The organism is Hymenobacter miniatus (genome assembly GCF_016427455.1).
GTDB classification, from domain to species: Bacteria; Bacteroidota; Bacteroidia; order Cytophagales; family Hymenobacteraceae; genus Hymenobacter; species Hymenobacter armeniacus.
The window spans coordinates 56463-113628 of the sequence record NZ_JAELXR010000013.1 but is presented as its reverse complement, the minus strand read 5'-3'; the positions used below and the strand labels follow the sequence as shown (position 1 = coordinate 113628).

Below are 57166 nucleotides of genomic sequence, written 5' to 3'. Positions count from 1 at the left end.
ATTCCCAAACCCAGGTGTACAACTACGGCGGCTCGCTGGGCCTGCGCTACGAGTTACCCGGCGGCTACCTAGCCGGCGCCAACACCACCTACACCCGCCTCGACCGCACCGCCACCAGCGACGGCCTGGAAGACGGTTTCAACACCCCGCGCTGGGCTTACAACCTGAGCCTGGCCAACGAAAACGCCTACCGCAACTTCGGCTTCGGCCTGAACTACCGCTGGCAGCAAGGCTACTACTCGCAAACTTTCCTGGTAAACGGCGAAGTGGCCGCCTACTACACCCTCGACGCCCAGCTCAGCTACGCCGCGCCGGCGGCCGGCCTGCGCTTCAAGCTCGGGGCCAGCAACGTGCTCAATCAGTACTACGTGTCATACCTGGGCGGGCCCAGCGTGGGCGGACTGTACTACCTGTCCATGACGTACGCGCTGCCTCATGCAGCCAATTGAGACAACGCAAGCCCGGCAGCCCAACCGCCGATTCCCGAACGGCAGCTACCCACGGCTGGCGGTGGCCGCCGGAATGATAACGATGTAGTCGTACCCCAGGATAATATTTTCCAGCAGCTGGTTGGCCACCTCCAGCTTGTCACGCAGCAGGGCCCGGCGGGCCGGGCGCAGGTCGAACACCTGCCAGTCGGGGCCGGTGACAAGGTCAGCAAAGGGCTTGATGAAAGGCTCTTGGGTGAGGTCGAACGGCACCACGTTCTTGCTGGGGTCGTCGGGGTTGAAGCCGCCCACTTGGGTGCCCTGCTTGCCCATCACCAGCAGGTGCAGCGACTTGGCGTCCTGCGCGTCGGCCAAGTTCAGGGCCAGGTTGCCCACGTCGGTGATGCCGGCCCAGGGGCTCAGCGCCCGCGCCGTGTGGCTGGCCCCGAACTTGAAGAGCAGCTTGGGCAGCGGCTGGCCCGGCTGCGGCGCCAGCGGCCGCAGGGCTTCCAGCAGGTTGCGCTTCATGAGGTTGATGCGGGCCTGATGATTGCCAAAGCCCTTCACCTGATTGCGGTAGATGCGGGAGCTGAGCAGGTAGTCCTGCACCATGCGGCGCACCTCCGGGCTTTCGGCGCGGGTGAGGGTTTCGAGGCTGTCGAGGGCCGATTGCCGTTGGTCCAGTATGCTGTAAGCCTGGCCGCCGTTGCGAAACTGGGCGTTGTCGTGCTGCTGATACGCCGCGCCCTCCCGCTGCAGGTACGCCCGGGCCGGCTTGCTTTTCACCAGCCCGGCCAGCTGCTCATAAAAGCGGCCCAGGGTGAAAATCCCCACCTGCTCGATGCCAATAAACTGGGCCTTTTGCGTTCGCAGCTGCTGCGCCAGCTCGTATTCCTCGCGCCAGCTAAAGAACGACAGCGCCCCGGGGCTGGCCTTCAGGTAGGCCGTCGGAAAGCCTGGCTCGGCCGTGAGGCGGGTGAGCGCGCGGGCCTGGTAGCGGTCAATTTCGGTGATGAAAGCCGCCGGCTGCAGCACGCGCGCCACCGCTTGCGTGAACTGCGGAATCTGGGCCATGCCGTGGTCTTCGCCCACCAGCACCAGTTGGCTTTCGGCAATGCTTGTGCGCAGCTTATCCCAGCCCGTGCCGGCCAGCTGCGCGCCCGTGGCGGTCAGGGGGTAGGCGTTGGTCCGCAGCAGGCGGGTGAGCGTCGTGTCCTGCGCCCGGGCCGGCGCCAGCAGGCCGCAGAAGAAGCCCAGCGTGAGAAAGAGTGTTTTCATCATGGCAAAGTAGATGAGGAAAAAACCTCGTCCGTTGCTCATGCGGCCCCCTTGCCATCGAAACCACTCAGTACGAGCCACAAAAAAAGCCCGCTCAGGTTGAGCGGGCTTTTTGCGGGCACGGGCCTGTGGGCCGAAGCCTACTTGCGCCGGGCCGGGGCCTTGCGGGCCGGAGCTTTCTTGGCCGGCGCTTTCTTCACCGGAGCGGCTTTCACCGGCTCGGGGGTGATGGTCGGGGCCGGGCCGTACTTCACTTCGGCGGCGTTGGGGTCGCCGGTGAGGTAGAGGTCGAACTCGACGCGGCGGTTCAGGGCCTGACCGATTTTGGTGGCATTGGTGGCAATCGGCTTGGTTTCGCCGAATCCGTGCGACACAATGCGGTCGGCGGGCACGCCCTGGCTCAGCATGTAGGCGCGGGCCGAAGCAGCGCGGGCATCCGAAAGGCGCAGGTTGTAGTTGTCGTCGCCCTTGCTGTCGGTGTGCCCGGCAATGCTCAGGGTGTAGTCCGGGTACTCGGCCATGATGGCGGCCAGGTCTTTCAGCGTCGGATACGAACTGGGCAGCAGCACGGCCTTGTCGAACTCGAAGTTGATGTACTTCGTGGCCTCCTGCAGGCGCTTCTTGGTTTCGGCTTTCACCTCGGGGCAGCCTTTATTGCTGGCCGGGCCGGGGCGGTTGGGGCAACGGTCCTGGTAGTCGGGCACGCCGTCGCCGTCGCGGTCGAGCGGGCAGCCGTTGGCATCTACCTGCACACCGGCCGGGGTGCCGGGGCACTTGTCGTTCTGGTCAATCACGCCGTCGTTGTCGGCGTCGGGGCAGCCTTTCAGCTCGGCCTTGCCGGGGGTGTCGGGGCAGGCGTCGTCGGCGTCGGTCACGCCGTCCCCGTCGCGGTCGGGGCAGCCCTGCAGGGCGGCCAGGCCTTTCACGTCGGGGCACTTGTCCTGGTAGTCGGGCACGCCGTCGCCGTCTTTATCCAGCGGGCAGCCGTTGGGGTCCACGGCCACGCCGGCGGGCGTGCCGGGGCACTTGTCTTTCTTGTCCGAAACGCCGTCACTGTCGGCGTCCTTGGCCTGGCCAAAGGCAAAGGTCAGGCCCACGGTGTGCTGCAAATACCGGTCGTCGAAGCTGTCGTCGTCGCGGTTAAATTCGCCGTCGATGTTGGCGTTGAGCGGAATGTGCTGGCCGGTCTGGATGAACAGGCCCACGCCCTCGCTCAGGCGGAAGTTGATACCGGCCGCACCAAACAGGTCGAAATACGACTTGTTCTCGTTCACGTTGCGGCCCCGCACCGAGCCTTCACGGCTCATGTACGCCCAGCCGGGAGCGGCCAGCAAATAGGGCTGAATGAAGGCGTCTTCCTTCAGCGCCCAGCCGTTGTTGAGCTTGAGCTTGAGGGCCAGGTTAGCATTCACGATGTTGGTGTTGAAGAAGGTGGCCGCGCTTTGCGAGCCCTTCAACTCCACGTAGCTGCCTTGCACGCCCAGGTCCAGACCGGGGCTCAGGTAGCGGGTGAAGGCGATGCCGGGGCCGTAGTAGTTGCGGTCCCATTTCCAGAAGTCTTCGCCCAGGCTGCCTTTGTATTGGTACGCGCTGCCGAACAGGCTGATGGCCGTCTTCTTGTCGGCCGTTTGGGCCCGGGCGTGCGGTGCGGCCATGCCAAGCACGGCGGCGCCCACGACTAGCCCTCGCAAGAGTTTAGTTGTTGAGAACATAATTTTTAGGTGTGGGAATAGATGAGTAAATCCACGCCAAGCCTTCCGGCCTGCATGGACGCTCTGCTATACCCCTCCTTCCTGAAAAAGTTGTTCCCCCAATTTTCCACCTCCGCGCCGCCCCGGCACAGGCGCCTAGCCCTCAGAACCATTATCCCAAGCAATGGAGAACTAAGTGCGGTAGCTTTTCTGCGTCAGCGGCCTACTTCACCCGCGAGAACTTCGCTTCCCGCTGGCCGCCGGTTATCAGCAGCTGGTCGGTTTCGGGCAGGTACTTCACGGGCACTTTCTTCACCCCGTTGTCAATCATGATGCTCTCAACGTTGGGGTCGTACGTTCCCACAAGGTCGTTGATGCCCTCGTGAATGTAGAAGGTATCGCCCGTGCGCTTGATGCGGGTATGGGTTTGCGCGTTGGTGTCCGCGCTTTTCCACTCGCCCACGAAATTGTCGCGCATGTCAGCCTCCACCTTGGGCTTTTGGGGGCCACAGGCACCTACAAGCCCAATCAGCAAAACCGCCAATAGCCGACCAACCAACGTTTTCATACTGCAATATTGTTGAAGAATGTGCAGGCCTACAACCGGCCGAAGTTCAGGCCCAGAATCAGCACAATGCCGATAACCATCAGGATGAGGTAGGTTTCCACGGCGCCGGTTTGCACGTAGCGCAGCAGGGCCCCGCCCCCATTCACGGCGCGGCCGAAAAAGCCCACCACCGGGTCGATGATGCCATTTTCCACAAACTTGTACAAGCCCGTCGACAGCCACATGACCGGCCGCGTGAACAGCGCGTTGTACAGTTCATCGATGTAGTACTTGTGGTACACCAGGCTCTCGGGAACTGAGCGCTGGGCCTCGTCTTCGGCGGGGCGGGTGGCGCGGGCCACGTACATCACGTAGGCCAGGATGATGCCCAGCACGCCAGCGGCCACCGACAGGCCCATGAGCATGAGTTCCGTGTTGTGGTCGGGCTCGGCCGAGAATACTTCCGGCATCAGGCGCTGCGAGTAAGTAAAGATGGGCGCCAGATACTCGGCCAGGTAATGATGACCGCCCGTGAACATGGGCGCACCCATGAAGCCGCCCACGGCCGCCAGCACCGCCAGCATGATGAGCGGCAACGTCATCGAAGCCGGCGACTCGTGCAGGTGGTGCTTCTGCTCCTCCGTGCCGCGGAACTCGCCGAAGAAGGCCAGAAACAGCAGGCGGAACATGTAGAACGCCGTCAGGAAAGCCGTAAGTAAGCCCATGGCCCACAGCACTTTGTTGTGCTCGAAGGCATGCGCCAGGATTTCATCTTTGGAGAAGAAGCCCGAGAACGGCGGAATGCCCGAGATGGCCAGGCAGCCGATGAGGAAGGTTGAAAACGTAATGGGCAGCGCCTTGCGCAGGCCGCCCATGCGGCGCAGGTCCTGCTCGTTGCTCATGGCGTGAATGACGGAGCCGGCCCCGAGGAACATCAGCGCCTTGAAGAAGGCGTGCGTGAGGACGTGGAACAGGGCCGTGGAGTATCCCATCACGCCCAGTGCCAGGAACATATAGCCCAGCTGCGACACGGTGGAGTAAGCCAGCACTTTCTTGATGTCGTTCTGCGCCAGGCCGATGGTGGCAGCAAACAGCGCCGTGGCCGCGCCCACGATGGCCACTACCTGCAGCGTATCGGGCGAGAGCGTGAACAGCACGTTGGCCCGCAGCACCATGTAGATGCCCGCCGTCACCATGGTGGCGGCGTGGATGAGGGCCGAAACCGGCGTGGGGCCGGCCATGGCGTCGGGCAGCCAGGTGTAGAGCGGCAGCTGCGCCGATTTGCCCATGGCGCCCACAAACAGCAGCAGCGTGATGGCCGTGCAAATGCCCACGCCATACGTGCCAAACTGCCCCAGCGAAGCCTTCTGGAACACCTCAGCGTACTGCACCGAGTTGAAGGTGAGGTAAATCAGGAAGATGCCCAGCAGAAAGCCCAGGTCACCGATGCGGTTGATGATGAAGGCTTTCTTGGCGGCGTTGTTGTAGCTGGTGTTCTTGTTCCAGAAGCCGATGAGCAGGTAGGAGCACAAGCCCACGCCTTCCCAGCCGATGAACAGGATAACGAAGTTGGCGCCCATCACCAGCAGCAGCATACTGAAAATGAACAGGTTCAGAAAGCTAAAGAACTTGCCCACGTTTTCGTCGTGGTGCATGTAGCCGATGCTGTACACGTGAATCAGGAAGCCCACACCCGTCACGAGCAGCAGCATTATCAGGCTGAGCTGGTCAATCTGGTACTGAAAAGGAATCTGCAGCGAGCCGACCGAAATCCAATCGAACAACTGCACGGTGTACTGGTACTGAAAATTCAGGAACAGCACCACCGAAATCAGGAACGAGCCCAGCACCGTGGCGCTGCCGATGAGCCCGGCCACGGTGCCGGACAGCTTCCGGTTCAGCAGCCCGTTAATCAGAAAGCCCACGAAGGGCAGCAGCGGAATGAAAACGTAGAGAAACGTGGAGTACGGGGCGTTGGCGCCGGGGAGAACGGTTTCTTGCATTGTTGTTAGGCTATGCTAGCGATGCTAAAAGAGGCTGTCATCCTGAGCACAGCGAAGGACCTTATCAAGTGCGAACGTCCGGTCCGGTTCGGCGGTGATAAGGTCCTTCGCTGTGCTCAGGATGACAGGGATGTTACCACTTCAGCCTACTCAGCAGGTTGACATCGGTGGTCTGGAAGTTGCGATAAATCATGACGATGATGCCCAGGCCCACCGAAACCTCGGCGGCGGCCACGGCCATGATGAAGAACACGAAAATCTGCCCGTTGGGGTCGGCGCGGTAGGCCGAGAAAGCCGTCAGCAGGATGTTCACGGCGTTAAGCATTAGCTCAACACACATAAAAATGATGATGGCGTTGCGCCGCACCAGCACCCCCGTGACGCCGATGGCAAACAAGGCCGAGGCAAAAAACACGTAGTACTGCAGCGGAACGGTCCGAATGACTTCGGGGATGGTCTGGGAAACGGTTGGGTCCATACTCACAAGTAGCGGCGAAAAGGCAGTGCAGCCGGCCGGCCGGCAAAGGTACCCTGAAAAACGAAAAATCAGGGGGTGTTTTTGCAGGCTATACATTCCGATGAGCCCGCCATGCTTCGCTGCGCGCTGCATGACGGGCTGGGAAATCCGGGCATGAAAAAACTTAAAGTAATTTCGGGGAGCCGGCGTCTGCTTGTTCAGAATGAAAACCATGGCACTTTCGCTCCCCTCCCCCCTTGTTCCGATGACGGCTGCCCAGCAAGACCGCCAGATTGCTGACGCCGTGCGCCAGCAGCGCCCGCGGCTCTTGCAGTTCATCCGCCGTCGCATCCCCGACGAAGCCGAGGCCGAAGACCTCCTGCAGGACGTCTTCGCCGAGCTCGTGGAAAGCTACCGGCTGCTGAAGCCCGTGGAGCAGGCAGCGGCCTGGCTCTTTCGGGTGGCCCGCAACCGCATCACCGACCTTTACCGCCGCAAGCGGCCGGTGAGCCTCGAAGAAGCCTTCGGTGCGGCCGAGGCCAACGACGACGGCGAAGGCCTGCTGCTGGCCGACCTGCTGCCGGCCGCCGACGACTCGCCCGAAAACCGCCTGCTGCGCGAAACGCTGATGGACGCCCTCAGCGACGCGCTGGCCGAACTGCCGGCCGCCCAGCGCGAGGTGTTTGTGTGGCACGAACTGGAAGACAAAACCTTCCGCGAAATGGAAGAAGAAACCGGCGTGCCGCTCAAAACGCTCATTTCGCGCAAGCACTACGCCGTGCTGCACCTGCGCAAGCGCCTGCAAACCCTCTACACCGAATTATTCACCGATTAGTTTTTAAGTTGTCAGTTGCTGGTTGTCAGTTGTTAGGCCTAATGCCTTTCTCAACACCGGTGACTAACAACTGACAACCCGCAACTAACCACTACAATATCATGGACCGTAAATTCTGGCTGCTCCGCGGCCTTCGTTTCTTTTTCTTCGCAGCACTGTTTGTGGCCGTCGTCACGCTGGCCACGCAGGCGCTGTGGAACTGGCTGATGCCGTCGCTGTTTCACCTGCCGGTCATCTCGCTGGCCCAAACCCTCGGCTTGCTCGTGCTGAGCCGTATTCTGTTTGGGTTCCGGGGCGGGCGGCCCGGCGGCTGGGCCGCCAAGCGCCGCGCCTGGAGGCAGCGCATGGCCGGCCGCATGGAGCACCTCAGCCCCGACGCCCGCGAAAAATTCCGCCAGGAAATGCGGGCCCGCTGCACCATGGGCTGGATGGGCCGCTCCGAAACAGCCACCGCTGATACCGCAGCACGACAGCCGGCCTAACGGCCGCCCATTCCCATTTCTTCGATTAACACAGTTGGCGCGGCCTTCCATAGGGAGGCTGCGCCTTTTTTTTGGCTCCAATTCACACGCATTCTGCAGCTTTTGAACCAGAAATCATAGCCTGAAACCGCGGTAATACCTATACAGACTTGGCTTTATCAGAGAAATTTTTAAGGAATATGATGAAAATCATTTGCAGGATTACTTGAAATAGTAGTACATTTGCATTACACAATTAATACTTGTATTAATGCAACGCAACTTCTACTCCCGCTTCGCTTTTGCAGTTTTTTTCGCAATCAGCCTGCTTGGGGCCGCGCCGGGCAACGCCCAGTTGGCTTACACGCCCGTAGCCAAGAATGCGGAATCATTTTCTATTGCCGACCCGGAAGACGAAAAACCCGCAGCCAAGCCTACCTACAAACTCATTCACGGCGTCATTCAGGGCGAGCAGGGCGTGTTGCCAGGAGCCACCGTGTGGTTGCAGGGCAGCAAAACCATCGCCGTAACCAATGCCGAAGGAGAATTTGAACTGCGCGTGCCCAGTGATGCCAAGGTGGTAAAACTGGCGTGCGGCTACGGCGGACTGCAGGAAGAAGTCATGACACTGACCCCAGTTCAGGCCATGGGCTCGTTGTATTTGCTGCACGTGAAGGCTGCTGCCAAACGTTAAAAATTGCTTTATCCCCTAGGTTGATACGGGGATTGCCTGCTACTCACCTCTGCTCTGCAAGCAACTGTCCAAAAATGGGAGCCCCGTCCTTTTAGGATGGGGTTTTTCATTATAGGACCATCCATATCTGTGGCTAATTATCATCTGCTCCGATAAATCTGACGCTCACCGGCAAATTCCCACCGTTGGACGAAGCTGAGTCGTCCCCGCCTCTGTGCAAGTCTACATTTGTATCGTTCAACATTGGCAGCCACCCACTGTCGCTTTTTCAAGTACACCATGCGCCCCTCCTTTTTCCTTCTCGCCTCTTTGCTGACGTTTGCCGCAGGCCTTGTCTCCCACCGCACCCAAGCCCAGACTTATGCCAGCAACACGGAACTGGCCTCGGCCAAAACGGATAGCAACGACCCCACCACCGGCACGGCGGCGGCTTCGGAGAAAGTAGTGCTGTCGGGCAAAATCACGAACCCGGCCGGGCCCCTGCCCGGCGCCGTGGTTATCCTGACCGCCAGCAAGCAGATGGCCGTGACCAATGCCGACGGCGAGTTTGAGTTTACCGTTCCTGCCACCGCTGGCGCGCTACAGGCCGTGGTGACGTACGCCGGCTACGCCGACGAAAAAATGACCCTCAACGCCTCGGCCGAAGAGTCGACGGTGAACCTGTCCGATGCCAAGGTGATTGTGGTGTCGCGCAAGCAGCAGCTCAAAAAGTACCTCAAAACCGCCCGCAAACAGATTAACCGCGACCTCAAGCAGGTTCGCGTGAAGTAGTTCGGCACCGTTTCTACAGCAAACAGAAAGCCCCGGCCTGACGGCCGGGGCTTTTTGCTTTTCTGAACGGACCAGGCTTACAGCGCCACATCCTTGGTATTGTCTTGTACCACGCGGTCGACAAATTCGTGGTAGGGGTCGACGGCCACTTTAGCGGGTTCTTTGGCCACCACAAACTCTAGTTTGTTGGTGCCGGCGTGGAAGCGGCGCTTGGTGAGCAGTAACGGGGGCACGGGCTTCTGGTCGTTGCCTTGGGCGGGGAAGATGGCCACGGGCAGGTAGTCGTTTTCGGGGCCGGGGCGTTCGGTGCCGAGGCTGTCGGCCACCAGTTTCTTGCTCTGCACGGTCATTCTCACCTGGAACTGGCCGTTGGGCAGCTTCTTCACCGAGGCATCGGTAAGGCGGTTTTCGTAGAGCGTAATGCGGTCGAACAGGTCCGTGACCATGTTCTGGAGCGAGTCGGGCGTCACTTTGCGGAATTCGGCCACTAGCTGCGGGGCGGTGGTGTAGGGTGCCGTTTCGTACTTGTGCTGCTCCAGGAAGCTGTGCAGCGCGGCGTTCACTTGGTCCTCGCCGATGTAGTCCTGCAGGGCGTACATCACCACCGACCCCTTGCGGTAGTGGATGTAGCCCTGGCCTTCCACCTTGGCCAGCGGCACTTCTTTCTTGCGCTCGAAAGCCCGGCCGGAGAGGTAGCTGTTCAGCTCGTAGTCCAGGAATTTGCCCATGGTGTAGGGTCCGTAGTGGTGCTTCATCACCATCAGGGCCGAGTATTGGGCCATGGTTTCGACGAGCATGGTTTCGCCCTGCACGTTGCCGCCCACTATCTGGTGGCCCCACCACTGGTGCGCCACCTCATGGGCCGTCACGTAGAAGGGGTAGTCCACGTCCTCGGGGTCGTTGGGGTCCACTTTGGCGATGAAGCCGATGCTTTCGGAGAAGGGAATGGTGCCGGCAAAGCTCTGGGCGAAGCTGGCGTACTTCGGAAACTCCAGGATGCGCACCTGCGGGTGCTGGTAGGGGCCGAAATGCTTGGTGTAGTAGGCAAACGACTCTTTCACGGCCTGGGCCATGCGCTTGAGGTTGTACTCGTGGCCGGGCTGGTAGTAGATTTCGATGGGCACCGCGCGGCGGCCGGCCGAGTCCTGCCAGGCATCCTTATACACCTTGTAGCGGGCCGAGAGGAAGGTGTAGAAGTTGAGCATGGGCTGTTCCATCTTGTAGTGGAAGTAGCGGCGGTTGCCCTGAGTCCAGTCCTTGAGCAGGCGGCCGGGAGCCACGGCCAGCTGGTCGGCGCTGGTGCTGACCACGGTTTCGAAGCGAATCCAGTCGGCGTCCTGGCTCAGACCGGAGTTCTGGCGGGCTTTGAGGTCGGTGGCGGGGGCCAGGCGGTCTTTGGGCTTGAGGCCGTTGCGCTTGCGCACGTCGTCGTCGCCCAGCTCGCCCTGCTCGTTGTAGCCGATGCCGGGCAGGTAGGTGGCGCTGTTCATGAAGATGCCGTTCTGCACGATGTCGGTATTGGAGCCGGAGTTGGGGAAGCCGGTTTCACCGAAATCGAGCACGGCCGTCATTTCCAGCGAGTCGCCGGGGGCCAGGGGGCGGGCCAAGCGGTATAAGCGCAGGTTCACGGCGCTGTCGTTGAGGGCGAGCGTAGCGGCGGGGCGGCCCAGCGTGAGTTGGCGCACGCGCGCTTCCTGCGGCACCTGAATGATGACGGTGTCGAGGGCGCGGGCGTGGCGGTTTTTCAGCCAGAAGTGGCCGTCGATGTGCACCTGCCGGGTGGCGGGGTAGAGGTCGGTTTTCAGGTTCACGGCCACGAGGCGGGGCTGGGGCAAGTCTTTGTAGCGGCGGTATTTCTGCTCGTAGCCCAGCTGCAGCTTTTCCACCTCCTTGGGCGTGCGGTACACGTTTTCGACGTTGGTGTTGTAGAAGATGAAGCCGCCGGCGCCCAGCATCACCAGCAGGCCCAGGGCCAGGGCCGTCCAGGCGGGGCGGCCCCAGCGGTGGCTGGCCTCGGCCCGGCGGCGCACGAAGGCCGCATCGGTGCCGCGCACCCAGAAGATGTTGGCCGCCAGCGCCAGCAGCAGCGCCCCAGCCGCCCAGTACAGCTTGAACCAGCTGAAGCTCGTCACGAAATGACCGTAGCCGTTCATGTCAGAATAGGGCGTGCCGGGGTTGCCGGCGTAGTCGAGCAGGTGGTGGTTGATGCCAAGCTGGCTTTGAAACAGCGTGGCCAGGTAGTACACCAGCATCACGAAGTGGCCCAGGTACTTGTTATTCACAATCACCTGCACCAGCATGGCCAGCACGCACAGCAGCAGGAAATCAATCAGCTTGAAGCCGAACAGGCTTTCGAGGTACAGGCCGGGCTCGTAGTGGAAGTAGCCTTTCAGGGTTTGGAGCAGCAGGCCGCAGGCCATCACCACAGCCAGCAGCACCACCTGCACCAGCCCCAGCGCCGATAGCTTGCTCAGAAACGGCACCCAGTTGGGCACCGGCAGGGCGTCGGTAATCTGGGCCACGCCGGCGTCGCGCTCGCGCCACACCAGCTCGCCCGCGTAGTAGGTGATGATGATGAGGATGAACAGGCTGAAGTTGCCGCTCAAGACCTCCACCATTTCGGCCGTCACGGGGTAGGTGCTGGTGTCGTACATCTTACCCACCTGCCAGCCGATGGCCAGGATGAAAATGACGCCTGCCCCCACGATGGCCGCGAAGTACACGCTGCGCACGATGCCGCGAAACTCCAGCTTGGTGAGGCTCCAGTATTGGCGCAAATTCATGCCGCGGGTGAAAAGCTGCGCCACGCGCGGCAGCACCAGCCGCCCGCCCATGGCCGCGGCCGGCAGCGCATCGGCCTGCGCAGCGGCGCGGGCTTTCTTCGAAGGTGCCTTGTCCGAAGCGAAGGCGGAGAACTGGAAGCGCGCGTAGCACAGCCCCAGCAGCGCCAGGGCCGCGCCCACCCACAGCACGCGGTTCAGCACGAGGTAGCGGCTGAATGGCACGAGCAGGGTATTTTTCTCGGCCGCCGTCCAGTAGCGGGTGGTGTAGTAGCTGGCCGTCGAGCCGAAGGTGTCGAGGGCGGCGGCGAGGTTTACGTTGTCGAGGTCGCGGATGAAGGACTGCGCAATCAGGTAGGCCACCAGCAGCAGCACCGAGCCGATGTAGGTGCTCAGGATGTTGCGCGTGAGCGTAGCCAGCGTGAAAAACACCGCCCCGGTGAACAGCAGATTGGGAATGACATACACCACATAAGGCCACAGGTAGTAGCTCAGGTGGTAGGGACCGAACTTATCGGCCTCCACGCCCGGCAGCAGCCCGCCGACAAACAATCCCAGCGCCAAGCCACTGAATACCAACAGGCAAATCACGAACGAGCCCAGGAAGCGCCCGCCCAGGTAGCCCAGCTTGCTGATGGGCTTGGTGTAAAACAGCGAGAACGTGCGGTGCTCAAAATCCCGGTACACCGGGTTGCCCATGAGGGCCGAGGTGATGATGACGCCGAACAAGCTCAGGATGGTGATGGTGCCGGCGATGGAGTGCGGCGAGTTGACGTGCACGCGGCCGCCGTCGCCGCCCAGGCTCACGTTGGCACCCGAGCCGAAGATGCCGCCCGCCGCGGCCGACAGCAGCGCGGCCATCACCAGCAGCACGCCGAAGTAAATCCAGGTAGCCGGTCGGCGCAGGCGGTATTTGAGTTCGAAGAGGAATATCGGTAAAAACATACTTGCAGATGAGGAAGGTGAGAATGGTATTCGCGCAGGCGTTGCGGTCGGGCCAATTGGCCGCCTAAACTGCCACGGCCGCGGGCCGTTCGCTGATTTGCGCGAAGTACACGTCTTCCAAATCCGGGTTCACTTCCTCAAAGCCCGCGTCGGGGCGTTCGTCGCTGAGCACGTGCACGATGGTTTTGCCCGCGAACAGGCGTGAGCTGATGACGTGGTGCGTGGCCTGCACGGCGGCCACCTCGTCCTTGCTCACCAGCTTGCGCCACACGCGGCCGCGCAGCTGCTCCATCACCGAGAGCGGGTCGCCGGTGAGGCGCACCTGACCTTGGCTGATGATGGCCATGTTGCGGCACAAATCGGTGACGTCGCTCACGATGTGCGTGCTCAGGATGATGATGATGTGCTCGCCAATCTCGCTCAGCAGGTTGTGGAAGCGGTTGCGCTCGGCCGGGTCGAGGCCGGCGGTGGGTTCGTCCACGATGATGAGCTTGGGGTTGCCGAGCAGGGCCTGCGCAATGCCGAAGCGCTGCTTCATGCCGCCGGAGTAGCCGCCCAGGTTTTTCTTGCGGGCGTTCCAGAGGTTGGTTTGCTGGAGCAGGGCTTCCACGATTTCCTTACGCTCCTTGCTGTTGCCGATGCCCTTGAGCACGGCCAGGTGGTCGAGCAGCTCCTCGGCCGTCACACGCGGGTACACGCCAAACTCCTGTGGCAGGTAGCCCAGAATGCGGCGCACGCCGTCCTTGTCCTTAAGCACGTCCAGCTCGTCGAGCATGATGGAACCGGTGTCGGCGTCCTGCAGGGTGGCAATGGTGCGCATCAGGCTGCTTTTGCCCGCGCCGTTGGGACCCAGCAGGCCAAACATACCGGTGGGGATGTCGAGGCTGACGTTTTTCAGGGCTTGCACCCCGTTGGCGTAGGTTTTGGAAAGGTTGGTAATGGTGAGGGACATACTTTTTTGCAGGGTTAGAGATGGCGCAAGGTACTGTTTGCCAATGAATCGACAAGGCATGACAGCCTATTCTAGCTTGCGTACCAGGGTGATGCGCTTTCGGGCCGTTGGGTTGCCTTGGCGTGGCTGACTAAAACGATAAAAAAACGTCATGCTGAGCGCAGCCGAAGCATCTCTGCCGCAAGAGTAAATAATTACTTCTGCGGCAGAGATGCTTCGGCTGCGCTCAGCATGACGTTCTGAATCAGCAGGAATTCGCCCTCTCGTCTACTGCCCGCCCTGCTTGCCGCCGCCGCCTTTCACGTCGTCGTTCGAGATGGACTTGCGCTGCTTGCCCTGCTGCTCGGTGCCGAAGCGGTAGGCCAAGCTGACGCGGAAGCCGCGCATGTAGCCGTAGTTGTTGGATACTTCGCTGAAATCGGGCGTGTCGGTGGTGGAGCGGTAGCGCCAGGAGTTATTGAAAGGCGAAGCCAGATTCAGGACGAAGTCGGCCTTGTCTTTGAAAAAGGTCTTTTTCACCCCCATCTGGTAGTAGAGGTTGGCCGCGCCCCGGCCCTGCAGCTCCGGCGAGGGCAGGGAGCTGTAGAGAAAGCCCTGCAGCGTAAACTTCTTGGGCAGCTTGTAGGACGTGTTCAGGTTGAGGCCGGCCGTGAAGCCGCGCCGCTCGATGCCCAGCGCCGGGCTGCGGCGCACGATGTACTGCACATCGGGCCCGCCGCTGATGTCCCAACCCTCGACCGGCTTGGCTGTGCCGTAGAAGTTGAGCTGGTAAAAGGAATTCGACGCCACGTTGGCGTAGGTGCGCACGGTAGTGCCGGGCGCCGCGTCGGTGAAGCCCGCCTCGGCGGCCGTCTTCCGAATGGACTCGATGGCGTTGCCGGTGCGGCGCAGAGAGCCCGAGATATTGAGCGAGCCGGCCTTGCCGTTGGTGTTGAAGCTCAGCTCGTACGAATCGGTCAGCTCGGGGTCGAGGTTGGGGTTGCCGTAGGAAATGTTCTGCGGCTCGGAGCGGTCCACGAACGGGTTCAGGTAGTCGATGTAGGGCCGGGTGATGCGCTTGCTGTAGGCCAGGCGCAGGCTGTTGTTGTCGCTGAAGGCGTATTGGGCGTTGCCGTTGGGCAGCAGCGTGAGGTAGCTGCGCAGGGGCAGCTCCGAATTGGTGGTGCGGAACTGCGCCGCCAGCGACGTGCGCTCCAGCCGGCCGCCCAGGCTTACGCTCAGCTTCTTGTTGGCTTTGGCGGTGTAGGTGGCGTAGGCGGCCTGCACGTTCTGGTCGTAGTCGAAATTGGTGGCGCGGGCGGGCAGCAGCACAAAGTCGCCGTCGCTCAACTGCTTGCCTTCCACGTCGGCCACCGAGCCGGTGCGGCGCCAGATGGCTTTCAGGCCGGTTTCGAGGGTGTGCTTCTCGCCGAAGGGCTGCACCAAATCGGTCTGGAAAGTGATTTCGTGGCCCGGCGTGCGGCCCCGGCTGCGCTCGCGGTAGCTGGCCTGGCTGGTTTTGAGGTTCACGGCCGAGTTGGCGTACTGGTCGAAGTCGTAGCCGAAGGTGCCGCTGTTGTTGGCGTACTGGCCCAGCACGCTCCACTCCTTGCGGGCCGTGGCGAAGGTTTTGGTGTAGGTGCCCGTCAGCTCGCCGTTGAAGCCGCTGAAGCGGTTGGTGGTGCTGCGGGTATACAGCTGGCTGCTGGCCGGGTCGAAAGCGGTGTAGCGGTTCACCACATTGTTGAAATCGGTGCCCCGGTAGGTGTTTATGGAGGCCGCCAGCGACAGACTTTGCTTCTCGCTCAGGTCGTAGTCGAGGCCCAGGCTGCCGTAGTTCCAGCGGCCGCCGTAGTTGCCCACGCCGTCGAGCTGCAGCACCGAGCTGTTGCGCTTGTCGGTGCGGGTGCGGTCGTAGGCGTTGGGCCCGTACCAGCCGCCCGTGCCGGCCGAGGAGGTGAAGCCCAGCTTCTTGGTTTTGAAGTTGAGCGAGGCGTTGGCGTTCGAGTTGCGGTTGCCGCCCGAGGCGCTCACCCGGCCGTTCAGCTTCTGCGTCGAGCCCTTCTTCAACACAATGTTGATGATGCCGGCCGTGCCCTCGCCGTCGTACTTGGCCGGCGGCGTGGTGATGATTTCCACGCTCTGAATCTGCTCGGCCGGGATGCCTTTCAGGGCCTCGGCCAGGTTGCTGGCCAGCGTGGGCGAGGGCTTGTTGTTGATGAGCACCTTGAAGTTGCTGGAGCCGCGCATCTTCACGTTGCCGTCGCCGTCTACGGCCAGCAGCGGGGCCTTGCGCAGCACGTCGGAGGCGGTGCCGCCGGCGTTGGTCACGTCCTGGTCGGCGTTGTACACAATGCGGTCGGGCCGCACTTCCACCACCGGCTTGGTGCCAATGACCACGGCCTCGGCCAGCGCCGTGCCCGCCACCGGCAGCCGAAACGTGCCGGCGTCCGTCGCGCCGGCCGTGATGGTCACGTCCTTGGTTTGGGTGCCATAGCCCACGTAGCTCACCCGCAGGCGGGCCGGCCCGGGCGCCAGCTTGGTGAGCGAGAAGCGGCCGTTGTCGTCGGCGGCCACGCCGGTGATAGGCTTGTCGTTGGGTGCCGGCGGCAGCAGCACCACGGTGGCGTAGGGCACGGGCTCTTTCTTGAGCGAATCGAGCACAATACCGGTGAGGGAGCCGGTGCCCGTGGGCGCGGCCGGCGCCTGCGCCCGGGCCGTGGAGAACAGTGCTGAACAAGCCAGCAAGCAGAAAAGAAGGTAGCGCTGCATCAACGGGAAAGGAGCTAGGTGCGACAGCAAGGATGACAGCCGGGCCCACGAGGTTGCCTGCGGCGAGAGAAGTAACAGCGGCTTAACAGGCGGGAGTCGACGGGGCATGGCGTAAACTGTGGCGGGGTGAAATAATGGCTCAAAGGTCCCGGGCGGCTGGGGGCGGCGCGCTTTAACTCACGATGTGGGCCGCCCCAAATCATAAATCGGGACGGTTCCGGCGCTGGCTCGATTGGTTGGGCTTACCGTCCGGACCGCCGATTCATTACAGCGCCCCGAAAAAAATTGTCGGCCACTTCGTCTTTGCGCTCGCCCGGCGGGCCTTTTGGCCCCGTTAGGCTTGGTCGAACAAAGGCCCGCCGCAGTATCTTCGATTACGATAACCGCTTTCGCTTCTTCTGCCATGCAGCACCTCCACCGCACCCCGCTCGACCAACTCTTTGTCATCGACATCGAAACCGTGCCCTGCGTGGACTGCCACGACAACCTCGACGAGATGCTGCGCCACCTCTGGGAGCACAAGAGCGAGAGCCTGCGCCGCCAGCAAGGCTACACCGGCCGCCCCCAGGCTCCCGAGCCGCTGCCCGAGCACCTCACCGCCGCCAGCCTGTTTGAGCAGGCCGGCATCTACGCCGAGTTTGGGAAGGTGGTGTGCATCTCGGTGGGCTATTTCGTGCACGACAAGCAGGAGGAAATTACCCGCTTCCGCGTGAAAAGCTTCGCCGACCACGATGAGAAGCAGCTGCTGCGCGACTTCGCGGCCCTGCTGGCGCACCGGCCCAAATACACCCTTTGCGCCCACAACGGCAAGGAGTTCGACTTTCCCTATCTGGGCCGCCGCATTCTGGTGAACGGCCTGCCCCTGCCGCCCCAGCTCGACCTGGCCGGCAAAAAGCCCTGGGAAGTGCCCCACCACGACACCATGGAACTGTGGAAGTTCGGCGACCGCAAGTCCTACACCTCCCTCAACCTGCTGGCCACCATTTTCGGCATCCCCACGCCCAAAGACGACATCACCGGCGCCGACGTGGCCCGCGTGTATTGGGAAGAAAACGACCTGCCGCGCATCGCCAAGTACTGCCAGAAGGACATCATCACCACGGCCCGCATCATCCAGAAATTTCGGGGCGAAGAGCCCTTCCGCGACGAGCACATCGTGTACGCCGACGCAACCTCAGTGCCCATGCAACGGGTCATGTGAGGACAACGGCGTTTTCCATTCCTCGGCCCCTTCTGCATGATGTTTTCCTTTTCGATTCGCCTTGCCCTAGCGGGCCTGACCATAGCCTCGGCGCTCACGGCCTGCGAGCAAGTGACAACCTGCCCGCTCGCCATCCCCGCGCCAGCCGTTCTCCCACTGGCGTTAAGCACCGACACCTTGCCCGCGCCCGGCGTGGGCTTCCGGAAGGCCGAATGGCGCACGGCTTACCTTGTGCGGTACGCTACCAATGATTTTCAGCGGCCCATCGACACCCTGCGCCAGCCCGCGGCCACCAAGGGCAACCGCCCCGTGCTGTTTGTGTACGCCAACGGCCAGGACCCGCCCCAATTCGGCGTGCCGCAAAGCGGCCCCGATGCGCAGTCTGAGAGCTACCGGCTGGTGATACCGGCTGCCAACCGCCAATACGACATCAACAACATTGTCCTGACGACGGAGCCCGGCAGGAGCCAGTGCGACGGCTACCGCATCACCTCCCGCCATGTCACCGTGAATGGCCAGGTTCGCGATGCCTTGGCGAGCCCGCCGTTGCTCACCAAATAAGCCCGCAAAAAACCACTGCTTCGCCTGACGCATCGAGTGGTGCAGCCACTGGCAGCGTAGCTTTGAATCGGCTGGAGCGCCCTGCGGTGTTCCAGCTGATTATTTTTTGACCTTTCTTGTTTTCATGCGCTCCTCTCTTTTTCTGGCCGCCCTGGTTTCGGCGACGGTTTTTTCTTCACCTGCCCAGGCCCAGGCGCCTGCCACCGGCAACGCCTTCGTGCGCGACAGCCTGGCCAGCTACGTGAAACGCGGCCTCAAGCTCTGGAACATCCCTGGCCTGGCCGTGGTGGTGGTGAAGGACGGGCAGGTGGTGGCCTCGCAGGGCTTTGGCGTGCGGGCGGTGGGCAAGCCCGAGCCCGTGGACGGCAACACGCTGTTTCTCATTGCGTCGAACTCCAAGCTCTTCACCGGCACGGCCATCTCGCAGCTGGTGGAAGAAAAGAAGCTCAAGCTCGACGACCCGGTGCGCCAGTACCTGCCCGATTTCCGGCTGTACGACTCCGCGAGCACGCGCCTCGTCACCATTCGCGACGTGCTGGGCCACCGCATGGGCACCAAGACCTTTCAGGGCGATTTCACCTTCTGGAACTCCAACCTGAGCCGGGCCGAAATCCTGCAAAAAGTGCGCTTCCTGAAGCCCACGGGCGTGTTTCGCCAAACCTACGGCTACAGCAACTACGGCTTCCTGACGGCCGGCGAAATCATTCCGGTGGCCACGGGCGGCACCACCTGGCAGGATTTTGTGCAGCAGCGCCTGCTCACGCCGCTCGGCATGACGAACACCTACCCCCTCTCGGCCGGTGCCGAGCAGCGGCCCAACGTGGCCCGGCCCTACACCACGGCCTTTGGCCCGCTCGCGCCGGTGCCGTACGACGTGGTCGACAATTTCGGGCCGGCCGCCAGCCTGGTTTCCTGCACCAATGACCTGGCCCACTGGCTGCGCTTCCAGCTCGACAGCGGCAAGTACAACGGCCAGCGGGTGCTGCCCTGGGCCACCCTGCGCCGCACCCGCGAGGGCAACACGCTGGTGGGCAGCAGCAAGTCGCCCGTTTTCCCGATGCACTTCCGCACCTATGGCCTGGGCGTGTACTCAGCCGATTACAACGCCCGCCAGATTTACTGGCACACGGGCGGCGCCAACGGCTTCGTGACCAACGTGTGCTTCGTGCCCGAAGAAAACCTGGGCATCGCCGTGCTCACCAACCAAGATAACCAGAGCTTTTTCGAAGCCCTGCGCTACCAGCTGCTCGACGCCTACCTGGGCGTGCCCTACGTGGACCGCAGCCGCCAGCTCTACGGCTTCGCCAAGCCCGGCAACGCCGAAACCGCCAAGAACGTGGCCGACCTGGCCGCCCGCGTGGCCAAGAAAAACAAGCCCGCCCGCAGCTTGAAAGACTACGCCGGCACCTACACGCACCCCGTCTACGGCAGCATTACCGTCGAGCCCAAGGGCAAGCAGTTGCTCGTGCGCTTCTCACACCACCCCGCTCTCACCACCACGCTGGACTACCTGGACGGCGACATTTTCCGCAGCACGTTCAACCACGCGGCCTACGGCATTTTCCCGGCCCCGTTCACGGTGGAAAACGGGAAGGTGAAGACCTTAGAAATCCGCGTGAACGACGGGCTGGAGCAGGACCCGTATGTGTTCACCAAGCAGTAGCCGTTAGCTGGCTGTCAATAAAAAAGAGGCTCTTGCTGCTAGCGGGAGCCTCTTTTTTATTAACCGAGGTAGAGACGCAATATGTTGCGTCTCGTCGTTGAACGATGATGCCTGACCGATTTCCAAACGGCGCGGGCGCCGAGACGCAACATATTGCGTCTCTACCTCGATTAAGCCACCCTAGTTTTCCAGCGTGGCCAGGTCAATCACGAAGCGGTACTTCACGTCGCCCTTCAGCATGCGCTCGTAGGCTTCGTTGATGTCTTTGATGTTGATGAGCTCGATGTCGGACATGATGTTGTGCTCGGCGCAGAAGTCCAGCATTTCCTGCGTCTCGGCGATGCCGCCGATGAGCGAGCCGGCAATGCGGCGGCGCTTGGCAATGAGGTTGAAAGCGTGTACCTGCGGGGCTTCGGGCGGCACGCCCAGCAGAATCATGGTGCCGTCGCGGCGCAGCAGGTTCAGGTAAGCGGCCAGGTCGAGCGGGGCCGACACGGTGTTGATGATGAAGTCGAAGTAGTTATTCACCGACTTCAGCTGGGCCTTGTCCTTGGTTACCACAAACTTGTGGGCACCCAGCTCTTTGGCGTCGGCTTCTTTGTTGGGCGAGGTGCTGAGCACCGTCACTTCGGCGCCCATGGCGGCGGCCAGCTTCACGGCCATGTGGCCCAGGCCGCCCAGGCCCATCACGGCCACGCGGTGGCCGGGCTGCACGTTCCACTGGCGCAGGGGCGAGTAGGTGGTGATGCCGGCGCAGAGCAGCGGCGCCACGCGGGCCAGGTCCAGCTTCTCCGATATTTTGAGGGTGTATTTCTCATCGACTACAATCTGCGAGGAGTAGCCGCCGTAGGTGGGGGCGCCGGTGCCGATTTCACGGCCGTTGTAGGTGCTCACCATGCCGGTGGGTTCGCAGTATTGCTCCAGGCCTTCCTGGCAGCTGGGGCAGGTGCGGCAGGAATCGACCATGCAGCCCACGCCGGCCAGGTCGCCCACTTTGAAGTTCTTCACGTGGTCGCCCACCTGCGTGATGCGGCCCACGATTTCGTGGCCCGGCACCATGGGGAAAATCGAGCCGCCCCACTCGTCGCGCACCTGGTGCAGGTCGGAGTGGCACACGCCACAAAACTGAATGTCAATGAGCACGTCGTGCGGGCCCACCTCGCGGCGCTCGAAGTTGAAGGGTTCTAAAGGAATGTTGGCGGCGGGGGCCGCGTAGGCTTTCGTAGGAAGCATTCGTGAGGGTGTTGACAGGTAAATTGTTAAAAAATCAGAACGTCATGCAGAGCGTCAGCGAAGCATCTTGCGTGGGGTAGTAATCCTTTCAATCGAATTACTTGAGCACGCGAGATGCTTTGCTGACGCTCTGCATGACGTTCGGTGTTTATGTGCCGATAGAACTCGCCGGCGCGGGCAAGGTTTGGCTGGCCGGCGCCTTTTCCAACTCAGCGGCCACCAGTTCTTGCATTCGCCGCAACGACTCGCGGGCAAACTTGCGCTGCAACCCGCGCCCGAACAGCTTGAAACCCACCCAATAGAACGGGTTACGGATGCGGCCGGGCTGCGACACGGCGTGGATGCGAAACTGCACCGCGCCCGACGTCAGGTTTTTGTGGATGGTGAAGTCAATCTGGCCGCGCTCGAAGTGGCCTTCCAGGGTGCGGTAGCCGTAGCCCCACACCCGCTCGGGGCCGTTGGGCGCGGCGCGCTCCTCGTCGGTGACGCCGCTCACGCGCACGCCGAAGTAGAACTTGAAGAACAGAAACTGCGCCCGCAGCAACATGATGCGGTTTTCCAAAGGCCCGTCGGGGCGGAAGATGCCGGTGATGAGGTCGGGCGGCGGGAAAGCGTAGCGGCGCAGCACGTCCTGCGCGGCGGCGAAGGAGCCGTGGGCTTCCGGTGGGCCGGGCGCTTCGGCGGGCAGGTCGGTTTCGTAGTCGTCGAGGCGCCAGCCGGTTTCGGTGGTGTACTCGCTTTGGCGCGAGAAGTCGTAATTGACCTTGGCGTTGGCGTAGGCTTCGAGGCGGGCGCGGTACTGTTCCCAGGGCGCCGGGCCAGCCGCAGCGGGCTTAGGTGTGGCGCTCGTGCTCATTGGGCTGGTCGTCTTCGGTTTGGGTGAGGGTTTCGACCACCACGTCGGCCAGGGCCTGGCCGCCGCTGGCGGCCGCGGCGCGACGGCAAAACTCGACCCAGGTGGCCTCCTGCACGCGCTTGCCGATGCCCGTGGTGTTGTAGGCAAACGCCACAAGGCCGTCGCGGGAGCGGGCCCGCGAGCGGATTTCAAACCGCAGCACGTCGGGCCGTTCGTCCAGGTAGTGGGTTTCGAAGCGAATGCGGCCGGCTTCGGGATGGCCTTCGAGGGTGATGAACTCAAAGTGCGTGGCGCTGACTTCGGTCACGCGCACGCAGCCATTCCAGGGGCCCAGGATGCTGATTTCGAATTCGGAACCTACCCGCAGGCCGGCCTCGGGCTCGCCTTTTTTCTTGAAATCGGCCAGCAGCTCGGGCGCAAATCGGGGCACGTCGGCCTGCACCTGGGCCATGAGCTGGGCCGGCGACAGGCGCGGCCGGGCCACGTCGATGCTGTAGCGGCGCTCCAGCCACGGGCCCGAGCCGGTGGCGGCGGGCTGTTCAGACTGCGCCATGCTTGTTGAATTAAAAATGAAAAGTTAAAAGCTGAGAGTTGGGCACCAACTGCACAGCTCGCGTATACGCCATTTGCGGATTTCAAGGCGAATACGAAACCGAGCCCCAACTTTTAATTCTTCACTCCTACCTCAAAAAATGGCCTATTACCGTCCACCCGGCCCACCGCCCGACCCCGTCCTCGTCAAAAGCCTCACCCAGCAGCAGCACGACATGCGCCAGCGCGTGCGCGCCGAGCCGCTGGCCCGGGAGCCGCGCCTCATTGCCGGCTGCGACTCCTCTTTCCCCACCCCCGACACCATCCTGTCGGTGTTCGTGGTGCTGAAATTTCCGTCGTTGGAGTTGGTGGAAAAGGTGTACAACTACGGCCCGGTCGACATGCCCTACGTGCCGGGCTTCCTCTCCTTTCGCGAGGCGCCCAACGTCATTCACACCTTCGCCAAGCTCGAAAACAAGCCCGACGTCATCATGGTCGACGGCCACGGCATTGCGCACCCGCGCCGGATGGGCATTGCCGCCCACCTGGGCGTGCTGCTCGACATGCCCACCTTCGGCGTGGCCAAGCAGAAGCTGACCGGCACTTTTCAGGAGCCCGGCCTTGAGCGTGGCAACATCACGGAGCTGCTCGATGCCAAATCGGGCGAACTGATTGGGGAAGTCGTCCGCAGCAAAGACAAGGTGCTGCCGCTGTTTGTGAGCCCCGGCCACCGCTGCGACCAGGCCACCGCTACGCGCCTCACGCTGGCCTGCCTGCGCGGCTACAAGCTGCCGGAGCCCACCCGCCTGGCTGACCACTGGGCCGAAGAGTTCAAGAAAGAAGTGCGATAAGAAGCTCAGCTACTAAGCACGAGGATGCAGGTGAGTCCAATCATCCGGCAGCCAGAACATCAACTCATCCAATGAGCTTGAACTGCCATGCGGCAATCCCCATAAATCAGTAATGGCCTCAAAAACCATCTCTGGGCCTTTGCCACCACTTAGGACCCCCGCATCCAGCGGCAATTGCTGCGACTTAGACAGCTTCTGGCCGGCCGCATTGGTCAGCAGCGGGTGGTGGTAAAACTGCACGCGCGAGACATTGAAACCGGCCGTTTCCGCCAACTGCTCCGCCAGCCAGAGCTGCGCGGCGGTGCTAGGCTGCAAGTCCAGCCCGCGCACAATCAAGTTGGTGCCGAGGCGCAAGTCATCCACCACCGAAGCCACCTGGTAGGCCGCTACGCCGTCCTTTTTGCGAACGACAAAATCTGGCATTAGCGCGCCGAGCGGGACAATGGTCTCGCCCTGCCAAGCGTCAGGGAAGCAGATTTCGGTGCCAGTTGGCACGTGCACCCGCCACGCCGCGCCGGGCGTATGGAGCGGCACGGCCGCATCGGGGCCGCCGGTGCGGGTGCGCTGGCTGGCATGCACCAAGCCCGGCTGCTGCGCCAGGCGGCGGAGCACGCGGTTGTACTCGGGCAGGTGCAGGAGCTGCGAGTGGTGGCGCAGGAAGTCGTCGGGCCCACTGGGGCCGTGGTCGTAATCAATGCCTAGCCAGTCGATAACGCGGAAAATATTGTCCAAATAGGCCGGGCGCAGGCGGGCGCGGTCCAGGTCGTCGATGCGCAGGTGCAGCACGCCGCCGGCCTGCCGCGTGAGCAGCCAGGTCAGCACAAAGTTCACGGCGTTGCCGAGGTGCAGGTAGCCGCTGGGCGTGGGCGCGAGGCGGGAAACCACGGGTGAAGTAGCAGACGCAGGGGCCGGCATCAGGCGAGGAGCAGCTCCATTTGCACATCGGCCCGGGCGTAGGGCGACGCCAGCGGCTGCGCCAGGTCGCGGAAGCCGAGCTTGCGGTACAGCGCCAGGGCCGGCGCCAGTTTCGCGTTGCTTTCCAGGTACACGCGGGTGCCGCCAAGGTCGCGCACCCGCTGAATGGCGGCCTGGCCCAGCAGGAAACCAATCTGCTGGCCCTGAGCGGCGGGCGCCACGGCCATCTTGGCCAACTCGTAGCTGCGGCCGTCGGCCATTTTAATCAGGGCGCAGGTGCCCACCACGTTTCCTGCCAGCTCCGCAAACAGAATGGCACCGCCCGACGCCAGGATGTATGCTTCGGGGTGGTCGAGCGCCTTCAAATCGGCGGGCTCGAGGGTGAAGTATTTCGAAATCCACTCCTCGTTGAGCTGCCGGAAAACGGGTTGGTCGCCCGGCCGGAAATCGCGCAAAACAACAACGGGCATGAGCAATATCGGCGAAATCGATGATTGGATGAGAGCGCCGCAAAGGTAAATCAGCCGCTGCGGCCGGCAGGATTAAACCGAAACCGCAGCGCTAGGTCTAGCTACTTATTCAGCTGTTCAGACCTTTGCTCTGATGAAAAAACGTTTACCTCTGCTCGGGTTTCTATTTGTCCTCATGCTCTGCGTGAGCCCAGCCAGCGCCCAAACCACACCCCTGTACTTTCCGCCCCTCACGGGCAGCACCTGGGCCAGCACCACGCCCGCCAGCCTGGGCTGGTGCCAAACGCCGCTCGACTCGCTCATCGCCTTTGCCGGGCGCAAGGGCAGCAAGTCCTTACTTATTCTGAAAGACGGGCGCCTGGTGGTGGAGCATTATTACGGCACCTACACCGCCGACTCGGCTTGGTACTGGGCCTCGGCAGGTAAGTCGCTCACGGCCACGCTCGTGGGCCTGGCCCAACAAGACGGCATCCTGAGCCTCGGCGACAGCACTTCCAAATACCTCGGCCGCTGGACCAGCGCCACGCGCCCGCAGCAGCGCCAAATCACCATCCGGCACCAGCTCACGATGACCACCGGGCTCGACGACACCCCGCCCGCGCCCTGCGACAACGAAAGCACCACACCTGGCTGCCTGCTCTACCTGGCGCCGCCGGCCACCCGCTGGGCCTACCACACCGGCGCCTACCGCACCCTGCAAGACGTGCTGGTGCAAGCCAGCGGCGCCGCCACCATCACCCAATACACCAACCAGCGCCTCGCTGCCCGCCTCGGCATGACCGGCCTGTGGGCCAACGACGTGTACTACAGCCGGGCCCGCAGCATGGCGCGCTTCGGCCTGTTCATCCTCGCCCGCGGCGCCTGGAACGGCACCCAGATTCTCGACACGGCCTATTTCCGGCGCATGACCACGCCCAGCCAGACGCTCAACCGCAGCTACGGCTACCTGTGGTGGCTCAACGGCCAGCCCAGCTACCGGCTGCCCGGCTCGCAACTCAATTTTCCGGGCCAGCTCACGCCCGCCGCGCCGCCCGACCTGATTGCCGCCCTGGGCAAAAACGACCAGAAAATCTACGTGGTGCCCAGCCTGGGCCTCGTGGTGGTGCGGCAGGGCAATTCGGCGGGTCCGCGCACGCTGGCCGTGTCGTCGTTCGATAACGAATTGTGGACGAGAATCATGGCCGCGTTCTGCCGCCCCACCGCCACGGCAGCTGCGGCCGAGGCCGCTGGCTTCCTGGCTTTCCCCAATCCGGCTACCGAAGCTCTTACCCTGCGCCAGCCCGCCCACACCGCCACCACCGTGCGGCTGGCCGATGCCCTGGGCCGCGAAGTGCTGCGCCAATCCGCTACTGCCGCCGAAACCTCCGTTTCCGTCGCGGGGCTGGCGCCGGGGCTGTATGCCGCGCAGTGGCTGGACGCCAGCGGGCGCGTGCTGATGAGCCGCAAAGTAGCCCGGCCGTAGAAGTTGCACGAAAACTGCGGAGCCTTGCGGGTCAATGCGTAAGTTTGCGGTCAATTTGCGGCCCGGTTTCCCGGCTCCGCTGCTGCCCTCCCGCTATTGCCGATGCTGACTGCTGTCCTGCTTTTCCTCCCTTTGGCCGCCGCGCTGCTGCTGCTGCTCACCAAGGGAGCCACCGCCCGTGCCCTCGCGCTGGGCGCCTCGCTCATCGAATTTGCGCTCGCGGCCTACGCCGCTTTCGCCTTCAAAACCACCGGTTCGGGCAGCTTCAACCTCGACTACGCCTGGATTCCGTCGGCCGGCATCAACTTCCACGTTGGCATGGACGGCCTGAGCTTGCTGCTGGTGCTGCTCACCACTTTCCTGGTGCCGCTCATTCTGCTGAGCGCCTTCAAGCACAAGTACGACAACCCGGCCACCTTCTACGCCCTCGTGCTGTTCATGCAAACGGGCCTGATTGGGGTGTTCACGTCGCTCGATGCCTTCCTCTTCTACTTCTTCTGGGAGGTGGCGCTGATTCCGATTTACTTCCTGGCCGGCGCCTGGGGCGGCGAGCGCCGCGTGGCCGTCACCCTTAAGTTTTTCCTCTATACCGTGGTGGGCTCGCTGCTGATGCTGGCCGGCTTCGTGTATTTGTACCTGCAAACCGGCCCCGCGGCTGGCTCGCTGGCCGCGCACTCCTCGGAGCTGTCGGCCTTCTACAACCTGAAACTGAGCGCCTCGGAGCAGTCGTGGCTGTTTTGGCTGATTTTCGCGGCCTTCGCCGTGAAAATGCCTATCTTCCCCTTCCACACCTGGCAGCCCGATACTTACACTGAGTCGCCGGCCCCGGCCACCATGCTGCTGTCGGGCATCATGCTGAAAATGGGCATCTACGGCACCATGCGCTGGCTGCTGCCGGTGGTGCCGCTGGGCGTGAGCCAGTGGGGTAAGCTGGTCATCATCCTCTCGGTCATCGGCATCATCTACGGCGCCATCATCGCCATCCGGCAGCGCGACGTAAAGCGCCTCATTGCCTATTCGTCCCTTAGCCACGTGGGCCTGATGGCCGCCGGCGTGTTCTCGCTCAACCTCATCAGCCTGCAAGGCGCCGTCATTCAAATGCTGGCACACGGCGTGAACGTAGTCGGCATGTTCTTCATCGCCGACGCCATCGAGCGCCGCACCGGCACTCGTTACATTCCGAATTTGGGTGGCCTCACCCGTCGCACGCCCATCCTGTCGGTGTGCTTTCTGGTGATGCTGCTGAGCACCGTGGCTCTGCCGCTCACCGGCGGTTTCGTAGGTGAATTCCTGCTGCTCAAAGGCGTATTCATTTACAATCCTTGGGTAGGCGCCGTGGCCGGCCTCACCATCATTTTCTCGGCCGTGTACCTGCTGCGCATGTTCCAGCGCGTGATGCTCGGCCCCGATTCGTCTTTCTCCGAAACCATCACCGACCTCACCGGCGGCGAGCTGCTGATTCTGGTGCCGCTCATCGCGCTGGTGTTCTGGCTGGGCTTGTTCCCGGGCTCGTTCCTGCACATTTCGGAGCCGGCCATCACGGGTTTGCTCACGCAGGTCGGCCGGTAATTCTCACGGCGTAGAGGAACGTCATGCTGAGCTTGTCGAAGCATCTCTACCTCGATACTAACTAAATACTTGCGCGGTAGAGATGCTTCGGCTGCGCTCAGCATGACGTTTTATTAGGGTTGCCTCAAAGCCCAGCGTCTTATTTGAAGCCCACATGACCTCCATCATTCTCCTCTCCGTCTTCGGCATCCTCAACCTGTTCCTGGGCTTCCTGCGCTCGAACAAGGTGCTGCTGCCCGGCGCCATGCTGCTGCTGCTGGCCGTGTTCGGGGCCAACTACGCCGACTGGAACGCCGGGCACGCCCCCTACTTCAACAACATGCTGGTGGTCGACAACTACACGGTGGCCTTCACGGGCATTGTGCTGCTCACCACCATCGTGCTGCTGCCTTTTTCGCGCAGCTACGTGCTGGAAGGCGACGCCAACCTGGCCGAGTACTACGCCCTGCTGCTATTCTCGCTGGTGGGCGCCATCATGATGGTGGGCTACGACCACCTGCTGATGCTCTTCGTGGGCATTGAAATCCTGAGCGTGTGCATGTACGTGCTGGCCGGCTCGCGCAAGCGCGACTCCCGCAGCAACGAGGCGGCCCTGAAGTACTTCCTGATGGGCGCGTTTGCTACCGGCATTCTGCTCTTCGGCATTGCGCTGCTCTACGGCGCTACCGGCACCTTCGCGCTTTCGCAATTGGGCACCGCCATTGCCACGCCGGCCAACGCCAGCCTGCAGCCCATGCTCTACATCGGCATCCTGATGATGATTATTGGCATCGGCTTCAAGGTATCGGCCGCGCCCTTCCACTTCTGGACGCCCGACGTGTACGAGGGCACGCCCACCTTCTTCACGGCTTTCATGAGCACCGTGGTGAAGACGGCCGGCTTCGGCGCCTTCCTCAAGCTGCTGGCCGTGGCCCTGCCCGCCGCCCAGGGTTTCTGGATGCCCACCATTCAGGCCATGTGCGCCCTCACGCTGTTGCTCGGCAACGTGGGTGCGGCCGCCCAAACCAGCACCAAGCGCATGCTGGCCTACTCCAGCGTGAGCCACGCCGGCTACCTGCTCATCGGCCTCGTGGCCAGCAAGGGCAACCTGACCGGCGATGCCGCCAACGGCATTTTCTTCTACTCCCTGGCTTATTCCATTGCCACCATCGCCGCCTTTGGCGTAGTGAAACTGGTGGTCGACCACCGTCAGCGCGACGACTACGCCGGCCTCAACGGCCTGGGCAAAACCAACCCATTGTTGGCCTTTGTAATGACCGTCTCAATGCTCTCGCTGGCGGGCATCCCGCTCACGGGCGGCTTCTTCGGCAAGTTTTTCCTGCTGGCGGCAGCCGCGGGGCAGGGCTACATCGGCCTGGTCGTATTCGCCGTCATCATGAGCATGGTGGGCCTGTACTACTACCTGCGCCCGCTCATCGCCATGTACCTGCGCCCGGCCGAAGCTGACGCCACGCCCGTGCCGGTGGATGGCATTCAGACCGCCACGCTGGCCTTTCTAGCGCTGCTCACCATCGTGCTGGGTGTGGCGCCGGGCTTGTTGAGCGGCATTCTATAAATGACGTTATTAGTTGTAAAAAAGCCTCTTCGGAGGCTTTTTCGTTTAGGCGCGGAGTAGAGACGCACTATTTTGCGTCTCGTCGTTGCTGATGATGTTTAGTCTGAGCTAGACGGCGTGGTACCGGTCATTCAACGACGAGACGCAAAATAGTGCGTCTCTACTTCATGCCTAAACGCGTTCAGGTAGTTCTCCCATGGAACTTGCTAAATAAAAAAGGTGGCCTCTCGCGAAGCCACCTTTTTACTTGCCATCACAGCAGCCGGAGCTGCTCAGCTGATATCAGTTTACGCCAAGTCGAAGCGGCCGAGGTTCATCACCTTGGTCCACACGGCCACGAAGTTGTTCACGAACTTCTCCTGGGCATCGGAACAGGCGTACACCTCGGCCAGCGCGCGCAGCTCGGAATTCGAGCCGAAAATCAGGTCGACGCGGGTGCCGGTCCACTTCACGGCGCCGGTCTTGCGGTCGCGGCCGTTGAAGGTGCTCTGGGCATCCGAAGTGGCGCTCCAGGTCGTGTTCAGGTCGAGCAGGTTCACGAAGTAGTCGTTGGTGAGCGCCCCCGGGCGGGTGGTGAACACGCCGTGCTGCGACTGGTCGAAGTTGATGTTGATGGCCCGCAGGCCGCCAAACAGCACTGTCAGCTCGGGCGCGGTCAGGGTCAGGAGTTGGGCTTTGTCGACCAGCAGCTCCTCGGCCGCCGCTTTGTGGTGGGGCTTCAGGTAGTTGCGGAAACCATCGGCGGCCGGCTCCAGGGCGGCGAAGGACAGCACGTCGGTTTGCTCCTGCGAGGCATCGGCGCGGCCCGGCGTGAACGGCACCGTGATGGAGTGGCCCGCATTCTGCGCGGCCTGCTCGATGCCGACGACGCCGGCCAGCACGATGAGGTCGGCCATCGAAACCTGCTTGCCGCCGGTCTGGGCCGTGTTGAACTCCTGCTGAATGCCGCCGAGCTTGTTCAGCACCGTCGACAGCTGCGACGGGTTGTTTACTTCCCAGTAGCGCTGCGGGGCCAGGCGCAGACGGCCGCCGTTGGTGCCGCCGCGCTTGTCGGAGCCGCGGTAAGTGGAGGCGGCAGCCCAGGCCGTGGACACCAGTTGCTGCACCGTGAAGCCAGCCTCGGCAATCTTGCCTTTCAGGGCGGCGACGTCCTCGCTGTCAATTACCTGGTAGGTGACGGCCGGAATGGGGTCTTGCCAGAGCAGCTCTTCGGTGGGCACTTCCGGGCCGAGGTACCGCTCTTTGGGGCCCATGTCGCGGTGCGTCAGCTTAAACCAGGCGCGGGCGAAAGCATCGGCAAATTCATCGGGGTTCTCGTGGAAGCGGCGCGAAATGGCTTCATACACCGGGTCGGCCCGCAGGGCGATGTCGGTGGTGAGCATGAAGGGCGCGTGCTTCTTCGAAGGGTCGTGGGCATCGGGCACGGTGCCGGCCCCGCCGCCGTTCACCGGGCGCCACTGGTGGGCACCGGCGGGGCTCTTGGTCAGCTCCCACTCGTAGCCAAACAGGTTGTTGAAGTAGCCGTTGCTCCACTGGGCGGGCGTGCTGGTCCAGGCGCCTTCCAGGCCGCTGGTGATGGTGTCGGCGCCGTGGCCTTTGCCGAAGCTGTTGCGCCAGCCCGTGCCCAGCTCTTCGAGGGTGGCGCCGGCGGGCTCCTTGCCCACGTACTGGCCGGGGTCGGCGGCACCGTGGGTTTTGCCGAAGGTGTGGCCGCCGGCAATCAGGGCCACGGTTTCTTCGTCGTTCATGGCCATGCGGCCGAAGGTTTCGCGGATGTCGCGGGCCGAGCGAATGGGGTCGGGCTCGCCGTTGGGGCCTTCGGGGTTCACGTAGATGAGGCCCATCTGCACGGCGGCGAGGGGGTTGTCCAGCTCCCGGTCGCCGGTGTAGCGCTTGTCGCCCAGCCACTCGGTTTCGGGGCCCCAGTAGATGTCCTGCTCGGGCTCCCACACGTCTTCGCGCCCGCCGCCGAAGCCGAAGGTCTTGAAGTTCATCGATTCCAGGGCGCAGTTGCCGGCCAGAATCATGAGGTCGGCCCAGGAGATTTTCTGGCCGTACTTCTGCTTGATGGGCCACAGCAGCAGACGGGCCTTATCGAGGTTGGCGTTGTCGGGCCAGCTGTTGAGAGGCGCGAAGCGCTGGGCGCCCGAGCCGGAGCCGCCGCGGCCGTCGCCGATGCGGTAGGTACCGGCGCTGTGCCAAGCCATGCGAATGAAGAACGGGCCGTAGTGGCCGTAGTCGGCCGGCCACCAGTCCTGCGAGTTGGTCATCAGCTCGAACAGGTCATGCTTCACGGCATTCAGGTCGAGCTTTTTAAACTCCTCGGCGTAGTTGAAGCCCGGCTCCAGGGGGTTCGACTTGTTGTCGTGCTGGCGCAGAATGCTCAGCTTGAGCATGTTGGGCCACCACTCGCGGTTGGTGCGGCCGCCACCGGCGCTTTGCTTCACGGCACCGCTGCTGAACGGGCATTGGGCAGCCGGCTCGTTCAGCTCGTACAGAATGGAATTTTCCGGGGGAAGGTTGTGCGGGTTTTGCATCTTAAATAGGTGTTTTTACTTAGTCTTTCTATAATGCGTAAAGCGCCCGAAAGTTTGCGCTTTTATTTGGAAAGCAGGCGGGTAATTCGGCCGATGGTTGGGGTAAGCGGGCAGAAGCCTGGCTTGCGTCGCCCAGCGCTACGGCCGCGCTTGCAAAAGGCCGCCGCCACCGGCCGTTTCGCCGCAGCTGAGTGGCCGAATCCGCATTACTCAACTGCCTCGCTTACCTTCAGGCCATGCCACTTTTCCGCCACCACGTCTTCTCATTTCGCCGCCTGTGGGCGCTTCTGGCAGTGTTGCTCATCAGCAGCTGCGCGGCCCGGCCACCGCACGAAACCGGCGCGTTCCGTGCCCCGGAGCTGGTGGAACTGCAAAAGCTTGACCCCACCATTCAATTAGACATTCGCTACGCCACCGCCCGCAATTTCGTGGGCCGGCCCGTGTACGCGCAGGCCCGCGCCTTCCTACAACGTCCCGCCGCCGAAGCCCTCGTGCAGGTGAACCAGGAACTTGCGCCGCTGGGCTACCGCCTGCTGGTGTTCGACGGCTACCGCCCCTGGCGCGTCACCAAGCTGTTTTGGGACCTCACCCCGCCCGACAAAAAGGAATTTGTGGCCGACCCCAGCAAAGGCTCACGCCACAACCGCGGCTGCGCCATTGACCTCAGCCTCTGGGACATTGCCGCCGGCCGCGAGGTGCCCATGACCGGCGAATACGACGAAATGAGCCCCCGCTCCTACGTGGCCTACGCGGGCGGCACGCCCGAGCAACGCGCCGCCCGCGACCTGCTGCGCCGCCACATGGAAGCGCACGGCTTCACGGTGCTGCCAGCCGAGTGGTGGCATTTTGATTATAAAGACTGGAAGGCGTATCCGATTCAGGATGTGCCGTTCAGTGAGTTGTAAGTTGGCCCGGTCATAGCAATTGCTATCAAGAACCCTACCATGCTAGTTGTCAGAAAACGCCTCACGTGGGCGGTCACTCTACTTATCTGGGCAATGCTGGCTGGTTGTGAGAGCAGAAACACTGCGAGAACTGCCGAACAGACCAGTAAGGTCCAACCCGTTTCTGCAAAAACTGAACAACTAGCTGTTGACCAAAATTCAGCTTCGGATACGATTGATTTAACGCAAACTCAGCCATCAGGAAACGTTTCTAAGCTGCATGAAATAGCATTTGAGGAAAAGAAAGTACTGGCTTCGGGTTTGTTAGTCGTTATTAAATCAATTCATCAGCCGGATTCTGCGATTATCCGTGACCCATTTGACGTCAAAGTAACTTTTAGTATTCTGCAGAATCACAAGGTTATTTACCAAGACACTGCCAATGGAATGACTTATGATTTCGATGAGCAGCCAGTTATTAATACGCTATATCCTCTGTGGATACCAACCGGTAAAACCGCGGGCGAATTATTGGTTGCATTCGACAACCGGCCTTCTAAAGAATTAGCCCGTCGCTTTTACATCAAGGATGGTCGAGTGGCGAAAATTGATACGCTGCTCACTTTTGACGGACCAGCGAAAGATTACGACAAAGACGGCAAGCTGGAATTTGCCGGATTTTACGATTTCGGCGAAGAGTGGGATGATGATAAAGGTCGGCACCGCCAGATGTACGTCCCAACCCTTTATTACGAAATAATGCCCAATGGTTTGCAGCTTGATTCTGTACTGACTGAAAAACAAGCGCGGGCTGACTACGGGGCATTTCTGGGGTTTAAGGATTCCAGCCAACCCGGAATACTGACCAGCAAGCTTCCGAAAGGCAGCAAATACAGACGTTAAGTAGCATAACGCAAAGTGCCCCCACAACCTGAATTGCGGGGGCGCTTTGGCTACTTAAGAAATGCTCATTACTACGGATTGGTCGACCACATCCCCGCTTCCTTGATGAAAATGCGGCGGTTCAGCTTCAGCTGCGACACAATGAATTCGGCCAAATCTTCGGGCTGCATCACCTTATCGGGGTTGCCGTCGGTGAGGTTGTTGCCGATGGCCAGGGGCGTGGCCACGGTGCTGGGCGTGAGGGCCGAGACGCGGATGTTGTGCTTGCGCACTTCCTGCATCAGCGCCTCAGTGAGGCCCATGACGGCGAACTTGGAGGCGCTGTAGGCGCTGCTGCCGGCCGCGGCCCGCAGGCCCGAGGTGGAGGAAATATTGATGATATCGCCGGTTTGGCGCGCTATCATGTCGGGCAGCACGGCGCGGGTCACGTAGTAGGTGCCAAACACATTCACCTGGATGATGTGCTCCCACTGCTCGGGCTCCATCTCCAGAAACTTGGCGAAGCTGCCGATGCCGGCGTTGTTGATGAGGATGTCAATCGGGCCCAGTTCCTGATGAATCTTGGCCACGGCCACGTTCACGGCGGTGCGGTCGGCCACGTCGGCCACGGCGGTGGCGCAGCTGCCGCCGCTGGCCAGGATTTCGGCGGCGAGTTCCTGCAGGTCGCTATCGGTGCGGGCCAGCAGGCCCACCTGCACGCCTTCGGCGGCCAGGGCGAGGGCCACGGCGCGGCCAATGCCTTTGCCGGCGCCCGTAACGAGGGCAATTTTTCCTTGTAGGGATTCCATGGGGTGTTCGGAGGTTGGTTTGGGAGGTGCTACAACCGGTCAGAACGGAGGATTGTTGGTATTGTTCTGCCGGGCGCCTCACCCCCCGGCCCCCTCTCTTCGGGGAGAGGGGGAGCCAGACGATTACGCATTGCCGGTGCCCCCTCTTCTTGGGGGAGGGGTTCAGGGGGGAGGCGCCCGCCAGAACAATGCCCTGCCGGCTAGTGCAGGTGCTTGGTGAAGTCGCCGTACATCACCCAGTCTTCCCAGCGCTTGCGGTAGGGCGCCACTTTGCCACGCAGGTACTTCTCTATCATGAGGCCGGCGGCGGGGGCGGCGCTGGTGCCCCCAAAACCGCTGTTTTCAATGAACACGGCGATGGCGATTTGGGGGTCATTCACCGGCGCGAAGGCGGCGAAGGTGGCGTGGTCGAAGCCGTGGGGGTTTTGCACGGTTCCGGTTTTGCCGGCCACCGAAATGCCGAATTCGGCCAGCGAGGCCAAGTTGCCGGTGCCGCCGTTGCCGTCCACCACCTGCTGCATGCCGGGAATGATGTACTTGAACAGCATGGTATCGACGGCCGTGTAGTGTTTCTGGCGGAACTGCGGCAGCGGGCCGCCGTTGCCCACGCTGCGCACGAAATGCGGCGTGTAGTACCAGCCGCGGTTGGCAATGGTGGCCAGCACGTTGGCCATCTGCACGCCCGTGATGCCGATTTCGCCCTGCCCGATGCTGAGCGAATACACGTTGCGGTAGCTCCAGCGGTGCTGCTTGTTGTGCTTTTTGTCAAAGAATTTCTTGTCGTAGAACTCCGGCGACGGAATCAGGCCGCGCTTCTCCTGCAGCATGTCCACGCCCAGCTTTTCGCCCAGCCCAAAGGTTTTCACCATTTTTTGCCACTGGCCCAGGCCGATGTGCGTGTCGTCGTACTTGTTGGGGGCCTGGCCGCGCAGCACGGCCGCTTGCAGCACCTGGTAGAAATAGGGGTTGCAGCTGTTTTTGATGGCAATGCTCACGTTGGAGGGCCGCTCGTGGCGGTGGGTGCAGCGCACCAGCCGCTGGTTGCACTCGAAACCGGTGCCGGGCTGCACCACGCCGAGTTGCAGGGCCACCAGCTCATTCACCAGCTTAAACACCGAGCCCGGCGGGTAGGTCGCCATCAGCGGGCGGTCGAACAGGGGCCGGTCGGGGTTGTTGAGCAGGTCCATGTAGCGGTTGCCGGAACCCTTGCCCGTGAGCAGGTTGGGGTCGTAGTGCGGGGCCGACACGAAGGCCAGAATCTCGCCCGTTTTCGGGTCGATGGCCACGATGGAGCCCCGCCGGCCGGCCAGCAGCTTTTCGCCGTAGGCCTGCAGCTCGGCATCAATGCTCAGGTGCAGGTCTTGCCCGGCCACCGACAGCGTGTCGAACTCGCCGTCGCGGAACTTGCCTTTCTCGATGCCGCGCACGTTCACCATCTTGTATTGCACGCCGCGGCGGCCCATCAAAATGGGCTCGTAATAAGATTCCAGGCCCGAAATGCCGATGTTTTCGCCGGGCTGGTACTTGGCGTACTTGGGCTTTTCGAGCAGCGCCGGCGTGATGGAGCCTACGTAGCCCAGGGCGTGGGCCAGGTTGGGCGTGCGGTAGGCCCGCGCCATGCGCGCCTGAATGCGGAAGCCGGGGAAGTCCATCAGGTTGTCCTGAATGGCGGCCAGGTCGCGCGTGGTCAGGTTCTGCACCACCGGCGAAGGCTTGTTGCGCGAGTACTTTTTGGCCGATTTCAGGCTGGCGCGCAGGCCTTCGAGCGGAATCTGCAGCAGCTGGCAGAAGCGGGCCGAATCGAGCCGTTTCACTTCGCGGGGCACCACCATCAGGTCGTACACGGGCGCGTTTTGTACCAGCAGCTGGTCTTTGCGGTCGTAAATCAGCCCGCGGTAGGGTATCTGCACCAGGCGCTGCAGCGTGTTTTTGTCGGCGGCCAGCTTGTAGGTGCCGTCCAGCACCTGCATAAAAAACAACCGCGTAAGAAACACGAGCACCACCACCAGGAAGATGCCCTGCACGACGTATTTGCGGCCTTCTAAGTATTGCATAACTCCTCTTTCCTGTCATCCTGAGCGTAGCGAAGGACCTTCTTCCGCTGGCTGTATTACTCACTGCAATTCGTTCCTCGGTGAAAAGGTCCTTCGCTGCGCTCAGGATGACAGGACTTTACATAAAATCTAGTTCCGCCCCCGGCGCACCGGGAAAAACAGTAGCTGCACTATCAACAGCGACAGCCCGGTGAATAGTGCGCTCACCAAGAGCTTGCCCAGCGTGAGGCCAAAATGCCGGAAGCTGCCCAGCTCCAACACAAAAAACGCCGTGTGGTGCAGCAGCACCAGCAGCGTGAGGTACACGCCAAACCATTGCCAACCCATCTGGTGCACGTTCACGGCGTCGGCCGAGTCGTAGCCATCGCGCGGGGTGAGCAGGTGCAGCACCCAGGGCCGCAGGAAGCCCAGCAGCACCGCCGCCGCCGCGTGCAGCCCGCCGGTGTCGTAGAAGACGTCCATCGTCAGGCCCATCGCAAACGACAGCAGCAGCTGCACCACAATGGGCGTGCGCAAAGGCAAAAACAGCAGAAAGCCCAGGTAGAAAAAGCACCAGCCCAGGTCGAACAGCACCAGCCGGCTGATGAGCATCACGTGCAGGCCCGCATACAGCGCAAATCGCAGCACCTGAACCAGTAAGAACCGCAGGCCACTCATTTGCGCTTCCCTCCTTCCGGCAGCATGCCCGCGCGGGCCTCCACGGTGTCGCGCTCGGCTTTGGGCCGGCTCGTCACCACGTACACGTATTGCAGGTTCGCAAAATTGACGCCCAGCCGCACCCGAATGGTCCAGAAATTCTTGTCGGGCTCCTTCACAAACGAGTCGATGGTGCCGATGAAGATGCCTTCCGGAAACACCGCGTTGTAGCCCGACGTCACCACCGTGTCGCCGCGCACCAGCTTGGTTTCGCGCAGCACGTTGTCGAGCAGGGCGTGGGTGGGGTCATCGCCCAGCCACTTGATGGTGCCAAACGTGCCGTCGCGCTTGATTTTGGAGGCAATGGTGGTTTTGGAGTGCAGCAAGCTGGCCACGGTGGCGTAGTGTTCCGTCACGGCCTGCACCCGGCCGGCCACGCCGTTGGCGGCCACCACGCCCAGGCCGCGCTGCACGCCGTTGGCCGTGCCCACGTTCAGGGTGAAGAAGTTGTCCACGTTGCTGAGCCGGTTGTTGATAACCCGGGCCGGAATAAGTGGATAACTCGGGTCGCGGGCCGGCAGGCGCTGCAGGCCGATGAGCAAGGTGTCGGGCTTGGCCGCTGGCCGCTGGTAGCGCACCCGCCGCAACGAGTCGGTGCGGGCCGGGGGCACGGCCACCGAGTCGGCTTCGCGCCGCATCGTGTCGGGCGGGTACAGCTGCTGGCGCAGGGCCGCGTTTTCGGCGGCCAGCTGCTTGTTCAAATCCGCTAAATGGAAGTAGTCCGTTATCTGGGTGCGGCGCTCCAGCACCACGCCCGCGTAGGAATTGGCCGAGTTGAAGAAAGCCGCCCGCTGGTACGAGTTATTGGTGACAAACAAATACAGGCTGGCAACCTCCAACAAGCTAAACACCAGTACCCCGCGGAAGCGAAACAGAAAAAGAAATAGATTCCGCACGGGGGATTTAATTAAAAATTAAGAATTAAGAATTGAGAATTAAAACCGAACTATAGTTGGGCACTACCCCTCCAAGCTCATTTTTAATGCTCAATTCTTAATTCTTAATTAATCTTTAATTACGTCAGCAGCACGCCTTTGAAGGCCTGGATGTCCTTGATGGCCTTGCCGGTGCCGCGCACCACGGCGCGCAGCGGGTCTTCGGCAATGTGAATGGGCAGCTTGGTTTTGGCGGCCAGGCGCTTGTCGAGGCCGCGCAGCAGCGCGCCGCCGCCGGTGAGGTGAATGCCGTTTTCGTAAATGTCGGCCGAGAGTTCGGGCGGCGAGATTTCGAGGGCTTTCAGCACGGCTTCTTCGATTTTGGCCACCGACTTGTCGAGGGCAATGGCAATTTCGGAGAAGGTCACCTTGATAACTTTCGGGATGCCCGTCATCAGGTCGCGGCCGCGCACTTCGTGGTCGGGCGGCGGCACGTCGAGTTCGGTAAGGGCGGCGCCCACTTCGATTTTGATGCGCTCGGCCGAACGCTCGCCGATGAGCAGGTTGTGCTGCCGGCGCATGTAGTCGAGAATGTCCTGGTTGAAGACGTCGCCGGCCGTCTTAATCGACTGGTCGCACACGATGCCCGACAAGGCAATAACCGCAATTTCGGTGGTGCCGCCCCCGATGTCGATAATCATCGAGCCCACGGGCTGCTCCACGTCGATGCCGATGCCGATGGCGGCGGCCATGGGCTCCTGAATCATCCAGACTTCCTTGGCGCCGGCGTGCTCGGCGGAGTCGCGCACGGCGCGTTTCTCCACTTCCGTAATGCCCGACGGGATGCAGATGACCATGCGGTGCGAGGGCTGAAACAGCCGCGTGCGCGTGTCAATCATCTTAATCATGCCCTTAATCATTTCCTCGGCGGCGTGGAAATCGGCAATTACCCCGTCCTTGAGCGGGCGGATGGTGCGGATGTTGTCGTGCGTTTTCTCGTGCATCTGCTGGGCCTGGCGGCCCACGGCGATGACTTTGTTGGTGGTGCGGTCTTTGGCGATGATGCTCGGCTCGTCCACCACGATTTTGTCGTTGTGGATGATGAGCGTATTGGCCGTGCCCAGGTCGATGGCGATGTCGCTGGTCAGGAAATTAAAGAAACCCATTGAATTATATGCAATAAGGCGAAGCGTGGGTGGGGGCCAACGCAAAATAATGGGCAAAGGTACGGAAGGTTTGGGCGGGCATGATGAACGGAGTTATGGCATTTTGGAAAGACAGCCCCCTGTTGTTGCGAGTGGAGCGCAGCGCAACGCGCAACTTATCCTCTCATTGTAGCCGGCTTCGAAAGGTCATACCTTTTCTTTCCAGGTGCAAAAAGCCCCGGCTCTGGGTAGAGCCGGGGCTTTTCATGCAGTTGAGGCGACGCCACCCCTTTGCCACGGGTTGGGCAGAGTCTGCGCTTAGTGCTTGAAGTGGCGCACGCCAGTCAGCACCATGGCCATGCCCAACTCGTCGGCGGCCCGGATACTGTCGGCGTCTTTGATGGAGCCGCCGGGCTGCACCACGGCCCGAATGCCGGCAGCGCCGGCAATTTCCACGCAGTCGGGGAAGGGGAAGAAGGCGTCGGAGGCCATCACCGCGCCGTGCAGGTCGAATCCGAAGGCGCGAGCTTTCTCAATGGCCTGGCGCAGGGCATCGACGCGGCTGGTCTGGCCCACGCCCGAGGCCAGCAGCTGGCCGGCGCGCGCCAGCACGATGGTGTTGCTCTTGGTGTGCTTGCAGATTTTGGCGGCAAATACCAGCGCCTCCGTTTCCTCGGCCGTGGGAGCCGACTGCGTGACGGTGCGGAAGTCGGCGGCCGTCTCGGTTTGGCGGTCAGCGTCCTGCTCGATGATGCCGTTGAGCAGGGTTTTCACCTGTTTTTTCGGGAATTCAACCGGCTTTTGCCGCAGCAAAATGCGGTTTTTCTTGCTTTGGAGCACGGGTAGGGCCTCGGCGGCGTAGCCGGGCGCAATCAGCACCTCAAAAAACAGCTGGTTTAGCTCGGCGGCGGTGGCCGCGTCTACTTCTTTGTTCACGATGATGACGCCGCCGAAAGCGGAAGTCGGGTCGCAGCTCAGCGCGTTCAGGTAGGCCTCGCGCAGGGTGGCGGCCTGGGCCACGCCGCAGGCGTTGGTGTGCTTGAGGATGGCGCAGGCTGGCTCGCCGTCGGCAAACTCGGCCATGAGGGCCACGGCGGCGTCCACGTCTACCAGGTTATTGTAGCTGAGCTGCTTGCCGTGCAGCTGGTCGAACAGCGCCGACAGGTCGCCGTAGAACGTGCCGGCTTGGTGGGGGTTTTCGCCGTAGCGCAGCGGCGTGGCAGGCTGGGCGCTCTGGCGCAGGGCGGTGCCGGCCACGGCCGTGCCCTGGCTCACGTATTTGAAAATCTCGGTGTCGTAGTGCGAGGTGGCGGCGAAGGCGGCGGCGGCGTAGTGGCGGCGGTCTTCGAGGTCGGTGGCGCCGTTTTTCTGGGCCAGCAGCTCGGTCACGGCCTCGTATTGGTCGCGGCTGCTCACCACCAGCACGTCGCGGAAGTTTTTGGCGGCGGCGCGCAGCAGCGAAATGCCGCCGATGTCGATTTTCTCGATGACGTCCTGCTCATCAGCCCCGCTGGCCACGGTTTCTTCAAACGGGTAGAGGTCGACCACCACCAAATCGATGGGCGGAATGCCGTGCTGCTCGGCCTGGGCCAGGTCGCCGGCTTCGTGGCGGCGGTGCAGAATACCCCCAAACACCTTGGGGTGCAGCGTTTTCACGCGGCCGCCAAACACTTCGGGGAAGCCGGTCAGGTCTTCCACGGCCGTTACGGCAGCGCCTTCTTCTTCCAGGAATTTTTGGGTGCCGCCGGTGGAGTACAGCGTCACGCCGTGCTGCCGCAGCACCTGCACCAGGGGCGCCAGCCGGTCTTTGTGGTACACGGAAAGCAACGCGGCGCGAACGGGACGAGACGACATAAAACGAGGGAAAAAGCTGGGCACAATTGCCGCCGCGAAGGTACGGAACCCGCCCGGTGGGCTCCTAGCGCCAAGGTTACCGAATTATTAGCTCCACCGTGGGTGCGGGCCCGGCAAGGGCCAACCTGAACCATGGAAGCACTTTTACGGTATAGTTTATTCCTTCCACCACGAACTGACAACCCTATGTCGGCAGATTTTTTACCCCGCCCTAGCGCCGAGTCTGCCCCCGACGTCACGGACGCAGCCACCCCGGGCGCGGAGCCAGCCGGGCCCCACTCCCCGGCCACGCCTGCGCAAGCAGAAGCCGCCGCGGCCGCTCTGGCGCCTCGCCTCTTTGCCCAAGCCGCGGCCACCGACGAGGTGGGCGCTTTTCCAACGCAGGAATTTGGCTGGCTGCGGGCGGCGGGGCTGCTCACGGCTGCGTTGCCGCCAGCCCTGGGCGGCGCGGGACTGCACGAGCCGGCCGCGACCTTGCCCCTGCTCCGGACGCTTCAGCACATCGGGCGGGGCAACCTGGCCGTGGGGCGTGTGTTCGAAGGCCATGTGAATGCCCTGATGCTGATTCAACAGCTGGGCACGCAGGCGCAGGCGGCACGCTACGCCGCCGATGCCCGCGCCGGGCGCCTGTTCGGGGTGTGGAACACCGAAGTACCGGCCGACGGCGTGCGCCTCGAAGCCCTGCCCAATGGGCGCTACCGCCTGCACGGGGCCAAAACCTTTGCCTCGGGTGCGGGCCACCTGGCGCGGCCGCTCATCACCGGGGCGCTGCCCGAAGGGCGGGGCTGGCAGCTGTTTGTGCTGCCGGCCGACAGGCAGGCACCGGCGCTGGACCGCTCGTTCTGGCGGCCGCTGGGCATGCGGGCCACGGCCAGCTTTCGGGCCGATTTGACGGGGCTGGAAATTGGGCCCGACGACCTCATTGGCCCGCCCGACGCGTATTACCGGCAGCCGGCGTTCAGCGGCGGGGCCATCCGGTTTGCGGCGGTGCAGCTGGGCGGGGCCGAAGCCGTGTTTGAAGAAACCCGGGCCTTTTTGCGCGGCCTGGGCCGCATCGACGACCCCTACCAGCGCCAGCGGCTGGGCGAAATGGCCATTGCCCTGGAAAGTGGCCGCCAGTGGGTGCGCGGCGCCGCCGAGCACGCCGCCCGCCCCGGGGCCGCCGAAGCCACCGAAGCTACCGAAGCTACCGTGGCCTACGCCAACATGATGCGCACGGCCATCGAAACCATTTGCCTCGACATGCTGCGGCTGGCCGAGCGCTGCGTGGGCGCCCGCGGCCTGCTGGAACCCCAACCGTTCGAGCGCCTGCACCGCGACCTGACCCATTACCTGCGCCAGCCCGCCCCCGACGGTGCCCTGGCCGATGTGGGCCGCTTTGTACTCGAAGGCAAAAACTTCGTAAGCTAGCCGGTGCTTGAACCGCCGTTCTCTTTGGTTGACCCTATTCTCCCCTTCGACACTTACCCGATGCGGCCGCCCGGCTTCGTGGCCGCGCTGGGCCCCACCGTGGTGGTGGCCCCCCACCCCGATGACGAAGCACTGGGCTGCGGCGGGCTGCTGGCGCTGCTGCGGCAGGCCAACGTGCCCGTAGCCGCCGTGCTGGTGAGCGACGGCAGCATGTCGCACCCCAACTCCGCGCTGTTTTCGGCCACCGCCCGGCGGGCCGTGCGCGAGGCCGAGTTCCGGCATGCCCTCACCCTGCTGGGGCTGGACGATGACGCGCCGCTGCTGCTGGGCTTGCCCGATGGCCGCGTGCCCGGCTCAGTGGCCGAACCTAGGTTTGCCGAGGCCGTGGCGCAGCTGCGGGCATTTTTGGAAAAGCACGCGGCCGCCACCGTGCTGGTGCCCTGGCGCCGCGACCCCCACCCCGACCACCGCGCCACCAGCCGGCTGGTGCAGGCTGCGCTGGCCGAAATGCCCCAGCCGCCCCGCCGCCTCGAATACCTGGTGTGGGCCTGGGAACGCGCCGCTCCCGAAGACCTCCCTACAGCGCAGGACGATGTGCAAGGCTTTCGCGTCAACATCGAAGCCGGACTGCGCCAGAAAGGGCGCGCCATTGCAGCGCACCGCTCGCAAGTAGCGCCGGGCGTTTTCACCGATGATGCCGACGGCTTTTTGTTGTCGGAAGCCATGCTGGCGCATTTCGCGGTGCCGGCGGAAGTCTATTTTGAAGCCGTAGCCCCATGAATCAGAACCAGCCCAATACCCTGCCGCCGGCATATTTTGACCACGTGTACGAGGCGAACCGCGACCCGTGGAATTTTGAAACCAGCCCCTACGAGCGGGAGAAGTACGCCGCCACGCTGGCCGCCCTGCCCCGCCCGCACTACGCCGAGGCCTTTGAACTGGGCTGCTCGCTGGGCGTGCTCACGGCGCAGCTGGCGGGCCGCTGCGGCCACCTGCTGGCCGTGGACGTGAGCGAGGCCGCACTGGCCCAAGCCCGCGCCCGCTGCGCGGCCCTGCCGCAGGTAGAGCTGCGCCGCATGAACGTGCCTGCAGAATTTCCCACCCAGCAATTCGACCTGATTCTGGTGTCGGAAGTGGGCTACTATTGGTCGGCGACCGATTTGACGCGCTCGGCTGATTTGCTAATTGGTGCCCTGCAACCCGGCGCCCACCTGCTGCTGGTGCACTGGACGCCGCCGGTGCACGACTACCCGCTGACGGGCGACGACGTGCACGAATTCTTCCTGGCCAAAACCACTGAGGCCGGCCCCTTACGCCACCTGGGCGGCCAGCGCCACGAAACCTACCGGCTCGACCTGCTGGAAAAGCGCTGAATGGCCCCGGGCCTGCGCCAGGGCCCCGGCTTCGCGGATGAGCCGGGGCAGCATGCGCAGCGCCTCCGCCAGCGGCACCGGGGCCAGCACCAGCGTGGGGCTGTGCGCGGTGGCCCACTCCCAGAGGGCGCCAAAAGTGTCCGCCTGCCGCACCTGCTGCAGCAAGGCGTCCTGCGGCAAGCCCATTCGCGTGAGCAGGGCATCGGTGTCGGCGCCCAGCCGGCCCTGCCAAAGGGCGCGTAGCTGGCGCCGCAGCTGCCAACAACGCGCTAGCTGCACGGGGTTATCCACGCGGGGCTCGCGCTGCTGCCGGCTCAGGTGCAGCCACTCGCGCAGCTGCCACGAAAGCCCTACCTCTACCCGGCCCTGGCGACGCGCCGAAGTGAGCACCTGCACGGCGGGGCTGTGGCGCAGCCGCAAATCGTGGCGGCGCAGGGCTTGGCACAGGGCTTCGTCTTCCAGAAAGCGAACTTCGGGCAGCCCGCCCACCTGCCGATAGGCGCGTGCCGTGAGGGCCAGGCAGGCGCCAAAGTGCTGGTGATGACGCGGCCAGGGGTCGGCGGGTGTGGGGTCGATAAGATGTTCGAGGCGGGCGCAGAGCAGGCGGTAGGCCGTATCGGCCACCTGAATGCGGCGGAGCGGCTGCAGCGCCGGGCCGGTCATTTCGGTGAAGATGCGGCCCCCCACGGCATCGGCTCCGGCCCCGATTTCGGCCTGGATGGCGGCCAGCCAGGTGGGGGCCACGCGGGTGTCGGCGTCGGTGCTGGCAATGACGCCGTGCGGGCGGCCAACCTGCTCCAGGCGGGCGCAGGCGGCGTCCATGAGCAGGCGGCGGGCCCGGCCCACGTGGGCTTTGGCGGCGGGGAGGCAGAGCTCAGCCACGTGCAGCGCCAACTGCGGAAATCGCAGGGCTTGCCGGCGCACCACAGCCGCGGTTTTATCGGTGCAGTTATTGGCCAGGATAATGACTTCGAAGCTGTCTCGGGGCAAGGCGTGGCCGAGTAAATCGACCTGGGCCGCTAGCGCCGCCAGGGTGGCGGGCAGGTTGGCGGCTTCGTCTTTGGCCGGAATGATGATGCTGGCCTGCAGGCCGGGTGCCGGTGGAGGCAGTTGCTGATGCAGCAGCGTGGCGCTGCGACCTCGGCGTGGCGGGGGCAGCAGCCAGTTGGCCAGCGGCGCGGTAGCACTGGCCTCGCCAGAGGCCAGAAAACGAGAAGGGGTAGCGTGTTCCATCAACCCCCTGCTACGGCTGCCGCTACCAAAAGGTAGTGTTCAGCTTATCCGCTTTTTTGCAATAAATTATGTATACACAACCATGAAGCGACTGCTTTGTTCTGAAAACCAACCGAATCAAACCGACCCTAGCGGGAAGGCAAAAGCCCAAAAAATACCCAGCTTTTCGCAATCATTCCCCACGAAGCCGTAGGCTGGGCGGCAGGCAGCGGCGAAGCCCGCCAGCCCCGTTTGCGCCGGCTTGCCATAAAACACAACAGCTCCCCTGGCGCCAGGGGAGCTGTTGTGTTTAGCAAAACAAGGCCGTGCGGCCGCGTTTTAGAAGGCTTCGCCGATGGCGAAGAGGATGCCCGGCTTGCTGCCGGTGCCGCCTGCGTAGTCGAGGCGCAGGTTCACCCGGTCGCGGCGGATGAAGTTGAAGCGAATGCCGGCGCCACCGGCCACTTTGGTGTCGTTGAGCGCAAACTTGTCGATGTAGTTGTTCACGTTGCCCACGCCGCCAAACACGGCCCCATCGAACCGGCTCAGCACGCTGCCGCCGTTGGGGAACAGTTTGTGCCGGATTTCGGCCTGGAACATAATCATCTGCCGGTCGCGGAAGCGCTGCTCGTAGATGCCGCGCATCAGGTTGGCGTTGTTGTAGAGCGTGCCGCCAAGGTTGGCGCCCAGGCCGGCCAGCTCGCGGAAAGGCACATCGCCGGTATGAAACTGCCCGAGGAACTGCGCCGCCAGAATGGTCCGGTTGGAACCAAGGGGCTGAAAGTGCCGCGCATCGAGTTGGTAGCGCACAAACCGGTAGTCGGACCCCAGCCCGGTGCCGTTGAAAGTGGCGCCGAAGTCGAGCAAATCGCCTTTGAAAGCGGCCAGGGGCACGTCGCGCGTGTCGTAGGAAATCACCGGGCCGAGGCCCGAAATGCGCGTAGCCTGGCGTTCGCGCTCGGTCACGCGCGGGTCGGTGTAAAACGAGCTGGGGCGGTTGTTGTCGGTGTTCGTGCCCGGCGACTCTACCTTGCCGATGTTGGTGAAGCGGTACTGCGCGCCGAAAAACAGCTTGGGCGCAATCTGCTTCTGCACGCGCTGGTTGATGATGAACAGTTTATAGGCCGTTTCCGACTCATCGATGCTGGCCGAAGCGGGGCCCTTGCCGTAGTAGTAAAGCAGGATGTCATAGGCGCTGATTTCGCCGTTCAGGTAGAATTTCTCGCCCGGCGTGTACACCGAGTGCACCAGCTGGATGAGCGACTGGCCTTCGGTGGTGGTCCAGTACTGCAGGCGGGCGTTGGAGGGGCGCGTGAGGGTGTCCTCCGAAAAACGGCCGCTGAGCAACGCGCCCAGCCCGTAGCCCAGGCCCGTTTCGGCCTGATAAAACAGCACCGGGATGGGCAGCAGCGTGAGGCGTTTGTTTTTGCCCAGTTGCCCAAACGAGTTGGGTCCTTTTACCTGGCTGGCCAGCGGAGCCAGGCCGTTGCCGGGCGTGGTATAAACGGAATCGAGGGGAGCGGCCGGTTGAGCGGCGGCGGTGAAGGCCAGCCCGGTTAGAAGCAGGGCTGCGAGAGAAAAGCGCATGGGAGCGGCGGATAAGAACAAATGATTTGCCCTATCAACGGATTACATCGCGCTACGGTTGGACCTTTCCCCGCGGCCGCCATGTCCGCCGTCAAATTATTCGTCCCAGCGCAAGCGCTTTAGCACCTTGCCACGGCCGAGGTGCTCGGCCACGAGCTCGGCGGCGTCGGCGGGCCGCACGTTGCCGTATACCGTGCCTTCGGGGTACACGATGAGGGCCGCGCCGGGCCCTTTTTTGCAGCCTTTGCACAGGTCGAGGCAGTCGCAGGTTTGCACCTGAGTGCGCACTTTGTGGCCGTCAATTACCTGTTTTTTGAGGCCTTGGTGCTTGAGCTCCTTTTTCAGGGCTTTGGCTACGTCCTCCCCCACCCCAGATTTTTGGTTGGTGCACACAAACAGGCGGCGGTTTTCGCTCATGGGGAAAGGAAGCGGAGAAGAGTAACAGAACGTCATACTTCGGCTGCGCTCAGCATGACGTTCTTACCTAGAATGTACGCACAGTTTAAGCCTACGCCGGGCCGTGCCAGTGCCGGTTCTGAAGCTTATACGCGGCCAGTTCGCGGTTCGACCACAGGGTTTGGTATATCTGCTGGTCGCGCACCAGACGGGGGTCTTTTTCCATGAAGCCGAGCAACTCCTGGAGCAGTTCCACTGCCTCTTCCTTGAGGAAGTAGTACATCCAGTTGTCGAGGCGGCGTACATTCACCAAACCTGCATTCTTCAAGTACGATAATTGCCGGCTGGTTTTGGTTTGGGTAAAGTCCAGGACCTGCTCCAAATCAGCCACCACCATTTCCTGGTTGCGCCACAGCAGGTGCAGGATGCGCACGCGGCTTTCGTCGCCCAACGATTTAAAAAGTTGCTGCCCAAAAGCAACCGTGAAATGTTTCAAGCGCATCTGCTGTCTGTGTGAAGGGGCGGGCGCCCTTGGTTCTTCCGCCCAAAGGTACCATGGGCCCCGCCCCGGGTACCGTATATTTGTCTACTTGACTGCTGAACATGCCTGACTTCTTGCGCTTTCGCCGCTTCTCTTTGTTTTTCGCCCTCGTGCTGGTGGGCGGGCTGCTGCTGGCGGCACCCTCGGCCCATGCCCAAGGCAAGCGCAAAATCATTCAGTTTACCGGCATCGTGGCCACCGGCGACAGCCTCCTCGGTGTGCCCGGCGCCACCATTTACGTGCCCAAAGCCGGCCGCGGCACCTCCTCCAACGCCTACGGCTATTTCTCGCTGGCCGTGCTGGCCGGCGACAGCATCATCATCCGTTCACTGGGCTACGCCAACTACACCGTGGTGATTCCGCGCGACTACCAGCGCCAGAGCTACTCCGTGGTGGTGCAGCTCACCGAAGACGCCACCGTGCTGCCCGAGGTGCGCGTGTTTCCCTACACCACCGAGCGCGACTTCAAAAAGGCATTTCTGGCCTTGCGCCTGCCCACCGAGAAAGGCAGCGCCGCCGCCGACAACCTCAATCAGGAGCTCATGGACCGCATTTTCCGGACCCAGCCCATGGGCGCGGTGGCCAACTTCCGCCAAACCATGCAGAACCAGCAGTACAACCAAGACGTGCGCGCCGGCTTCGGGCCCAGCACCTACGCCAACAACCCGCTGCTCAACCCCTTCAGCTGGCTGAAGCTGGTGCAGCAGGTGAAAAACGGCGAGTTCAAGAAGAAATACAACGACGACTAATACCTCGTCGGTAGCGCGCCCGCGGGCGCGTTCGGGCAACTTCCGGCCAACATTTGGGGTAAAGCACAGGTTTCTACTTCGCTTTATTTCAAGTTTATGGATACGAATCTTCCCGTTTCGGGCAATCCGCGCGTGGTCATCATCGGCTGCGGCTTTGGCGGCCTGCGCCTGGCCAAGGCCCTGCGCAAGGCGCCGGTGCAAGTGGTGGTGATTGACCGCAATAATTACCACAACTTCCAGCCGCTGCTGTACCAGGTGGCCACCGGCGCACTGGAGGCCGACAGCATTGCCTACCCCATTCGCAAGATTTTTGCGGGCCAGAAGAATTTCTTCTACCGCATGGCCGACGTGCACCGCGTGGAACCCACCACCAACACGGTGGTGACCAGCGTGGGCGACATCCGCTACGACTACCTGGTGCTGGCCACGGGCTCGCTCACCAACTTCTTCGGCCTGGAAAGCATCGAGCGCAACGCCATGCAAATCAAGAGCATCCCAAATGCCTTGAACCTGCGCAGCTTCATCTTCCAGAATTTCGAGAAAGCCCTGCTCACCGAAAACCCCGAAGAAAAGCAGGCCCTGCTCAACATCGTGGTGGTGGGCGGCGGGCCCACAGGCGTCGAAATCAGCGGCTCCCTGGCCGAGATGCGCAAGCACGTGCTGCCCAAGGATTACCCGGAGCTGGACCTGCGCGCCATGCAGATTTTTCTGGTCGAGGCCGGCCCGGCCTTGCTGGGGCCCATGTCGCCGGCTTCGCAGGCCGATGCCAAGCGCTATCTGGACGAGTTGGGCGTAAAAATCATGCTAAATACGTCCATCAAGAACTTCGAGAACTGCCGGGCGTATTATTCTGATACCGAATACATCCCGACCGAAAACCTGGTATGGGCTGCTGGCGTGAACGGCGCCGAAGTGCCCGGCCTGCCCGCCGAGGTGGTGGCCCGCAACAAGCGCATCAGCGTGAACCGCTGGAACCAGGTGCCGGGCCTGGCCAATGTCTTCGCCATCGGCGACGTGGCCAACATGGTGACCGACGACATGCCCCGCGGCCTGCCCATGCTGGCGCCCGTGGCCCAGCAGCAAGCCGACCACCTGGCCGACAACCTCCAGCGCCTGCTACGCGGCGAAACGCCCAAAGATTTCGTGTACAACAACAAGGGCGCCATGGCCATTGTGAGCCGCAACAAGGCCGTGGTCGACCTGCCCAAAAACATCCACTTCAACGGCTTTTTCGGTTGGTTTACGTGGCTGTTTGTGCACCTGATGACGCTGGTAGGCTTCCGCAACAAGGTGGTGGCCTTTGTGGACTGGGCCTTCAGCTACTTCAGCTCCGACCAAGCGCTGCGCCTCATCATTCGCCCCTTCAGCCGGCGCGATGTGAAGGACGACAAAGGCAAGAAGAGCGCCGAGCACCGCACCGCCACGGCCGAGTACAACCCCACGCCGCCCGCCATCCAGACGCCGGTGGCGGGGTGAGATAAATCCGTGTCATCCTGAGCGAAGCGAAGGACCCTTTCACGAGTGAACGGCTTGCAGAGAATCAGACCGACAAAAACGTGATAAGGTCCTTCGCTGCGCTCAGGATGACACGGATTTTTACTCCCCAGCCGGACCGGCCACCACCACTTGCATAGCCTCCGGCGACAGGTACTCTTGCGCCAGCCGGCGCAGAGTTTCGGCATCAGTGGCCTCGGTTTGGTGCACGAACTCGGTGTAATAGTTGGCCGGCAAATCGAGAAACACCAGGGTTTTGTATTTGTCGCACTGTTCAAACACCGTCGACAGTTCGTTGGCAAACTTGCCCAGCAGGTAGTTTTTCACCGTTTCCAATTCCTCCGCAGGAATCAGCTCTTCCTGCAGGCGCCGCAGCTCCATCTCGATTTCGCTCACGGCAAAGTCGGCGCTTTCGCCCTTCACATCGGTGCCAATGACCAGCGACGTGCCCGACTCTCGTGGGGCCACGCTGGCGTAGATGCCGTACGTCAGCCCCTTGTCTTCCCGAATGTTGCGCATCAGGCGCGAGCCGAAATAGCCGCCCAGCACGTTGGCCAGCAGCTTTAGGCGGTGGGTATCGGGGTGGGTGGGGCTGGGCCACAGGCGCCCCATGCGAATGGACGCCTGCAGGCTGCCCGGTACGGGCACGCGGCTGGGAGTTGCGGGGGCAAACGCCTCGGCCGCAGCCACGGCCGGCGCCAGCACCTGCCCCACTGGCCCGGCGCCGAAGGCATCGGCCACCAGCCCGCGCTCGGCCGCCACATCGCCGCACAAAAACAGCTCGGCATTGGCCAGCGAGTAGGCCGTTTGGTGGAAAGCACGGGCCTCCTCGGCCGTGAGCGCCTGGAAGGCGTCGGCGTCGAAAGCGCGGCCGTAGGCAGTATCGGCGCCAAAAAGCAATTCGTTGAATCGTTCCGAAGCCAGGAAGCTGGTTTTCTGGCGCTCGACGCGCACGTTCTGAATGGTGCGGGTTTTGAGCTGGTCCAGTTCGCTGGCCGGGAAAGCGGGGTTCTGCAACACGTCGAGCACCAGCGGCAGCAAGGCCGGCAGGTGGCGGGTGAGGCAGTAGAGCGTGAGCGTGGAGCGGTCGAAGCCGGCGTCGCACTCCAGCGAGGCGCCGTAGAAGGCCACTTCGTCGGCAATCTGGCGGGCGGTGCGGGTGGTGGTGCCTTCCAGCAGCATGCGCGCGGTGAGGGTGGCCAGGCCGGGGCGCGGCTCCACGGTTTTGCCGGCCCGGAACACGGCCTGCAGGCGCACCACGGGCTGGGCGTCGTTGGCCAGCACGTGCAGGCGGGCGCCGCTGGGCAGAGAAAGCACGTCGGCCGCGGGCAGCGTTACGCGGGCCAGCGGCTGAACGGGAGGGGCGACGGTACGGTCGAGCATTATTCGAAGAGCATAAGAAGGTGGGGAATACCAGAACGTCATGCTGAGCGAAGCCGAAGCATCTCTACCGCGCAAGTAATTAGCTTGTTGCGCGGTAGAGATGCTTCGGCTTCGTTCAGCATGACGTTCTGGTCATGGCTGCAGTGGCCGCAACCTAGTTGCCGGGCGTGCCGCTGGTGCCGCCGGCGCCGTTTTCGTCAAACGCGTCGGACAGTTTGTTCAGGTTGAAGTGCAACGACACCCGAATGGTTTGGGCCAAGGGGTTGTTTTGCGAATTGCTGCCGGTCGGAATCAGGTACGTGCCATCGATACCGAACACTTGGTAGCGCACGCCCAGGCCCAGGCTGGCGTATTGGCGGTCGCCTTTGTCGGGCGCTTCGTAGAAATAGCCGCCGCGGGCGTACAACAGGTCGTTGTAGTTGTATTCGAGGCCGCTGGCGATGTTGATTTCGCGCAACTCTTCCTTGAAGCCGCCCGGTGCGTCGCTGAACGAGGAAAACATAGCGCCCACAATGCCTTGTCTGTTGCGTTCGTCGTTGCGGTCCTTGATGCGCTGCAGCTGCGCCGCGTTGGCCGGGGTAATCAGGTCTTCGTAGTACGGCGAGGGCACCAGCAGCTTGCTGGCGTCCACGGTGATGGTGATTTTATTGTACTGGTCGATTTCGCGGGTGATGGCCGTGCCGAGCTTCAGCGTGGTGGGCAGGAAGCTGGGGTTGGTGGGGTCGTTATAGGTCATCTTGTTGCCGATGTTCGAAATCGCACCGCCAAAAGCCAGATTATATAGCCCCGTGCCAATGGTCACGTCCTTGGAATAGTACGCGCCCAGGTCCACGGCCGCCGAGTTGCCGGGGTCGGAACTGTTGTTGTTCACGGCCCCAATCAGGTTGGAGTGGATGTAGCGGGCCGAAATGCCCACGCCGAAATTATCGGTCAGCTGCAGGCCGTACGACACCGACACCGCGTACTCTTTAGGGTTGAAAGAGCCGTTGGGCAGGTTGTTGCCGGTGCGGTAGTCGATGGTGCCGAGGTCAAAATACATCAGCGAAGCACCGAAGGCCGAACGCTGCCCCACCTTGCCGTAGCCCGACAGGTACGACAGGCTCATGTCGTCGGTGATGTTGCGCAGCCAGGGCGAGTACGACGCCGACACGGCGTACTTATAGGGCACGAACCCCAGCTTGCCGGGATTGAAGTAGGTAGCGTTGGCATCGGGCGAGGTGGCCACGCCGGCTTCGCCCATGCCCGAAGCGCGCGCATCGGGGCTGAGGGTGAGAATGGGCACGGCCGTGGTGATGGTGTGTTGGGCCTGCACCGAGCCGGCCGAGGCCAGCAAACCGACTGCCAGCGCCAGGCGCGAACGGAAAGCGAATGATTGCATAGAGGTGGGTGAGAAGGCCATTAGCGGCCCGGGAGCAAAGAAAAGCGGATTAATTGAGGATGACGAGTTTTTCGTATTTCGACGCCACCGTGCCCTTGCGCTGCGAGCGCACGCTCAGGCGGTACACGTATACGCCGCGGGCCAGTTGGTCGTCGTATTCGTCGCGGCCGTTCCAGACGATGCCGTTGTCGTGGGGCTTGTTGTGCGGGTCGGTGCTGGAAACGGTGGCCGTGAGCGTGCGCACCAAGCGGCCCGCCACCGTGAAGATTTGTACCTGCACGTCGAGCTCGTCGGGCTCGCCGCCGGCCAGGTTGTGGTCGAAGAGGAACGTAGTGCGAGTGGCAAACGGATTGGGGTAGTTCAGCACGTGGTCGAGGGCCAGCTTTTCGTCGGTGGCCACCACAAACTCAATGTCCTTCTCGGCCGAGTTGTTGTACGTGTCCCAGGCCTTGAGCGTGAGCGAGTGCGGCCCATTAGCCAGGTCTTTAAACAGGTTGGTAACGCGGCCCTCGCGGAAGTTGCCCACGCTCGATACAAAGCTCTCGTTGAGCACCAGCAGCTTGCTGGCGTCGTGGTCGATGATGGCCGTGATGTCGTGCCCAATGCCCGCGCCCGTGGTGTTGATGCCGCTCGAATCCTTGAGCTGGGCCAGCAGCGTGGTGTTGGGCGCCGTCAGGCCCCCAAACACGAACCGCTCGTTGTCCATAAACAGCGTAATGTCCGGCGGAATGGTATCCTTCGGAGCGTTCAAGGTGGCGCCGCCCACCTGCTTCAGCTGGTAGCCGTTCGCGTCGACGCGGTTGGTGGGGTCGGAGGCGTACAGGCTGACTTTGCCCAGCCCCAGGTTGTAGTTGATGTCTTTGGGCACCACAAACATGAGGCTGAACTCGCCGTTCACCACGTTGGCCTGCCCGGCATACACCACGCTTTCCTGCACTTGTACGTCGCGCGGGGCATCGGCGGGGTTGGCCCCCATCTCATCGCCCAGGGTTTTCACCGTGGTTGGCTTGTCGAAGATGGTAACCTGCGCCCGGCCGGTGAAGCCCGTGTTCGGAGCGCCGCCGTTGAGCACGCGGCCGTGCACCCGCACCCGGGCCAGGGCCTGCAGCACCGGCGCGGGCTGCCAGCGGCCCGCCACCCGCTCGTTCACGCTGTCGAGCACCACCGTCTGCCGGGGGTAGGCCAGGGTCATGCTGGGGTCGGCCAACAGCGTGTAGTTGCGGTTGTTGAGGTCGGCAACCAGGCCGGGACCGTGAAAATCGTTCTTGCTCAGCATCACCACGGTGCCAATGGCGGGCATTTTGCCGTTGAGGGGCTGCAGCACTCGCCGGAAGTAGGCATCGTTCAGGCCGGCGTTCTGGCCGGCGTCCACCACGCGGGTGGTCGTGAACAGGCCAATGGCGCCCCCCCTGTCGTTATCGGTGAGGGCCTGCTCGCCGGCCGAGGTGAAATCCGGGTTGTCGAAGGCACTAAAGTCGCAGGTGCCCGTGGTGAAAAAGGTCAGGTTATTGGCATTGCGCAGGTCCATCACCGAGCCGTTGGTCAGAATCTGCTCGTCGGCCCAGCCTTTGGGGCCGCCGTGGCCCAGGTAGTTCACAATGAGCGAACCCTGTTCCATCGACTGGTCGATGGCGAGGTTGGCCGCCGACGAGCGTTGGCCGGCCGCCACGGCCTGCTGCGGGTACAGGTCGAGGTACACCTTGTGCACGTTGTAGACCGGGGCCGTGGTCTGCACAATGTTGGCAATGTTGTCGGAGCCCTGCGTGTTGTTGATGAACAGATTGCCTTCGCCGTCGTCCGACACCAGCGTGATGCGGTTGCGCCACTTGCCGTACGCAGGCACCGCATCGTAGCTGATGATTTTATCCACCGTCTTCTCGGCCTGGCTGATGTCGCGCGACTTGCCCGACGGCATGCGTACCGGCAGGCGGCCCACACCAATGTCGAGCAGCTCGGCGCTGGCCGATTCGGCCCATTCGCCCTCGTTGTCATCGAGCAGGGCAAAATAATCGTCCGACGCGTAGCTGACCCCGCCGAAGTAGGGCGCCAGCGACTCGCGCGACTGGTAGGTGGGCACGTAGTTCTGGTTGAAGGCGTCGAAATCGGCGCTGGCGCGGAACGGCACGCGGTTTTTCCACCAGCCCGGCTCAAATTTGGGGTCGTTGTAGGGGTCCGATTTGTAGTCGTACGAGGCGTCGCCAAACAGCAGCAGCTGAATTTGCTTGCCCGCCGGCGACCGGTCGTAGAGCTGTTTCGCAAAGTCGCGAATGGCCGTCACGTCCTGTCCGCCCGAGCCGTACTCGTTATATACCTGCGTGGTGGTCACCACGGCCGTGCGCAGCTGGTCGTGGCTGGCGCGGTGGTTGGCCAGGCGGGTGGCCGGGCCCACAAAGGCCGGGTGCGTCACAATCACTAGGTCGACCAGAGCCGCCGGGTTGGCGTTGAGAGCGTGCAGGTTCTGGTTGCTGACGCGGCCAAAATTCCGCACCTTGTTGTCGAAAGCACCACTTTCGCGGAAAGCCACGAACTCGCGCAAGGTGTCGGAAGGGGCCACGAACCGATTGTTGGCGTCGAGGACTCGCAGCACGGGGCGCCGGGGGTTGGTCACGTCCCACACGGTGGCGCCCGCGCCGTTGTCCAGCACGTACTGGTTCAGGCGGCCCGCCCCGATGTTGCTGAGCGAGCGAAACTCCAGCAGGTTGTCGGCCGGCAGCTTAATCTGACGCAGGGCATTGACTTCGAGATAGTCGAGGTAGCCGTTGGCGCTGGGGTCGGCGCTTGAGAAGGTCAGCTCCACATCCAGCGACGTGCCGGGGTTGGCCAGGTACAGCTGCCGGGTAGCGGTAGCCTCGGTGGCCACCGGCCAGAACGCCTGTGCCACCAGCGGCGCCAGGGGCTGGTTGCCCAGGCTGCTGCCGTTGAGCGTGAGCTGGAAGTTGCTGGCGGCCGAGCCGCTGGCCAGCAATGACGACGTGACCTGCACCGGCGAATTGGGCAACAAGTCCGGAATGGGAACGGTGCTGAACGTGAACTTCTGCACGCTGCCCGTGCGGAAGCCCTCGCCCACCCAGTTGCGTCCTGAGTGCAGCAGGTTCACCAGGTCGTGCTCGTAGAAGGCCCGGTACATAAACGACGTGACGACGGTGGGCGTGGTGCCGGCCGTAGGGGCCGGAGCGGTGGGCACGCGCAAGCCGGGCCGGTTGTCGACCGTCACGAAGTAGTAGGCCGTATCGGTGTAGATGTTGTTGCGGTGGCGAAACACACTTCCGTCGGCGGCCCAAGTGTGCGGGCCGGGCGAATAGAACAGGAAGTACTCGTTGGCATCAAGCGTCGCGTCGTTGTTGCCCACGAAGCGGATGTTGTTTTCCGCCAGGTCGTCGGGGCGCGGCACGGCACTGGCCTGCGGCAGAATGCCCATGGCATTGCCGTAGAGGTGCAGGTTGTTAGGATTGATGTTGCCCGAGACACCCAAATCAGCCAGGGCGGCTTTGTCGAGCTTGTACACGCCGCTTTCGGCCACGCCCAGCTTGTACCAGTCGCCGCTACGCAGCACCGATTGGGGGGCGTATACGTGGGCAGGCGAGGCTGTGCCGCGGGCGGCCACGGCGCTGCCCGGCGAGTAGCGGTAGTCGAAGGATACCAGTCGCTCGGGCTGGCCGGTCTGGGGGTTGCGGCGGGCGGGGCGCAGGCTGAGGAAGGTCACCGTGCGCTTCATTTCGGTGCCGGAGCGCAGCTGCGGGTCGGGCCCGGTGGGCAGCTTGCTGGCGTCGAAGAGCTTGGCGTCGGCGTCGGCAAAGGGCTCATACACCAGGTTTATCAATTCCCCCTGGCTCACGGCGCCCCCGCTCAGGCGCATGCTGTACCAGCCCACCTGCTCATTCGGCACAGGTTGGGCTTCGCTGAAGGTGGGCACCTTGCGTTTGCGGGCGCCAGTGCCGGGCACCTCCGCGTAGCCGCCCCACCTAATGTTGCCATGGGCGGTGAGTTGACCGCCCGATTGAGCGCGCGCCGGCATGGCCGCCTCCCACATACACCCAACAAACGCAACGAAGAGGAAAAAAGGACGCATACACGCTATGTTTTTTAACACCTGCTTTGCCGTAGGTGGCTCACCGTCTGGTGGCCTCGCAACAGCACGGCCGGGCCTCAGGTTCACCCGGCAATGCCATCATAACAATCAATTACTCTAATTATTGCAGTAGACTGGTCGGCAATGTTCCGATTTGTGGAGGGCCGTACTAGCGCGCGGCCGTTTTGGGCACCGAAAGCAACACGTACAGCAACACCACCAGCGGCACGGCCGCCGCCCGCAGCGCTAGCAATAATCCTGCCGCCAGCAGTAAAAACAGAAACCGGCGCCGGTTGTCGGCCCAACGCAGGTTCTTAAACTTGAGGGCAAACAGCGGCAGCTCGGCCACCAGCAACCCCGAGAGCAGCACCGCGAGCC

General features: G+C 62.6%; 47 protein-coding genes (2 of these 47 only partly in view). 19 read left to right on the top strand and 28 right to left on the bottom strand.

Features of this window, described 5'->3' with window-relative positions:
* Positions 1-449, top strand: the end of a protein-coding gene (locus JAO73_RS18475) for a TonB-dependent receptor (protein ID WP_198978667.1). It extends 2236 nt beyond the left edge of the window; the window shows 449 of its 2685 coding nt (coding positions 2237-2685); its start codon lies beyond the left edge, outside the window; its stop codon occupies positions 447-449.
* Between the two features lie 45 nt (positions 450-494).
* On the opposite strand, the gene JAO73_RS18470 is transcribed toward JAO73_RS18475, so the two are convergent.
* The 5 genes from JAO73_RS18470 to nuoK all read right to left on the bottom strand — a co-directional run bounded on the left by JAO73_RS18470 (position 495) and on the right by nuoK (position 6425).
* The gene (locus tag JAO73_RS18470) at positions 495-1709 is read right to left on the bottom strand and encodes a hypothetical protein (RefSeq protein WP_198978665.1); all 1215 of its coding nucleotides are present in this window, start codon (positions 1707-1709) and stop codon (positions 495-497) included.
* A 137-nt stretch (positions 1710-1846) separates the two neighbouring features.
* Entirely contained in the window at positions 1847-3361 is a 1515-nt protein-coding gene (locus JAO73_RS23400) for an OmpA family protein (RefSeq protein ID WP_198978663.1), read from the bottom strand.
* Between the two features lie 259 nt (positions 3362-3620).
* Entirely contained in the window at positions 3621-3965 is a 345-nt protein-coding gene (locus JAO73_RS18460) for a hypothetical protein (protein WP_190922757.1), read from the bottom strand.
* Positions 3966-3994: 29 nt separating this feature from the next.
* Complete coding sequence (gene nuoL / locus JAO73_RS18455; protein WP_198978661.1) at positions 3995-5947, bottom strand: NADH-quinone oxidoreductase subunit L; 1953 nt, start codon at positions 5945-5947, stop codon at positions 3995-3997.
* A 133-nt stretch (positions 5948-6080) separates the two neighbouring features.
* The gene (gene nuoK, locus JAO73_RS18450) at positions 6081-6425 is read right to left on the bottom strand and encodes an NADH-quinone oxidoreductase subunit NuoK (protein ID WP_190922755.1); all 345 of its coding nucleotides are present in this window, start codon (positions 6423-6425) and stop codon (positions 6081-6083) included.
* Positions 6426-6636: 211 nt separating this feature from the next.
* Here nuoK and JAO73_RS18445 point away from each other — a divergent pair, with 211 nt between their 5' ends.
* The 4 genes from JAO73_RS18445 to JAO73_RS18430 all read left to right on the top strand — a co-directional run bounded on the left by JAO73_RS18445 (position 6637) and on the right by JAO73_RS18430 (position 9165).
* Entirely contained in the window at positions 6637-7239 is a 603-nt protein-coding gene (locus JAO73_RS18445; protein ID WP_198978659.1) for an RNA polymerase sigma factor, read from the top strand.
* Positions 7240-7340: 101 nt separating this feature from the next.
* A complete protein-coding gene (locus JAO73_RS18440; RefSeq protein WP_198978657.1) occupies positions 7341-7721 on the top strand; it encodes a hypothetical protein in 381 nt (126 codons plus the stop codon).
* Positions 7722-7971: 250 nt separating this feature from the next.
* Positions 7972-8394 carry a peptidase associated/transthyretin-like domain-containing protein gene (locus JAO73_RS18435; RefSeq protein WP_198978656.1) on the top strand — a complete coding sequence of 141 codons (423 nt, stop codon included), beginning with the start codon at positions 7972-7974 and terminating at the stop codon, positions 8392-8394.
* A 279-nt stretch (positions 8395-8673) separates the two neighbouring features.
* A complete protein-coding gene (locus JAO73_RS18430) occupies positions 8674-9165 on the top strand; it encodes a carboxypeptidase-like regulatory domain-containing protein (protein WP_198978655.1) in 492 nt (163 codons plus the stop codon).
* A 77-nt stretch (positions 9166-9242) separates the two neighbouring features.
* Here JAO73_RS18430 and JAO73_RS18425 read toward each other — a convergent pair whose 3' ends face one another.
* From JAO73_RS18425 to JAO73_RS18415, 3 genes are all read right to left on the bottom strand, one after another.
* Positions 9243-12890, bottom strand: a complete 3648-nt coding sequence (locus JAO73_RS18425; RefSeq protein WP_198978651.1) for an ABC transporter permease/M1 family aminopeptidase — start codon at positions 12888-12890, stop codon at positions 9243-9245.
* A 64-nt stretch (positions 12891-12954) separates the two neighbouring features.
* The gene (locus JAO73_RS18420; protein WP_198978649.1) at positions 12955-13842 is read right to left on the bottom strand and encodes an ABC transporter ATP-binding protein; all 888 of its coding nucleotides are present in this window, start codon (positions 13840-13842) and stop codon (positions 12955-12957) included.
* Positions 13843-14109: 267 nt separating this feature from the next.
* Positions 14110-16569: a TonB-dependent receptor gene (locus JAO73_RS18415; protein WP_198978647.1), complete on the bottom strand. Its 2460-nt coding sequence runs from the start codon at positions 16567-16569 to the stop codon at positions 14110-14112.
* A 427-nt stretch (positions 16570-16996) separates the two neighbouring features.
* On the opposite strand from JAO73_RS18415, the gene JAO73_RS18410 reads away from it, so the two are divergent.
* The 3 genes from JAO73_RS18410 (at position 16997) to JAO73_RS18400 (ending at position 20018) form a co-directional block, all read left to right on the top strand.
* Entirely contained in the window at positions 16997-17794 is a 798-nt protein-coding gene (locus JAO73_RS18410) for a 3'-5' exonuclease (protein WP_198978646.1), read from the top strand.
* 36 nt (positions 17795-17830) lie between these two features.
* Positions 17831-18355 carry a hypothetical protein gene (locus JAO73_RS18405; RefSeq protein ID WP_198978644.1) on the top strand — a complete coding sequence of 175 codons (525 nt, stop codon included), beginning with the start codon at positions 17831-17833 and terminating at the stop codon, positions 18353-18355.
* Between the two features lie 124 nt (positions 18356-18479).
* The gene (locus JAO73_RS18400) at positions 18480-20018 is read left to right on the top strand and encodes a serine hydrolase (RefSeq protein ID WP_198978643.1); all 1539 of its coding nucleotides are present in this window, start codon (positions 18480-18482) and stop codon (positions 20016-20018) included.
* Between the two features lie 180 nt (positions 20019-20198).
* On the opposite strand, the gene JAO73_RS18395 is transcribed toward JAO73_RS18400, so the two are convergent.
* The 3 genes from JAO73_RS18395 to JAO73_RS18385 all read right to left on the bottom strand — a co-directional run bounded on the left by JAO73_RS18395 (position 20199) and on the right by JAO73_RS18385 (position 22660).
* A complete protein-coding gene (locus JAO73_RS18395; protein WP_198978642.1) occupies positions 20199-21251 on the bottom strand; it encodes an NAD(P)-dependent alcohol dehydrogenase in 1053 nt (350 codons plus the stop codon).
* 148 nt (positions 21252-21399) lie between these two features.
* A complete protein-coding gene (locus JAO73_RS18390; protein ID WP_198978641.1) occupies positions 21400-22107 on the bottom strand; it encodes a DUF1990 domain-containing protein in 708 nt (235 codons plus the stop codon).
* Positions 22085-22660 (bottom strand): DUF1990 family protein, encoded by a 576-nt coding sequence (locus JAO73_RS18385; protein WP_198978640.1) that lies wholly within the window; start codon positions 22658-22660, stop codon positions 22085-22087. The genes JAO73_RS18390 and JAO73_RS18385 overlap by 23 nt, the downstream gene beginning before the upstream one ends.
* 139 nt (positions 22661-22799) lie before the next feature.
* Between JAO73_RS18385 and nfi the strand changes: the two genes are divergently transcribed.
* The gene (gene nfi, locus JAO73_RS18380; RefSeq protein WP_198978639.1) at positions 22800-23489 is read left to right on the top strand and encodes a deoxyribonuclease V; all 690 of its coding nucleotides are present in this window, start codon (positions 22800-22802) and stop codon (positions 23487-23489) included.
* Between the two features lie 12 nt (positions 23490-23501).
* Here the strand turns inward: nfi and JAO73_RS18375 are convergent, their stop codons facing one another.
* A complete protein-coding gene (locus JAO73_RS18375) occupies positions 23502-24374 on the bottom strand; it encodes a glutamate--tRNA ligase family protein (RefSeq protein WP_317191245.1) in 873 nt (290 codons plus the stop codon).
* Between the two features lie 29 nt (positions 24375-24403).
* Entirely contained in the window at positions 24404-24874 is a 471-nt protein-coding gene (locus tag JAO73_RS18370) for a GNAT family N-acetyltransferase (protein ID WP_198978637.1), read from the bottom strand.
* A gap of 133 nt (positions 24875-25007) precedes the next feature.
* Between JAO73_RS18370 and JAO73_RS18365 the strand changes: the two genes are divergently transcribed.
* The 3 genes from JAO73_RS18365 (at position 25008) to JAO73_RS18355 (ending at position 29460) form a co-directional block, all read left to right on the top strand.
* Entirely contained in the window at positions 25008-26336 is a 1329-nt protein-coding gene (locus JAO73_RS18365) for a serine hydrolase (RefSeq protein WP_198978636.1), read from the top strand.
* Between the two features lie 102 nt (positions 26337-26438).
* Positions 26439-27905, top strand: coding sequence for a complex I subunit 4 family protein (locus JAO73_RS18360; RefSeq protein ID WP_198978634.1), 1467 nt, complete (start codon positions 26439-26441; stop codon positions 27903-27905).
* 154 nt (positions 27906-28059) lie between these two features.
* Complete coding sequence (locus JAO73_RS18355) at positions 28060-29460, top strand: NADH-quinone oxidoreductase subunit N (RefSeq protein ID WP_190922736.1); 1401 nt, start codon at positions 28060-28062, stop codon at positions 29458-29460.
* Between the two features lie 287 nt (positions 29461-29747).
* Here JAO73_RS18355 and katG read toward each other — a convergent pair whose 3' ends face one another.
* The gene (gene katG, locus JAO73_RS18350) at positions 29748-31997 is read right to left on the bottom strand and encodes a catalase/peroxidase HPI (protein WP_198978632.1); all 2250 of its coding nucleotides are present in this window, start codon (positions 31995-31997) and stop codon (positions 29748-29750) included.
* A gap of 236 nt (positions 31998-32233) precedes the next feature.
* Here katG and JAO73_RS18345 point away from each other — a divergent pair, with 236 nt between their 5' ends.
* Both JAO73_RS18345 and JAO73_RS18340 read left to right on the top strand, forming a co-directional pair.
* Complete coding sequence (locus JAO73_RS18345) at positions 32234-32902, top strand: M15 family metallopeptidase (protein ID WP_198978630.1); 669 nt, start codon at positions 32234-32236, stop codon at positions 32900-32902.
* Positions 32903-32941: 39 nt separating this feature from the next.
* A complete protein-coding gene (locus tag JAO73_RS18340) occupies positions 32942-33784 on the top strand; it encodes a hypothetical protein (RefSeq protein ID WP_198978628.1) in 843 nt (280 codons plus the stop codon).
* Between the two features lie 71 nt (positions 33785-33855).
* On the opposite strand, the gene JAO73_RS18335 is transcribed toward JAO73_RS18340, so the two are convergent.
* The 6 genes from JAO73_RS18335 to purH form a co-directional block, all read right to left on the bottom strand.
* Positions 33856-34572, bottom strand: coding sequence for a 3-ketoacyl-ACP reductase (locus JAO73_RS18335; RefSeq protein ID WP_190922733.1), 717 nt, complete (start codon positions 34570-34572; stop codon positions 33856-33858).
* A gap of 200 nt (positions 34573-34772) precedes the next feature.
* Positions 34773-36626: a penicillin-binding protein 2 gene (gene mrdA / locus JAO73_RS18330; RefSeq protein ID WP_198978620.1), complete on the bottom strand. Its 1854-nt coding sequence runs from the start codon at positions 36624-36626 to the stop codon at positions 34773-34775.
* A gap of 129 nt (positions 36627-36755) precedes the next feature.
* Positions 36756-37253: a hypothetical protein gene (locus JAO73_RS18325; protein WP_317191244.1), complete on the bottom strand. Its 498-nt coding sequence runs from the start codon at positions 37251-37253 to the stop codon at positions 36756-36758.
* Between the two features lie 26 nt (positions 37254-37279).
* Entirely contained in the window at positions 37280-38218 is a 939-nt protein-coding gene (gene mreC / locus JAO73_RS18320; protein ID WP_198978618.1) for a rod shape-determining protein MreC, read from the bottom strand.
* Between the two features lie 119 nt (positions 38219-38337).
* Entirely contained in the window at positions 38338-39363 is a 1026-nt protein-coding gene (locus JAO73_RS18315) for a rod shape-determining protein (protein WP_046244199.1), read from the bottom strand.
* 297 nt (positions 39364-39660) lie between these two features.
* Positions 39661-41196 (bottom strand): bifunctional phosphoribosylaminoimidazolecarboxamide formyltransferase/IMP cyclohydrolase, encoded by a 1536-nt coding sequence (gene purH / locus JAO73_RS18310; RefSeq protein WP_198978617.1) that lies wholly within the window; start codon positions 41194-41196, stop codon positions 39661-39663.
* A gap of 186 nt (positions 41197-41382) precedes the next feature.
* On the opposite strand from purH, the gene JAO73_RS18305 reads away from it, so the two are divergent.
* The 3 genes from JAO73_RS18305 to JAO73_RS18295 are packed head-to-tail and all read left to right on the top strand — an operon-like array spanning position 41383 to position 43979.
* Positions 41383-42606, top strand: a complete 1224-nt coding sequence (locus JAO73_RS18305; RefSeq protein ID WP_198978616.1) for an acyl-CoA dehydrogenase family protein — start codon at positions 41383-41385, stop codon at positions 42604-42606.
* A 24-nt stretch (positions 42607-42630) separates the two neighbouring features.
* Positions 42631-43386: a PIG-L deacetylase family protein gene (locus JAO73_RS18300; RefSeq protein ID WP_233169277.1), complete on the top strand. Its 756-nt coding sequence runs from the start codon at positions 42631-42633 to the stop codon at positions 43384-43386.
* The gene (locus JAO73_RS18295; RefSeq protein WP_198978615.1) at positions 43383-43979 is read left to right on the top strand and encodes a class I SAM-dependent DNA methyltransferase; all 597 of its coding nucleotides are present in this window, start codon (positions 43383-43385) and stop codon (positions 43977-43979) included. Before JAO73_RS18300 ends, JAO73_RS18295 begins: the two co-directional genes overlap by 4 nt.
* Here JAO73_RS18295 and JAO73_RS18290 read toward each other — a convergent pair.
* The 4 genes from JAO73_RS18290 to JAO73_RS18275 form a co-directional block, all read right to left on the bottom strand.
* Positions 43917-45212: a glycosyltransferase family 2 protein gene (locus JAO73_RS18290; RefSeq protein WP_198978614.1), complete on the bottom strand. Its 1296-nt coding sequence runs from the start codon at positions 45210-45212 to the stop codon at positions 43917-43919. The two genes, JAO73_RS18295 and JAO73_RS18290, sit on opposite strands and share 63 nt — an antisense overlap.
* A gap of 318 nt (positions 45213-45530) precedes the next feature.
* Positions 45531-46778: a BamA/TamA family outer membrane protein gene (locus tag JAO73_RS18285; RefSeq protein WP_198978613.1), complete on the bottom strand. Its 1248-nt coding sequence runs from the start codon at positions 46776-46778 to the stop codon at positions 45531-45533.
* Positions 46779-46874: 96 nt separating this feature from the next.
* A complete protein-coding gene (locus JAO73_RS18280) occupies positions 46875-47195 on the bottom strand; it encodes a (2Fe-2S) ferredoxin domain-containing protein (protein ID WP_190922724.1) in 321 nt (106 codons plus the stop codon).
* Positions 47196-47286: 91 nt separating this feature from the next.
* A complete protein-coding gene (locus JAO73_RS18275) occupies positions 47287-47676 on the bottom strand; it encodes an ArsR/SmtB family transcription factor (RefSeq protein ID WP_198978611.1) in 390 nt (129 codons plus the stop codon).
* A gap of 101 nt (positions 47677-47777) precedes the next feature.
* Here JAO73_RS18275 and JAO73_RS18270 point away from each other — a divergent pair, with 101 nt between their 5' ends.
* Together JAO73_RS18270 and JAO73_RS18265 are read left to right on the top strand one after the other, a co-directional pair.
* A complete protein-coding gene (locus tag JAO73_RS18270) occupies positions 47778-48464 on the top strand; it encodes a carboxypeptidase-like regulatory domain-containing protein (protein ID WP_190922722.1) in 687 nt (228 codons plus the stop codon).
* A gap of 96 nt (positions 48465-48560) precedes the next feature.
* Positions 48561-49940: an NAD(P)/FAD-dependent oxidoreductase gene (locus JAO73_RS18265; RefSeq protein ID WP_198978610.1), complete on the top strand. Its 1380-nt coding sequence runs from the start codon at positions 48561-48563 to the stop codon at positions 49938-49940.
* A gap of 120 nt (positions 49941-50060) precedes the next feature.
* On the opposite strand, the gene JAO73_RS18260 is transcribed toward JAO73_RS18265, so the two are convergent.
* The 4 genes from JAO73_RS18260 to JAO73_RS18245 all read right to left on the bottom strand — a co-directional run.
* Positions 50061-51341 carry a M16 family metallopeptidase gene (locus tag JAO73_RS18260; RefSeq protein ID WP_198978609.1) on the bottom strand — a complete coding sequence of 427 codons (1281 nt, stop codon included), beginning with the start codon at positions 51339-51341 and terminating at the stop codon, positions 50061-50063.
* A gap of 154 nt (positions 51342-51495) precedes the next feature.
* Positions 51496-52719, bottom strand: a complete 1224-nt coding sequence (gene porV / locus JAO73_RS18255) for a type IX secretion system outer membrane channel protein PorV (protein WP_198978608.1) — start codon at positions 52717-52719, stop codon at positions 51496-51498.
* Positions 52720-52768: 49 nt separating this feature from the next.
* Positions 52769-56749 (bottom strand): type IX secretion system sortase PorU, encoded by a 3981-nt coding sequence (gene porU, locus JAO73_RS18250; RefSeq protein ID WP_198978607.1) that lies wholly within the window; start codon positions 56747-56749, stop codon positions 52769-52771.
* Positions 56750-56957: 208 nt separating this feature from the next.
* Positions 56958-57166, bottom strand: partial view of a CDP-alcohol phosphatidyltransferase family protein gene (locus JAO73_RS18245; RefSeq protein WP_198978603.1) — the 3' portion only. Its footprint extends 520 nt past the window's final position; the window shows 209 of its 729 coding nt (coding positions 521-729); its start codon lies off the right edge, out of view — the gene reads right to left on this strand; the stop codon is at positions 56958-56960.

Excerpts from the sequence above, each read along its gene's own strand:
- JAO73_RS18345 (WP_198978630.1), top strand. The coding sequence starts at position 32,234 with ATGCCACTTTTCCGCCACCACGTCTTCTCATTTCGCCGCCTGTGGGCG.
- JAO73_RS18430 (WP_198978655.1), top strand. The coding sequence starts at position 8,674 with ATGCGCCCCTCCTTTTTCCTTCTCGCCTCTTTGCTGACGTTTGCCGCA.
- mrdA (WP_198978620.1), bottom strand. The coding sequence starts at position 36,626 with ATGCAATACTTAGAAGGCCGCAAATACGTCGTGCAGGGCATCTTCCTG.
- porV (WP_198978608.1), bottom strand. The coding sequence starts at position 52,719 with ATGCAATCATTCGCTTTCCGTTCGCGCCTGGCGCTGGCAGTCGGTTTG.
- JAO73_RS18410 (WP_198978646.1), top strand. The coding sequence starts at position 16,997 with ATGCAGCACCTCCACCGCACCCCGCTCGACCAACTCTTTGTCATCGAC.
- JAO73_RS18340 (WP_198978628.1), top strand. The coding sequence starts at position 32,942 with ATGCTAGTTGTCAGAAAACGCCTCACGTGGGCGGTCACTCTACTTATC.
- JAO73_RS18470 (WP_198978665.1), bottom strand. The coding sequence starts at position 1,709 with ATGATGAAAACACTCTTTCTCACGCTGGGCTTCTTCTGCGGCCTGCTG.
- porU (WP_198978607.1), bottom strand. The coding sequence starts at position 56,749 with ATGTGGGAGGCGGCCATGCCGGCGCGCGCTCAATCGGGCGGTCAACTC.
- JAO73_RS23400 (WP_198978663.1), bottom strand. The coding sequence starts at position 3,361 with ATGGCCGCACCGCACGCCCGGGCCCAAACGGCCGACAAGAAGACGGCC.
- JAO73_RS18290 (WP_198978614.1), bottom strand. The coding sequence starts at position 45,212 with ATGGAACACGCTACCCCTTCTCGTTTTCTGGCCTCTGGCGAGGCCAGT.
- JAO73_RS18395 (WP_198978642.1), bottom strand. The coding sequence starts at position 21,251 with ATGCTTCCTACGAAAGCCTACGCGGCCCCCGCCGCCAACATTCCTTTA.
- JAO73_RS18365 (WP_198978636.1), top strand. The coding sequence starts at position 25,008 with ATGAAAAAACGTTTACCTCTGCTCGGGTTTCTATTTGTCCTCATGCTC.
- JAO73_RS18435 (WP_198978656.1), top strand. The coding sequence starts at position 7,972 with ATGCAACGCAACTTCTACTCCCGCTTCGCTTTTGCAGTTTTTTTCGCA.
- JAO73_RS18420 (WP_198978649.1), bottom strand. The coding sequence starts at position 13,842 with ATGTCCCTCACCATTACCAACCTTTCCAAAACCTACGCCAACGGGGTG.
- JAO73_RS18315 (WP_046244199.1), bottom strand. The coding sequence starts at position 39,363 with ATGGGTTTCTTTAATTTCCTGACCAGCGACATCGCCATCGACCTGGGC.
- JAO73_RS18280 (WP_190922724.1), bottom strand. The coding sequence starts at position 47,195 with ATGAGCGAAAACCGCCGCCTGTTTGTGTGCACCAACCAAAAATCTGGG.
- JAO73_RS18270 (WP_190922722.1), top strand. The coding sequence starts at position 47,778 with ATGCCTGACTTCTTGCGCTTTCGCCGCTTCTCTTTGTTTTTCGCCCTC.
- katG (WP_198978632.1), bottom strand. The coding sequence starts at position 31,997 with ATGCAAAACCCGCACAACCTTCCCCCGGAAAATTCCATTCTGTACGAG.
- JAO73_RS18265 (WP_198978610.1), top strand. The coding sequence starts at position 48,561 with ATGGATACGAATCTTCCCGTTTCGGGCAATCCGCGCGTGGTCATCATC.
- JAO73_RS18275 (WP_198978611.1), bottom strand. The coding sequence starts at position 47,676 with ATGCGCTTGAAACATTTCACGGTTGCTTTTGGGCAGCAACTTTTTAAA.
- JAO73_RS18460 (WP_190922757.1), bottom strand. The coding sequence starts at position 3,965 with ATGAAAACGTTGGTTGGTCGGCTATTGGCGGTTTTGCTGATTGGGCTT.
- JAO73_RS18305 (WP_198978616.1), top strand. The coding sequence starts at position 41,383 with ATGTCGGCAGATTTTTTACCCCGCCCTAGCGCCGAGTCTGCCCCCGAC.
- JAO73_RS18360 (WP_198978634.1), top strand. The coding sequence starts at position 26,439 with ATGCTGACTGCTGTCCTGCTTTTCCTCCCTTTGGCCGCCGCGCTGCTG.
- JAO73_RS18425 (WP_198978651.1), bottom strand. The coding sequence starts at position 12,890 with ATGTTTTTACCGATATTCCTCTTCGAACTCAAATACCGCCTGCGCCGA.
- JAO73_RS18285 (WP_198978613.1), bottom strand. The coding sequence starts at position 46,778 with ATGCGCTTTTCTCTCGCAGCCCTGCTTCTAACCGGGCTGGCCTTCACC.
- JAO73_RS18260 (WP_198978609.1), bottom strand. The coding sequence starts at position 51,341 with ATGCTCGACCGTACCGTCGCCCCTCCCGTTCAGCCGCTGGCCCGCGTA.
- nuoL (WP_198978661.1), bottom strand. The coding sequence starts at position 5,947 with ATGCAAGAAACCGTTCTCCCCGGCGCCAACGCCCCGTACTCCACGTTT.
- JAO73_RS18355 (WP_190922736.1), top strand. The coding sequence starts at position 28,060 with ATGACCTCCATCATTCTCCTCTCCGTCTTCGGCATCCTCAACCTGTTC.
- JAO73_RS18405 (WP_198978644.1), top strand. The coding sequence starts at position 17,831 with ATGATGTTTTCCTTTTCGATTCGCCTTGCCCTAGCGGGCCTGACCATA.
- JAO73_RS18385 (WP_198978640.1), bottom strand. The coding sequence starts at position 22,660 with ATGGCGCAGTCTGAACAGCCCGCCGCCACCGGCTCGGGCCCGTGGCTG.
- purH (WP_198978617.1), bottom strand. The coding sequence starts at position 41,196 with ATGTCGTCTCGTCCCGTTCGCGCCGCGTTGCTTTCCGTGTACCACAAA.
- JAO73_RS18335 (WP_190922733.1), bottom strand. The coding sequence starts at position 34,572 with ATGGAATCCCTACAAGGAAAAATTGCCCTCGTTACGGGCGCCGGCAAA.
- nuoK (WP_190922755.1), bottom strand. The coding sequence starts at position 6,425 with ATGGACCCAACCGTTTCCCAGACCATCCCCGAAGTCATTCGGACCGTT.
- JAO73_RS18400 (WP_198978643.1), top strand. The coding sequence starts at position 18,480 with ATGCGCTCCTCTCTTTTTCTGGCCGCCCTGGTTTCGGCGACGGTTTTT.
- JAO73_RS18295 (WP_198978615.1), top strand. The coding sequence starts at position 43,383 with ATGAATCAGAACCAGCCCAATACCCTGCCGCCGGCATATTTTGACCAC.
- nfi (WP_198978639.1), top strand. The coding sequence starts at position 22,800 with ATGGCCTATTACCGTCCACCCGGCCCACCGCCCGACCCCGTCCTCGTC.
- JAO73_RS18445 (WP_198978659.1), top strand. The coding sequence starts at position 6,637 with ATGGCACTTTCGCTCCCCTCCCCCCTTGTTCCGATGACGGCTGCCCAG.
- JAO73_RS18440 (WP_198978657.1), top strand. The coding sequence starts at position 7,341 with ATGGACCGTAAATTCTGGCTGCTCCGCGGCCTTCGTTTCTTTTTCTTC.
- JAO73_RS18390 (WP_198978641.1), bottom strand. The coding sequence starts at position 22,107 with ATGAGCACGAGCGCCACACCTAAGCCCGCTGCGGCTGGCCCGGCGCCC.
- JAO73_RS18370 (WP_198978637.1), bottom strand. The coding sequence starts at position 24,874 with ATGCCCGTTGTTGTTTTGCGCGATTTCCGGCCGGGCGACCAACCCGTT.